Annotated in this window: 32 protein-coding genes (1 of these 32 only partly in view); 15 read left to right on the forward strand and 17 right to left on the reverse strand. The window is 60.4% G+C overall.

Annotated elements, in window-relative coordinates; genetic code table 11:
* On the reverse strand, positions 1-608 hold the 5' portion of the coding sequence (locus tag ACILSI_RS00745) for a DUF2238 domain-containing protein (protein ID WP_395719914.1). The gene continues 79 nt to the left of window position 1, outside the view; 608 of the gene's 687 nt are visible here — the first part of the coding sequence; it begins with the start codon at positions 606-608; its stop codon lies beyond the left edge, outside the window.
* A 91-nt stretch (positions 609-699) separates the two neighbouring features.
* Here ACILSI_RS00745 and hisC point away from each other — a divergent pair, with 91 nt between their 5' ends.
* The 3 genes from hisC to ACILSI_RS00760 all read left to right on the forward strand — a co-directional run bounded on the left by hisC (position 700) and on the right by ACILSI_RS00760 (position 3,872).
* Positions 700-1,794 (forward strand): histidinol-phosphate transaminase, encoded by a 1,095-nt coding sequence (gene hisC, locus ACILSI_RS00750; RefSeq protein WP_395719915.1) that lies wholly within the window; start codon positions 700-702, stop codon positions 1,792-1,794.
* 129 nt (positions 1,795-1,923) lie between these two features.
* Entirely contained in the window at positions 1,924-2,475 is a 552-nt protein-coding gene (locus ACILSI_RS00755) for an RNA polymerase sigma factor (RefSeq protein WP_395719916.1), read from the forward strand.
* Positions 2,472-3,872, forward strand: coding sequence for a YfbK domain-containing protein (locus ACILSI_RS00760; RefSeq protein WP_395719917.1), 1,401 nt, complete (start codon positions 2,472-2,474; stop codon positions 3,870-3,872). The genes ACILSI_RS00755 and ACILSI_RS00760 overlap by 4 nt, the downstream gene beginning before the upstream one ends.
* Before the next feature lie 6 nt (positions 3,873-3,878).
* On the opposite strand, the gene ACILSI_RS00765 is transcribed toward ACILSI_RS00760, so the two are convergent.
* Positions 3,879-4,697 (reverse strand): CHAD domain-containing protein, encoded by an 819-nt coding sequence (locus tag ACILSI_RS00765; RefSeq protein WP_395719918.1) that lies wholly within the window; start codon positions 4,695-4,697, stop codon positions 3,879-3,881.
* Between ACILSI_RS00765 and ACILSI_RS00770 the strand changes: the two genes are divergently transcribed.
* Both ACILSI_RS00770 and trxA read left to right on the forward strand, forming a co-directional pair.
* Positions 4,590-4,934, forward strand: a complete 345-nt coding sequence (locus ACILSI_RS00770) for a hypothetical protein (RefSeq protein ID WP_395719946.1) — start codon at positions 4,590-4,592, stop codon at positions 4,932-4,934. The genes ACILSI_RS00765 and ACILSI_RS00770 overlap by 108 nt on opposite strands.
* Before the next feature lie 28 nt (positions 4,935-4,962).
* Complete coding sequence (trxA, locus tag ACILSI_RS00775; RefSeq protein WP_395719919.1) at positions 4,963-5,292, forward strand: thioredoxin; 330 nt, start codon at positions 4,963-4,965, stop codon at positions 5,290-5,292.
* A 70-nt stretch (positions 5,293-5,362) separates the two neighbouring features.
* Here trxA and ACILSI_RS00780 read toward each other — a convergent pair whose 3' ends face one another.
* The 6 genes from ACILSI_RS00780 to ACILSI_RS00805 all read right to left on the reverse strand — a co-directional run bounded on the left by ACILSI_RS00780 (position 5,363) and on the right by ACILSI_RS00805 (position 14,664).
* Positions 5,363-6,442, reverse strand: coding sequence for a 6-phosphofructokinase (locus tag ACILSI_RS00780; RefSeq protein ID WP_395719920.1), 1,080 nt, complete (start codon positions 6,440-6,442; stop codon positions 5,363-5,365).
* Between the two features lie 51 nt (positions 6,443-6,493).
* Positions 6,494-7,423 (reverse strand): D-alanyl-D-alanine carboxypeptidase family protein, encoded by a 930-nt coding sequence (locus ACILSI_RS00785; protein ID WP_395719921.1) that lies wholly within the window; start codon positions 7,421-7,423, stop codon positions 6,494-6,496.
* A gap of 117 nt (positions 7,424-7,540) precedes the next feature.
* Positions 7,541-8,977 carry a Gfo/Idh/MocA family protein gene (locus ACILSI_RS00790; protein WP_395719922.1) on the reverse strand — a complete coding sequence of 479 codons (1,437 nt, stop codon included), beginning with the start codon at positions 8,975-8,977 and terminating at the stop codon, positions 7,541-7,543.
* Between the two features lie 48 nt (positions 8,978-9,025).
* Positions 9,026-10,462, reverse strand: coding sequence for a sulfatase (locus ACILSI_RS00795; protein WP_395719923.1), 1,437 nt, complete (start codon positions 10,460-10,462; stop codon positions 9,026-9,028).
* 162 nt (positions 10,463-10,624) lie between these two features.
* Positions 10,625-13,108 (reverse strand): glycogen/starch/alpha-glucan phosphorylase, encoded by a 2,484-nt coding sequence (locus tag ACILSI_RS00800; protein ID WP_395719924.1) that lies wholly within the window; start codon positions 13,106-13,108, stop codon positions 10,625-10,627.
* Positions 13,109-13,182: 74 nt separating this feature from the next.
* On the reverse strand, positions 13,183-14,664 hold the full coding sequence (locus ACILSI_RS00805) for a sulfatase (RefSeq protein ID WP_395719925.1): 1,482 nt from the start codon (positions 14,662-14,664) through the stop codon (positions 13,183-13,185).
* 78 nt (positions 14,665-14,742) lie between these two features.
* Here ACILSI_RS00805 and ACILSI_RS00810 point away from each other — a divergent pair, with 78 nt between their 5' ends.
* Together ACILSI_RS00810 and ACILSI_RS00815 are read left to right on the forward strand one after the other, a co-directional pair.
* Positions 14,743-16,248 (forward strand): Gfo/Idh/MocA family protein, encoded by a 1,506-nt coding sequence (locus tag ACILSI_RS00810; protein ID WP_395719926.1) that lies wholly within the window; start codon positions 14,743-14,745, stop codon positions 16,246-16,248.
* Positions 16,249-16,257: 9 nt separating this feature from the next.
* Complete coding sequence (locus tag ACILSI_RS00815) at positions 16,258-17,271, forward strand: SMP-30/gluconolactonase/LRE family protein (protein WP_395719927.1); 1,014 nt, start codon at positions 16,258-16,260, stop codon at positions 17,269-17,271.
* Between the two features lie 68 nt (positions 17,272-17,339).
* Here ACILSI_RS00815 and ACILSI_RS00820 read toward each other — a convergent pair whose 3' ends face one another.
* Together ACILSI_RS00820 and ACILSI_RS00825 are read right to left on the reverse strand one after the other, a co-directional pair.
* A complete protein-coding gene (locus ACILSI_RS00820; RefSeq protein ID WP_395719928.1) occupies positions 17,340-18,785 on the reverse strand; it encodes a DUF1501 domain-containing protein in 1,446 nt (481 codons plus the stop codon).
* A 73-nt stretch (positions 18,786-18,858) separates the two neighbouring features.
* Complete coding sequence (locus tag ACILSI_RS00825) at positions 18,859-19,218, reverse strand: DUF3147 family protein (RefSeq protein ID WP_395719929.1); 360 nt, start codon at positions 19,216-19,218, stop codon at positions 18,859-18,861.
* A 105-nt stretch (positions 19,219-19,323) separates the two neighbouring features.
* Between ACILSI_RS00825 and ACILSI_RS00830 the strand changes: the two genes are divergently transcribed.
* Complete coding sequence (locus tag ACILSI_RS00830; protein ID WP_395719930.1) at positions 19,324-20,613, forward strand: di-heme oxidoredictase family protein; 1,290 nt, start codon at positions 19,324-19,326, stop codon at positions 20,611-20,613.
* A gap of 57 nt (positions 20,614-20,670) precedes the next feature.
* Here the strand turns inward: ACILSI_RS00830 and ACILSI_RS00835 are convergent, their stop codons facing one another.
* From ACILSI_RS00835 to ACILSI_RS00845, 3 genes are all read right to left on the reverse strand, one after another.
* Positions 20,671-21,999 (reverse strand): nitrilase-related carbon-nitrogen hydrolase, encoded by a 1,329-nt coding sequence (locus ACILSI_RS00835; protein WP_395719931.1) that lies wholly within the window; start codon positions 21,997-21,999, stop codon positions 20,671-20,673.
* Positions 22,000-22,086: 87 nt separating this feature from the next.
* On the reverse strand, positions 22,087-24,039 hold the full coding sequence (locus ACILSI_RS00840; protein WP_395719932.1) for a DNA topoisomerase IV subunit B: 1,953 nt from the start codon (positions 24,037-24,039) through the stop codon (positions 22,087-22,089).
* Positions 24,040-24,273: 234 nt separating this feature from the next.
* Positions 24,274-25,047 carry a L,D-transpeptidase gene (locus ACILSI_RS00845; RefSeq protein WP_395719933.1) on the reverse strand — a complete coding sequence of 258 codons (774 nt, stop codon included), beginning with the start codon at positions 25,045-25,047 and terminating at the stop codon, positions 24,274-24,276.
* A 181-nt stretch (positions 25,048-25,228) separates the two neighbouring features.
* Here ACILSI_RS00845 and ACILSI_RS00850 point away from each other — a divergent pair, with 181 nt between their 5' ends.
* The gene (locus ACILSI_RS00850) at positions 25,229-25,849 is read left to right on the forward strand and encodes a hypothetical protein (RefSeq protein WP_395719934.1); all 621 of its coding nucleotides are present in this window, start codon (positions 25,229-25,231) and stop codon (positions 25,847-25,849) included.
* A 15-nt stretch (positions 25,850-25,864) separates the two neighbouring features.
* Here the strand turns inward: ACILSI_RS00850 and ACILSI_RS00855 are convergent, their stop codons facing one another.
* Positions 25,865-27,235 carry an alkaline phosphatase family protein gene (locus ACILSI_RS00855; protein ID WP_395719935.1) on the reverse strand — a complete coding sequence of 457 codons (1,371 nt, stop codon included), beginning with the start codon at positions 27,233-27,235 and terminating at the stop codon, positions 25,865-25,867.
* 81 nt (positions 27,236-27,316) lie between these two features.
* Positions 27,317-28,666: a PQQ-binding-like beta-propeller repeat protein gene (locus ACILSI_RS00860; protein WP_395719936.1), complete on the reverse strand. Its 1,350-nt coding sequence runs from the start codon at positions 28,664-28,666 to the stop codon at positions 27,317-27,319.
* 67 nt (positions 28,667-28,733) lie between these two features.
* Here ACILSI_RS00860 and ACILSI_RS00865 point away from each other — a divergent pair, with 67 nt between their 5' ends.
* The 3 genes from ACILSI_RS00865 (at position 28,734) to ACILSI_RS00875 (ending at position 34,836) form a co-directional block, all read left to right on the forward strand.
* Positions 28,734-29,810 (forward strand): hypothetical protein, encoded by a 1,077-nt coding sequence (locus tag ACILSI_RS00865; protein WP_395719937.1) that lies wholly within the window; start codon positions 28,734-28,736, stop codon positions 29,808-29,810.
* The gene (locus ACILSI_RS00870; protein ID WP_395719938.1) at positions 29,807-30,655 is read left to right on the forward strand and encodes a phytoene/squalene synthase family protein; all 849 of its coding nucleotides are present in this window, start codon (positions 29,807-29,809) and stop codon (positions 30,653-30,655) included. The genes ACILSI_RS00865 and ACILSI_RS00870 overlap by 4 nt, the downstream gene beginning before the upstream one ends.
* Before the next feature lie 65 nt (positions 30,656-30,720).
* Positions 30,721-34,836 (forward strand): ThuA domain-containing protein, encoded by a 4,116-nt coding sequence (locus ACILSI_RS00875; protein ID WP_395719939.1) that lies wholly within the window; start codon positions 30,721-30,723, stop codon positions 34,834-34,836.
* A gap of 104 nt (positions 34,837-34,940) precedes the next feature.
* Here the strand turns inward: ACILSI_RS00875 and ACILSI_RS00880 are convergent, their stop codons facing one another.
* The gene (locus ACILSI_RS00880; RefSeq protein ID WP_395719940.1) at positions 34,941-35,924 is read right to left on the reverse strand and encodes a ThuA domain-containing protein; all 984 of its coding nucleotides are present in this window, start codon (positions 35,922-35,924) and stop codon (positions 34,941-34,943) included.
* A 74-nt stretch (positions 35,925-35,998) separates the two neighbouring features.
* Here ACILSI_RS00880 and ACILSI_RS00885 point away from each other — a divergent pair, with 74 nt between their 5' ends.
* Both ACILSI_RS00885 and ACILSI_RS00890 read left to right on the forward strand, forming a co-directional pair.
* Positions 35,999-37,219 (forward strand): nitrous oxide reductase family maturation protein NosD, encoded by a 1,221-nt coding sequence (locus ACILSI_RS00885; RefSeq protein WP_395719941.1) that lies wholly within the window; start codon positions 35,999-36,001, stop codon positions 37,217-37,219.
* 7 nt (positions 37,220-37,226) lie between these two features.
* Positions 37,227-37,661 carry a hypothetical protein gene (locus tag ACILSI_RS00890; protein ID WP_395719942.1) on the forward strand — a complete coding sequence of 145 codons (435 nt, stop codon included), beginning with the start codon at positions 37,227-37,229 and terminating at the stop codon, positions 37,659-37,661.
* Positions 37,662-37,724: 63 nt separating this feature from the next.
* Here ACILSI_RS00890 and ACILSI_RS00895 read toward each other — a convergent pair whose 3' ends face one another.
* Positions 37,725-38,957 (reverse strand): argininosuccinate synthase, encoded by a 1,233-nt coding sequence (locus ACILSI_RS00895; protein WP_395719943.1) that lies wholly within the window; start codon positions 38,955-38,957, stop codon positions 37,725-37,727.
* Positions 38,958-39,306: 349 nt separating this feature from the next.
* On the opposite strand from ACILSI_RS00895, the gene ACILSI_RS00900 reads away from it, so the two are divergent.
* Positions 39,307-56,582, forward strand: a 17,276-nt coding sequence (locus ACILSI_RS00900; protein ID WP_395719944.1) for a putative Ig domain-containing protein, incomplete at its 3' end; no start/stop codon positions are given.

The following is a 56,582-nucleotide window of genomic DNA, read 5'->3' on the forward strand; positions in this document are numbered from 1 at the left end:
CAGTTTACGAGAGCGGTGATGAGCATGGCCAGGATTGCGCCTGCGGCGGCAAGCGCCATGTCCTTGTGAGCATCCCAGATGTCTCCCTGGGTACCGAGATATGCCTGGCCTGCATTGCCGCCGAGCAATTCTGCGGCGAACCATTCGAGGAGTTCGTAAAGGAGCGAGGAAGACATGGTGATGTCCAGCGGCAGGAAGTAGCCCCAAAAGCCGCGCACAGTGGCGATCCGCAGGAAGATTTCCCGAAAGGGATAGGCCAGCAGCAGGCCATAGAGGAAATGCGCCCCACGGTCGAAGTGATTGCGCTCCCAGCCGAACAGTTCGTTGAACGTGCGCCCGGTCAGAGACCGCCACCACTCGTCGTAAGGCACCTCCGAGTAAGTGTAATGTGCGCCGACCTCGTGCAAACAGGTGAAGAGGAAGATCAGCACCCAGGACAGCCGGGAGAACAGCCGATGTCGGTAGCTCGCGACGTAAATCGGCAGCGCCAGCACGACCAGCACGTTTTCCAGCACCCAGTCCTGAAAATGCCACGGATGCACCGCCAGCACGGCCCAAAGCAGCCCAAACAGGAGCGCCAGCCCTTTCACCAGTTGTTCATACGTCATGCGGGTAAAACGATAGCAGCAATCGCTTTCACGCGCACTTGCCATCCATGGGATCCCAGTCCAAGAAAAGGCCCCCTCCCAAGCACCAACCATGTCCATCTGGAACTACGCCAACGCGCAACTCAAAGACCTCGTCGCCTACGAACCTGGAAAACCCATCGAAGATGTGGCCCGTGAGCGCGGTTTGAACCCAGAGGACATCATCAAGCTGGCCTCGAACGAGAATCCGCTCGGCCCCTCGCCCAAAGCGGTCGAGGCGATGAAAAAGGCCGTTGAAGAGGTCCACATCTACCCGGACGGCGCCTCATGGAAGCTGCGCAACGCGCTGGCGGACAAGTTTGGCCTCGAAATGGGCAACATCATCATGGGCTGCGGCTCGAATGAGGTGATCGAGTTCATCGGCCACGCTTTCCTCAAGCCCGGCGACAACATCATCACCGCCGAGCACGCCTTCCTCGTGTACAAGCTCATGGCGAAGGTTTTCGGCGCGGACACCATCGAAGTTCCCGATCCGGGCTATGTGCATGATCTCGACGCCATGGCCGCCGCCATCACGCCAAACACGAAAGAGGTCTTCATCGCCAATCCGAACAATCCGACCGGGACTTTGGTCACGCAGGAGCAGATCGACCGTTTCATGGCCAAGGTGCCGGACCATGTCGTTGTCGTCTTCGACGAGGCCTACTATGAGTTCCTCGACAATCCGCCGGACACGCTCAAATACGTCCGCGAGGGCCGCAACGTGGTCGTTTTGCGCACTTTCTCGAAGATCCAGGGGCTTGCAGGCACACGCGTTGGCTATGGCATCGCCAACAAGGAACTCATCGATGTGCTCCAGCGCACGCGGCAGCCTTTCAACCTCAACTCCGTCGCCCAGGCCGGTGCGCTCGCCGGACTTCTCGACCAGGAGCATCAGGACAAGACCAAGTGCATCACCGATGAAGGCCGCGCTTATTTGCAGGCCCAGTTTGGTGCCATGGGTCTCGAATACATCCCGAGCTACGCCAATTTTGTCCTCGTCAAAGTCGGTGATGGCAACGCCGTCTTCAAAGCGATGATGGACAAAGGTGTGATCGTTCGCGCCATGGCCGCCTATAAGCTGCCGGAGTGGGTGCGAATCAGCATTGGCACCATGCCGCAGAACGAGCGCTGTATTGAGGTCTTGAAGCAGGTGCTGGGGAAATAGGATGCCCTCGTTTGGGCAGAACCCGCCCAGCACCTCACAAATTGCTGTTTCCAAGGTGGAAATTGGCGGCAAGTTTGGCTTCGGCCTAAGTTTACCTGTGCTTGTCCGTTCCAACCGTTGATTTGAAGCATGTCCGCCTCCCACGTCCAGGATGAAGCCTCCGTGCTGGTGCGACGTGCCCTGGACCAGCATGAAAGCACACTCATCGCCTACACATCCGGCCTTCTCGGTGGAGACACCGAGAAAGCGCGTGACGTCGTGCAGGACGCGCTGCTCAAGCTCTACCTCACCGACCCGGAGCGTGTGCGTGAAAACCTCAAATCCTGGCTGTTCACCGTCTGCCGCAACCGCGCGTTCGATGTCTTGCGCAAGGACCATCGCCTTGATATTGGCAACGAGGAGGTCATCGGCGCGGCGCAGGACCATGAGTTGGACCCTGCCCAAAGCGCCGGCCAGCAGGAGCTCTACGAGAGCATCTGGCGCTGTGTGGACAGGCTGCGCCCCAACCAGCGCGAAGTCGTGCGGCTCAAATTCCTCCACGACTGTTCTTACCAGGAAATCGCCGGCATCACCGGCCTCAGCGTCGGCAATGTCGGCTTCATCATGCACCATGCGATCAAAAAACTACGCGAGCTGCTGAGCCGCGACATGGCTGAAGAAACTTCCCACACCCATTTATGAACCCCCAGGACAATCCCCACTTCACTGCCTACGCGCTTGGCGAACTGAGCGCCGAGGAGGCGCGTGAGTTTCATGACGCCCTGGCCGCCACACCTGCGGCCGCCCATGAGTTGGAGCAGATTGAGGCTGTGACAGACGCCCTGCGGCATGGCGCGCCGATTCCCCAGACACGCCTCACACATGCACAGCGTCACGCAGTTCTTCACCCGGCCAACATGCCGCGCCGAATCCAGCCCATGCTGCCACGGGTGGTACAGCGACCGGCCAAAACCTTCTGGCCGGTGATGGGAGTGATGCTGCGCGCCGCCGCAGTGATCACGCTGACGGGGGCGTCCTTCCTCGCCGGATGGTCTCTGAGGACTGAATCACATGGGCAAGCGAAGGTCTTTTTCCCGAATTCGTCGGAAGAAAAGGAAGCAGCACAGCCTGTGGCCAGACCCGCTCCAGTTGTCATTGTCAAAGCGGAACCCGTCGTCGCATCGGGGCCGGTCAAGGTGGCCGATTTGAAGCCCGTGAAAAAGGAACCTGCCAAAGTGGAGAAGCCGGTTCCGGCCAAGCCAGAGCCTGCGGCTCCGATGGTGTTGGTCAAGGCTCCCGTCCAAAAGCCGGTGGAGCTTCCGCCGTCTCCAAACATGGGTTTCATCACACCGCCAGGACGCGGTGTTTTTGCCAGCACCACGAAGCTGGCGAACGACCAGTTCAAATTGCGCCCTTCCTTGATCAAACCCGCAGCCCCGAAGGTGAAGGGAGAGATGCTTGCCTCGCCACAGACGGCAAAGTCACTGCCCGAGACCAAGCCGACGCGAGATCCTGATTTGTACATTCACTCATGGAAGGCGGAGGTGGCGGACTGCCCGTGGAATCCGGCGCATCGTCTGCTGCGGGTCGTGATTCAGCTTCCGGCGGATCAGGAGGCGGTACTGAGGTCTGACGCGGTGTTTCCGGTACAGATCAGCTTTGATCCGGTGCGCGTGAAGCAGTTTCGAATGCTCTCCGAGCGTCATCTCGCGGCCACGGAGCTGCGCACCGCAGGCACGCATGTGCTTTGGTATGAGTTCCAGCCGAATGGTGGCATCGAGGGTGTTCGTGACCGTCAGATAGCCAACGTGACGCTGCCAAGCGCCCGCTTCACCTCGCAGACCGTCGGCCCGTTCGACAGCAGCAAGCTGCAGGTGATCGACCGCGGTTACTCACTGCAAAACGCCCGCGAGGACTTCGTGTTTGAGGCATCGGTGGTCGGATTCGGACTGCTGATGCGGGGTGCGGACCAGACGGGCGGCCTGAATCATGATCTGGTGCTGAATTTGGCCAAACGGGCCAAGGGCGACGATGCCACGGGTGAACGCGCTCGTTTTGTCCATCTGGTTCAAGAGGCGCAGCGTGTGGCTGGCCTTTGATGGGGGTTACGCTTGGCTGAGTATTCCTTCGCCAAAGCGTGAGCCGTGCGGCGCATAGAGCTTGTGGCCGAGTGCCAGGTAGCGTGAGCGTAGCTCTTCGCGATGCTCGCCAATCACCTGCCGCCAGGGACTGCGGCGCATTGAGAACGCGGGTTCATGCGTCAGATTGGCCAGATCCTGGTCCCGCCCGAGCAGATGGCCGAGACGTTTGGCACGTTTAATTCGCCGTGAGGCTCCGGGCAGTTGCCGCAGGGCCAGTGTTTGGAAATACAGATCTTTCACGCGGTGCCGCCAGCGATGCAAAACTTCGTTGTCCGTGTTTTCAGCGGCCTGTTTCATCAGGCGACGGCCGCGGCGGTAGCAACGGGCATGTTGCTCAAGCACTTGTTCAGCGGTCAGTGCTTCAATGCGGAGGCTGTCGATGAGCAGGCCAAGCGCGTGAAGCTGATGACACAGGTGGGATGACGAGGGCGCGTCATGCGGTTCTCCTGCCATGCGCGGGCGGTGTTTGGGAGAAAGGTGAAAGCGGCGGACGAGCTTGTCGATGAGCCTGGACTGCACAGCGCGGTCACGATTACCGGCGCAGGCACATTTGACGGCACGAATGTGCAACCGAAACGCCTGCATCGTTTGTGGTTCGATGACCGGGTGCGCCAATCTCAGCAAAGATAGAATTTTTTTCATGCGCACACGCAACTGATGCGTGGCCACTTCCTCATGCACCGCAAGCCGTGTGACATCCTCCTGGGCTCGTTCGCAGAGATGATGCAACAAATGCTTCAATCGCCGCCCGGAAAGGCCTGTGAGTTCGCGGCTGCGTTTCATAGCAGTGACATTCAGCATGGAGGCATCCCAAACGGCAAGAAAGAGTTCTTCACATTCGTGCGCGTGGACTGGGGACAAGCCGTCGTGGAATGTGAATTGTCTGAGCCGTTGGAATCAATCGAGAGGCTGTCAAAGCGGGCCTGCAAGCCGGGTGTGGCTGTTTTTTCGTCTCATGGCACGGACTTGGCGAAAACTTTCGTTGATTCGGGTGTCACCGATGCCAGCGTGCGCTCGTAACTTCCTTCAAACCCCTACCTCCAACATCATGGCCAGCGACGCAGTCATCACCCTCACCGAAGCAAATTTTGAATCTGAAATCTCTAGCTCCACCGTGCCTGTGATCGTTGATTTCTGGGCCGAGTGGTGTGGACCGTGCCGTATGCTGGGACCAATCCTAGACGATCTGGCCAAGGATCAGGCCGGGAAGGTCAAAATCGCCAAGGTGAATGTCGATGAGGCTCCAAATCTTGCCGCGCAGTTCAGCGTGCGTTCGATTCCGATGCTGATCTTCTTCAAGGATGGCAAGGCCAAGGAAACGGTGGTCGGTGTGCAATCGAAGGACGCGCTCGCCAAACGTCTTGCGGCTCTGGCTTGATTCCAATCAAACAAAAACGGCGGCTGAAGTAGGCCGCCGTTTTTTTATGCTGATCGTTGATGAAAGCGGGTCACTGATCTCCGAAAGAGATGCCGATGGCACGAGCGGCCTTGACGATCTCACTGTCCTTGTTCACCAGGCGGAGCTGATTGACGGCTTCCTCAATGGAAACATCGCCCACTTGGTAATGCTGATAACTGACCATCCGTCCAAAGCTGCCCTGCTCGATAAGATCCACGGCCTTGGCACCAAAGCGAACGCCCAGAATGCGGTCGAGGGCGGTGGGTGCTCCTCCGCGTTGGAGATGGCCGAGGGTGCATGAGCGTGTCTCCTTGCCGGTGGCTTTCTCGATGTGTTTGGCCACAAACTCACCAATGCCGCCGAGGCGGTCCTCTCCCTTGGCTCCGACGCGCTCCTTGGTCAGCAGTTCGCCAGTTTCCAACCGTGCGCCTTCCGCCACGACGACCAGCGTGCTGTGATGACCGGCGGCGTCGCGTTTGCGGATGGCCTGGGCCACTTGGTCGAGATGGAAGGGGATTTCAGGCAGCAGAATGATGTCGGCACCACCTGCCATGCCGCCGTAGAGGGCGATCCAGCCAGCGTGGCGCCCCATGACCTCCAGAACAATGGCGCGCTTGTGGCTTTCTGCCGTGGTATGCAATCGGTCTAGTGCATCGACGACGGCGGCGACGGCGGAGTCGAAGCCAAAGGACATGGCTGTGGCCTGGATGTCATTGTCGATGGTTTTAGGCACGCCGATGACCGGAATGCCCATCTGATAGAGCTGCAAGCCGGTGGTGAGGCTGCCGTCGCCACCCACGACGATGAGAGCGCCCACCTCAAGGTGGCGCAGGGTGCTTTTGGCCTTCTCGACGATCTCTACCGGCACCTGAGAAACATTGCCCTCGCCGACCTTGGCGACGAAGTGTCCTTTGTTCGTCGTGCCGAGGATGGTGCCGCCGAGTTTCATGATGCCGACGGTCTTTTCGGGGTCGAGCATCATGTAGTCTCCTGGGGGCAGGAGACCTTCAAATCCGTCGCGGAAGCCGACGACTTCCCAGCCATGTGTATGGGCCGCACCGACGACGCCATGAATGACCGCGTTAAGTCCGGGGCAGTCGCCGCCGCTGTTCAGAATTCCGATTCGCATGTGTGTTGATGAATGTGTGAGTGAAAACGCACAAAGGGGGCCAGAGGACGTTTAGAAGTGGTCCAGCATCTGCTTTTTGTCCGTGATGGGACGTCCGGCGGCCAGCCAGCGGTCATACGCGGCCCAGCCTTGGTGCAGGAGTGTCTGCGCTTCGGCGAAGGGGCTGGCGGAGCCGATCACAACGACCACCATGCGGTGGCGGTAGATGACGCTGCTGTTGTCAGCCTGCACCTGCACGCTGGAGGGCTTCTCAGCGGAGATGACCACGCAGCCGCCGGAGCGCTCGGTGTTGCCGGTTTTCACGCCGTCGATGCGGTCCACTCCGAGAAGCTGGTTGGTGTTGCCGATGGCCACGCTGATCGGCTGCCCGCCGCGGTAGATGGTGATGCTGCGGCTGCTTTGATTTGTGTAAAACCGCATGGCCGGGCGTGACACGGCGTAGATCGCAAGCCGGCCGATGTCTGCGGCGGTGGAGTAGGGCATGGGACGCGAGTTTTCGAGGCCGTGCGGATTGGTGAAGTGGGTGCCGCGTGTGCCCTCGCGTTTGGCGAGCTGGTTCATCTGGCGCACAAACTCCTCGATCGGATGCCCGCTGCGTCCAAGACGGGAAAGGTGGTCGCGTCCCACAAAATCTCCCAGTGTGATGGCGGCGATGTTGTCACTCCCCATCATGGTGGCGTAAATGAGGTCACGCACCGTGGCCTGATCACCGGGCTGGAGGCCGATGTTGCCGGGAGAGGACATTTGGAAGGCATAAGAAGGCACCGTGGCCAGCACTCCGACGCCCACCTTGGAGGCCTCGGCCCAGTCGAGTGTGACCATCGCGGTGGCGATCTTCGCCAGACCGCCCACGGGACGTTTGGCATTTGCGTTGCCAGCCACATGGACTTTTTTATTGAATGCATCCACCACAAGCACGGAGGACTGCGCCAGCAGTGCTGGAACCGCGGTGAGGATGGAAAAGACAAGGCCTGGAATCAATGCGCGACAGCCTGACCGCGCCATGCTGGGGGAAAACATAGGGGCCGATGATTAGCCGCGTGTTTCCGCATCGCAACCGTGGATTTTTCCGCGTCTTCCGCGCTTTGGCCGTGCAGGTCAGCCCAGATGCCAGCCATCCCTCGGTGTTCGGCTCAGAAAACGGTTCGCCGCCTCGTTGTTCGTGATGCGCATGGCCTTGGCGTCCCAGACGATCTTGCCGCCGGCGCGATGCGCCACATTGCCGAGGTGATTCGCCTCGGTGAGCGGGCCGGCGTAGCTGAAGGGGCTGCCGGTGGGCGTGCCGTTCTTGATGGCGGCGAGGAATTCGGCGTGATGGCCGGGGGAGTCGGCGATGAAGGGTTTGGGGCGCTGGAAGTCTTTGAAGTCGGCCTCGGGCAGCAGGATGTGCTTGCCGTAGTCGGAGAGCAGCATGCCTTTGTCGCCGATGAAGAGGACGCCGCTGTTCCACTTGCTGATGAAGGGATCGTTCTTCCACGCGTCTGGTTTGCTCGATCCTTGATGCCAGTGAACCTTGCACGCGGGCATGTCGCCACGCGGGCCGTATTCATACACGGCGTGCATGGACGCTGGAGCGATCTCCGGGTGCGGCTCGGGGCCGAAGGCCTCCACACTGAGCGGCGCGTCGAGTTTCAACGCCCAGAAAGGCAGATCGTTCCAGTGGCTGCCGAGGTCGGACATGGTGCCATTGCCGAAATCCCACCAGCGATACCACTTCGGGCCGGGGAAATAGACGCTGTTGTAGGGGCGCATCGGAGCCGGGCCGATCCACAGATCCCAGTCGAGATACGGCGGCGGTGTTTCAGCAACGGTGGGCCGTTCGGTCACAAACACGATGTCGCCGTTCTTCTCTGCCTCCTCCTTGCTCTGCAAGCCCCAGGCGCGTGACACGCACACATGCGCCTCAGTCACCTTGCCAATGGCCCCGCTTTGAATCAGCTCGACGACGCGGCGATAATTAGGCATGCCGTGAATCTGCGTGCCCATCTGCGTCACCACCCCGGCCTTGGCGGCGGCTTCCGTGATCAATCGAGCCTCGGCGACATTGTGAGAGAGCGGCTTTTCGCAGTACACCGGCTTCTTCATCAGCAGCGCAGGCAGCGTGGCATACGCGTGCGTGTGCTCGGTCGTGCTGATGACCACCGCGTCGATCTCGGACGCGCTGAGCTCGTCGTAAAGCTTGCGGAAGTCGCGAAACTTGCGTGCTTTCGGAAATGCGGCGCTTGCACGGTCGAGGTTCTCACCATTCACGTCGCAGAGGGCGATGACGTTTTCACGCGGCTCCAAAGCGGGCGGCGGCTGTTCACCTGCGCCTGACTTTTTGGCGTTGTTGCCGCCCGGCGGCACATAGAGCGGGATTCCTGTCAGATCCTTGATGTTCCCCGCGCCACGACCGCCGACGCCGATGAACACGAGGTTCAGCTTCGCATTCGGTGAACGGGAGCTGACGATGGCGGGAAATCCGAACGCGGCGGCCGCGGTGGTGCTGCGGGTGATGAACTGACGACGTGACGAAACAGGCTGGGTGGCGCTCATGGTTGCCAGCGAATACGAATGCTGGCCGGAGGCTCTAGCTACGAATGTTCACACCGCTTTCTTCTTTCCACCCGCTTTCTTCGGCTCGTTGAGCGGCTTGTCGGGATCGTGTTTCGGATTGCGCTCGGGGATCTGCGCGCCGGTGTTCTTGAGCCAGGCGTTGAGTTTGTCACGCAACTGCAACGCGCGCACGGAGTCATGCTGAGCGCGGTTGTCATTCTCACCGGCGTCGAGTTTGAGATTGTAGAGCTCAATGTGGTTGTCCTCGTAGAACTGGATGAGCTTCCAGTCGCCTTCGCGAATGGCGCTGTAAGGCGTGGCGCTGCCGGGATGGTAATGCGGGTAGTGCCAGTAGATCGCCTCGCGCTTGAGCGTGCCGGTTTCGGTGAGCAAGGGCATCAATGATTCGCCATCGACGATCTGTTTCTCCTTGAGAGGCGTCTGCGTGGCTTCGAGCAGCGTCGGCACATGGTCGTAGGTGATGACCGGCACGTTGCAGGTGCTGCCGGGCTTCACCTTGCCGGGCCAGGAGACGATGAGCGGGATGTGGACGCCACCTTCATAGGCGCTGCCTTTGCCGAGACGTGCGGGGCTGTTGTCCGTGGGGCCGCGTTGCCAGCCATTTGGGCTGACGGTGCCGCTGAGTCCGCCGTTGTCGCTGGTGAATACGAAGATCGTGTTCTCGGCAAGGTTCAGTTCCTTCAACTTCGCCCGCAGTGTGCCTACGCTGTCATCCACGCTTTCGACGAGGGCGGCATACACCGGATTGCTGTGGCCGCGATCCGCACGCTTCGCCTGATACTTCGCAATGACCTCCGGCTTGCCCATGATCGGCGTGTGGACGCCGTAGTGCGGGAGATAGATGTAAAATGGCTTCGTCTTGTGGTTCTCAATGAACTTCACGGCTTCGTTCGTGAGCCGGTCGCTCAGAAACTCATTCTTTGGTCCGTCCGGCAGCGTGGTGATCTTGTAGGGCGAGAAATAGCTCGGTGGAGAGCCGCCGTGCGTGCCGCCGATGTTCACATCGAAACCGTGGTTCGTGGGATAAAACTCCTCGTTGCCCAGATGCCACTTGCCGATGCTTGCGGTGGCGTAACCGCGTGTTTTGAGCCGTTCGGCGAGTGTTTCCTCCTCCAGCGGCAATTGTAGCGTCCAATTCGGAACGACGAGGCGGCCATTGTCCGGCACATGCCCGGCGATCCAGTCGGTGATGTGCAGCCGGGCAGGGGATTTGCCCGTCATCATGGCCGCACGCGTTGGCGAGCAGACGGTGCAGGCTGAATAGGCCTGCGTGAAGCGCATGCCGTCCTTCGCAAGCTGGTCGATGTGCGGCGTCTCGTAGTATTTCGAGCCGTAGCAGCCGAGATCGGTCCAGCCCATGTCGTCGATGAGCATGACGATGATGTTGGGCGGAGAGTCGGCGGCTTGCAAAAGGCCAGCGGAACACACGAAAGATGCGAAGAGAGAAAGAATGAGGCGGCGCATGGGGAAGATGCATGAACGCCATGTGGCACGGGTTCAATCGCGATTTGTTTTGATGTAGGTTGGGTGTGGCGTCAGCCCGCCCTACTTCTGGCGTAACACAGCCGTTGGTGTTTGCGCATGCCCTGGCAGCCGGGCGGGCTAAAGCCACACCCGGCCTACGTTTCATATCGTCACCGGCTGCACTTTCCAAATCTCCTCACAGTATTCGCGGATGGAGCGGTCGGAGGAGAAGTAACCCATGCGGGCGACGTTGAGGATCGACATGCGGGTCCAACTTTTCGTGTCCTGATAAGCGGCGGAAACGCGGTCCTGGCAGGCGACGTAGGCGGCGTAATCGGCGAAGAGCAGGTAGTCATCACGCTGAAGCAGCGAGTTGACGAGAGGATGGAAGCGATCGGGCTGGTCGGGGGAGAAGAAGCCGTCGCGAATCTGCTCGATGACCTCCCGCAGCTCATCGTTGGTCGCGCAATATTCCCATGGGCGGTAACCATGAGCCTTGGTCTGCGCGACCTCGGATTCCGTGAGGCCGAACAGGAAGAAATTCTCCGCGCCGACGTGCTCGCGGATTTCGACGTTGGCGCCGTCGAGCGTGCCAATGGTCAGAGCGCCGTTGAGGGCGAACTTCATGTTCCCGGTGCCGGAGGCTTCCTTGCCTGCGGTGGAGATCTGCTCGGACAAATCGGCCGCCGGGTAGATGTGCTGGGCGTTCTTCACGTTGAAGTTCGGGAAGAAGGCCACCTTGAGCTGGCCCTTCACAGCAGGATCGTGGTTCACCACCTCGGCGATGGAATTGATCAGCTTGATGATGAGCTTGGCCATGTGATAGCCCGGCGCGGCCTTACCGCCGAAGACAAAGGTGCGCGGCGTGATCCTGAGGCCGGGATTGTGACGCAGGCGGTTGTAGAGCGTGATGATGAACAGCGCGTTGAGGTGCTGGCGTTTGTATTCGTGCAAGCGCTTGACCTGGATGTCGAACAGCGTGTCTGGATTGACCGTGATGCCGGAGCGTTCCTTCAGCAACGCGGCGAGGCGGCGCTTGTTCTCCAGCTTCACCTCACGCCACTCACGGCAGAACTGGGCGTCATCGGCGAATTTTTCGAGGTTCTTCAGCTCGTCGAGGTTCTTGACCCAGCCGGGGCCGACGCTGCGGCTGATGAGCGCGGCGAGGCCCGGATTGCTCAGCAGCATGAAGCGGCGCGGCGTGACGCCGTTGGTCTTGTTCTGGAATTTTTCCGGCGAGAAGTCATGAAAGTCACGCAGCACGCCTTCTTTGAGCAGGTCGCTGTGCAGACGGGCCACGCCATTGATGGCGCTGCTGCCGACGCAGGCGAGATTGGCCATGCGCACATAGCGCTCGCCGCCTTCGTCGATCAGCGACATGCGTGAAATGCGGTCATCATCGCCGGGGAAGCGGAGCCTCACTTCATCCAGGAAGCGGCGGTTGATTTCATAGATGATCTCCAGATGTCGTGGCAGCACGCTGGAGAACAGCGGAACACCCCAGTGCTCCAGCGCTTCCGGCAGCAAGGTGTGGTTGGTGTAGCCGAAGGTTTTGCGTGTGATCTCCCACGCGGGTTCCCACGGCATGCAATGCTCGTCCACCAGCAGCCGCATCAGTTCGGCCACGGCGATGGCGGGGTGCGTGTCGTTCAACTGCACGCAGAATTTCTCGTGGAACAAGTCCAGCCTCTTGTTGCGCTGGAAATAGAGCCGCAGCATGTCCTGCAAGGCGCAGGAGACGAAGAAGAACTGCTGCTGCAAGCGCAGGCGCTTGCCTTGGAGAGACTCGTCGTTCGGATAGAGCACCTTGGTGATGTTTTCTGAGGACATCTTCTTCATGACGGCGCGGTAGTAGTCGCCTTGGTTGAACGCGGCGAAGTCAAAGGACTCGGCGGCCTCGGCCTTCCATAGGCGCAGCAGATTCACTGTGTTCACCTGATAACCCGGCACCGGCATGTCGTAGGCCATGCCACAGACCACCTCGTTAGGAATCCAGCGCACTCGATAGGCACCGTTTTCTTCGTAGCTCTCGGTGTGGCCGCCGAATTTCACCTCATGCACGATCTCGGGGCGTGCAATCTCCCACGGATGGCCGAAACGCAGCCACTTATCGGTCATCTCCACCTGCCAGCCGTTGCGGATCTTTTGCTCAAAGATGCCGAACTCATAGCGGATGCCGTAGCCGATGGAGGGCACTTCCAATGTGGCCAGCGAATCGAGGTAGCAGGCCGCCAGCCGTCCAAGACCACCGTTGCCCAGCCCCGGCTCCTCCTCATGCTCGATCAAATCGTCCAGGTTCAAGCCGAGCGACTGCATCGCCTGTCGCACCTGGCTTTCGATGCCGAGATTGATGAGATTATTGCCAAGCTGCGGCCCCATCAGGAACTCCGCCGAGAGATAGCACACCGTACGGCTCTGGCGGTCCATGTAGGTCTGGGCACTCTTGATCCAGCGGTGCAGCAGGCGGTCGCGCACCGTGTAGGCGAGCGCCAGGTAGTTGTCATTGCGGGAGGCGATGGCGGGAAACCGCCCGAGCAGGTAATTCAAATTATCCTGGAACGCGTCAGCGATCTGGGCCGGGTCCAGACTTGTGCGCGTGGCGTCTGACTGACGAGGAAGACCGGCGGGACTGGTTTCCTGTTTCATGGTTGGACCACGATGCTGAGGCTCCGCTCATGGAGTGTCAATCCTCGAATTTTCAGTAACCGCCGGACGAGAGGTTAGCGGATCTTCGCGTCAGGCAGTTCGCTCTTCACCCCCTCATCCATCGGCATCTTGTCAGTTTCGGCGTTCAAACCGGCGGCAAGCATGAGTTTGGCGAGTTCGGCCTTTAATTCGGTGACCTTGCCGGCGAGTTCGGGTTTGCTGATGAGGTTCTTCGTTTCGCCGGGATCGTCCTTGAGATTGTAGAGCTCGGCCATGTGTTTGTCGGGTGATCCATCGCCGTGCGGGTAATGAATGTATTTCCAATCATCGGTGCGCACGGCACGCACGTTGGGTGTGTAGGGAAACTGCTTCTCGTAGTTGTAGTGGTAGAACCAGCTCGTGCGCCAGTCCGCATCGCCGCCTTGCACGAGTTTGACCCACGATTTGCCGTGCGTTTTCGGCAGGGCATCTGCTCCGCAGAGTTCGAGCAGGCTGGAGGCCATATCGACGGTGAGCACCTGCTGCGGGATGACTTTGGCTTCTTTGGCGAGAGCCGGATAACGCACAACGAGCGGAATGCGCAGGCTGGCCTCGTGCGCGGTGCGTTTATCGACCATGCCGTGCTCACCTTCGAGCAGGCCGTTGTCACCCATGAAAATGATGATCGTGTTGTCGAGCTGCTTGGTTTCTTCCAGCCATGCGCGCATGCGGGCGACGCTGTCATCCACGCTCAAGACGGTGCCCCAGTAGCCGTGGACCATGTTTTCAAAATCCTTCACGGATTCGGGCCGGTCATCGGGGAATTTTTTCCGCCACTCAAACAGCGGGCCGTAGATGCCATGCCAGGTGTGGAGGCGCTGCTTCATCCATGCGGGCTTGTCATCGAGCTGGAAGGCGGTGGCGGGGTAGGGGACGCGCACATCGTCAAAGCTGTGCTCATACTTCGGCTCGGGTGTGTAGAAGCTGTGCGGGGCCTTGTGGCCGATGAAGGCGCACCACGGTTTTTCTGTGCTCTGCTGCTTGAGCCAGTCCATCGCCAGATCGGTGACAACGGTGGTGTAGTAGCCTTTGATGACCTTGCGCTCCTTGCCATGGAGGCTCCACTCAGTGTCGAAGTATTTTCCCTGGCCTTTGTGCGTCACGAACCTGTCAAAGCCGGGTCGTGGTTCGTCGTTGTTCTCGCCCATGTGGTATTTGCCGAAGTAGGCCGTGGCGTAGCCGGCATCGTGCAGCAGGCCGGGAAAGCTCGGCATGCTGGCGGGATACTCGGTGAAGTTGTTGGTGACGCCGTGCGTGTGAGCGTAAAGCCCGCTGAGGATCGAGGCGCGGCTCGGTGAGCAGAGCGAGGTGGTGCAGAAGGTGTTGGCAAATCGCACGCCTTCACTGGCGAGACGGTCAATGTGCGGCGTTTTGACATGCTTGGAGCCGTAGCAGCCGAGCGCGTCGGGACGCAGGTCGTCGCAGAGAATGAAAAGTACGTTTGGCTTTGCAGCGGCATGAAGATGGCCCGCGAAACACACGAAAGGCACGAGAAGGATGAGTAGAGGACGAAGCATGATGGTTGTAACAGAGAAGTGTGAGCGGGTTTGTCAAAAAGGAAAGGCTGCGGTGCTTGTTGCGTTTTGTTCAGCACCATGACCAACCGCCGCACCTTCCTCAAACAGTCCGCCGCTTCCACCGGCGTTTTCTACATCGCCAAAACCTCCTGGGCGCAGAAAAGTCCGGGCGACACGATGAATGTGGCCGTGATCGGCTTCGGTGGGCGTGGCAAGTCACACATCAGCGGCTATAAAGGCCTCAAGAATGAAGGCGTGCGCATCGCAGCCTTGTGCGATGTCGATAGCAAGGTGTTGGGCAAAGAAGTGGACGCCTTTGACAAGGACAAGCAGAAGGTTACTGGCTACACCGACCTGAGGAAGTTGCTGGAGAACAAAGACATCGACGCCGTGAGCATCGCCACGCCGAATCACTGGCATGCGCTGGCCTCCATCTGGGCGATTCAGGCGGGCAAGGATGTGTATGTCGAGAAACCGGTGTCCCATTGCGTGTGGGAAGGTCGTCAGATCGTCAACGCGGCGCGCAAGTATTCCAAGATCGTGCAAACCGGCACGCAGTCTCGTTCCAGCCGCAAAGGCATCGCCGAGGCGGTGAAATACGTGCAGGAAGGCAATCTCGGTAAAATCCTCCTCTCACGCGGCCTTTGCTACAAGCGCCGTGCCAGCATCGGTAAAGCTGAGGGGGAGCAGCCGGTGCCTGAATCGGTCGAATACGATCTATGGTGCGGACCGGGCCCGAAGCTGCCGCTCACGCGCAAGAAACTGCACTACGACTGGCACTGGACCTGGGCCTACGGCAACGGCGACCTCGGCAACCAGGGCATTCATCAGATGGACATCGCCCGCTGGTTCCTCGGCGAGATGGAATTGTCACCGAGCGTGTGGAGTGTTGGTGGTCGTCTCGGTTATGAGGACGATGGTGAAACCGCAAACACGCAGATCATTTACCACGGCTATGAGAAGGCTCCGCTGATTTTTGAAGTGCGCGGCCTGGCGGAGTCGAAGGAAGGCAAGAACATGGACAAGCTGATGCAGACGAGCCAAGGCGTGAAGTTCCAGCCGAATCCGGGCAAGGACGGCAAAGAAGGTGTGACGGGCGCGGGCGTCGGTGTGATCGTTGAGTGCGAAGGCGGCACCGTCGTTGTGCCGAACTACTCCGGCGCGGTCGTGTTCGACAAAGACGGCAAGGAGGTGAAGAAGTTCGAGGGCAGCGAGGATCACTTCAAAAACTTCATCAACGCCTGCCGCAGCCGCCGAGTGGAGGACTTGAACGCCGACATTCTCGAAGGCCACCTCTCCAGCGCCCTCTGCCACACTGGCAATATTTCCTATCGCCTCGGTGCGAAGGAAGCGCCTGACGCGATTCTAGAGAAGATCAAAGGGGATAAGCTCGGCGCTGAGTCCTTCGAGCGCATGAAGGAGCATCTGGCGAAGAACGAGGTCGATCTCAGCAAGGACAAGCTCACGATTGGTCCCGTGCTCAAGATGAACGGCAAGACCGAGCGCTTCATCGACCACGAGGCAGCAAACGCGATGCTCAAGGACAAGTATCGCGAGCCGTTTGTGGTGCCGGAGATCGCGTGATGCAGGGTGATGTCCCGATTTTATTTCAACCTCATCTCCATGATCCCACGCTCATTCGGCTTACTTCTCATCACCTCACTCGCGGCCTTGGCCGCTGAACCTGTTCCGTCATTCAACGGCTCCATCGAGCGGCTGGACCCGGCGCTGGACGCGCTGATCGCGCCGGGGGCGAAGATTGAGGTGCTGGCGTCGGGCTTCAACTGGTCGGAAGGGCCGGTGTGGCGTGATGGAGGCATCGTGTTTTCTGATGTGCCGGAGAATACGGTGTTTGGCTGGAAGGAAGGCGACACGGCGGCCAAGGTGGTGCTCAAGCCGAGCGGCAGCGTGATAGACCCCACCGGGCAGGGCTCGAACGGGCTGGCGTTGGACGCGCAGGGAAACCTGATTCTTTGCCAGCACGGCGAGCGCCGCATCGCGCGTCTGGAGAAGGACGGACGCTTCACGCCGCTGGCGGGCAAATACGAGGGCAAGCGCTTCAACAGCCCAAACGATCTCGTGATCGCGAAAAACGGCACGATCTACTTCACCGATCCGCCTTATGGACTGAAGAAAGGTGGCGCGGCGGCTGAACTGGACTTTCATGGCATTTACGCGCTCACACCGGCGGGCAAGCTGTCACTGCTGGTGCAGGATGTGCGTTTCCCGAACGGCATCGCGCTGAGCCCCGACGAAAAGACGCTCTACATCGCCGTGTCTGACCCGCAGAACACGCGGGTGATGGCTTATGACCTGCAAGACGATGGCAGTGCGAAGAACGGTCGTGTTTTCTTTAACGCGCAGCCTCTCAAAAGCGCGGAACGCAAAGGCGGCTGCGATGGTATGAAGGTGGACACGAACGGCAACGTCTGGACCACCGGCCCAGGCGGCGTGTTGATCATCGACAAAAACGGCAAGCACCTCGGCAGCATCCTCACCGGTCAGGCGACGGCGAACTGCGCGTTCGGAGGTGCGAATCGTGACACTCTCTACATCACGGCGGACATGTATCTGCTGCGCGTGAAGACGCTGGCGAAGGGGTTGTAAAAGGAGCGGGGCCATCCTCCCCCCGTTTGATGAAGGGGACATGATGGCGCCCTCTTCTGGTCAAAACCTCACGCACGAATCTTCGAGTACGGATTCCCCTCGTTCATGTCGATGCGCTCGGGGCGGCCTTTGTGAGTGTACACGAGGCGGGTGTGGTCGATGCCCATGAGATGGAGGATCGTGGCGTGCAAGTCGTGAACGTGGAGCTTGTCCTCGACGGCGCGGAGGCCGAGGTCGTCGGTATTGCCGATGGTGGTGCCGGCTTTGACGCCGCCGCCTGCCATCCACATCGTGAAGCCGGTGGGGTTGTGGTCGCGACCGTCGCCTTTTTCGCTCATCGGTGTGCGACCGAACTCGCCGCCCCAGATGACGAGCGTTTCATCGAGCAGGCCGCGGGATTTGAGATCGCGCAGCAGACCGGCAACGGGCTTGTCCTGTTCGCCGCAGTATTTGGTGTGATTGGCCTCGATCTTGTCGTGCGCGTCCCACTTGCTTCCGCTGCCGTGATAAAGCTGCACAAAGCGCACGCCGCGCTCGACGAGGCGACGCGCGAGCAGGCAGTTGCGGCCCATGACCTCGGTCTTCGGATCGTCGATGCCGTAGAGCTTTTTGATCGCCTCGGATTCGCCCTTGAGATCGACGGCTTCGGGTGCCTCCGCTTGCATGCGGAAGGCGAGTTCGTAAGCGCGGATGCGGGCGTCGAGCTCGGTGTTGTCGGTGCGGCCAGCGCCGAAATCGCGATTGAGCTTGTTGAGGAAACCGAGTTTGCCTTTTTGGCGCGCCTCAGAGATGCCTTTGGGCGTGGCGAGATTGGAGATCGGTGTCGTGCCGCCTTCGAATTCGACGCCCTGATAGGTGGCTGGCATAAAGCCGCTGCCCCAGTTGCGCACGCCGTTCACGACCTGCGTTTCGGTGTCCTTGATGACGACAAAGGCGGGCAGGTTGCGGTTTTCGGTGCCGAGTCCGTAGTTCACCCACGAGCCGAGCGAAGGACGACCACCGAAGATGCTGCCGGTGTTCATCTGGCACACGCCACCGGCGTGATTGATGCCATTGGAGACGCAGGAGCGCACCACGCAGAGATCATCGGCCATCTGCGCGGTGTGCGGCAGCCAGTCGGAGATCCACAGGCCGCTTTGACCGTGCTGTTTCCACTCACGCTTGTCGGCGAGCAGTGGCGCGCGGCTTTCGCCCATGGCGGTGATGACGGTGCCGAAACTGTCCGGCAACGACTGCCCGGCGAGTTCGCGCAGCAGAGGTTTCGGATCAAAGAGGTCGATGTGGCTCGGTCCGCCCTCCATGAAGAGGAAGATCACGCTCTTCGCCTTGCCTGATTTGTGAGCGAGCTTGGAAGACTGCGGTGTGCCTGGTTTGCCACCAGTATCACCCAGCGCGGCCATGAGCGGGGATTCGCCCATCAGTGCGGACAAGGCCAGCGCACCAAAACCCGCGCCGCCACGGCGGAGGATGTCGCGGCGGTTGGTGAGGAGTTCGTGATGGGGGATGGGATTCATGGGACGGATATGACTTATAAGGGCAGGAACGGCGTGTTTTGGACAAAAAAAGCGCGCTTTCCTGGTCGCCATCTCACAGCATGAGGCCGAAGCGGGCGCTGAGGGTGCGCAGCAGCGCAAACAGGGCGATAGTAAGAATGGCGCTGCCGCTGAGAGCGCCGTAAAAGCCCCACCAGCGCTGGAAGGCGGGGAAAAGGAGAAACATCGGCAGTGTGGGCAGAACATACCAGAAGATGTACCACATGTGGTCGGCGGTCTTTTGCGCACGCACTTCTGGAGCGCTCTCGTAATGCACCCAGAAGAGCGTGATGATGCTCACAAAGGGCAATGCGGCGAGCAACGCGCCGAGTTTGTCGCTGCGTTTCACGAGTTCGCTGACGAGCGTGATGATGCCGGCGCTGAGGAGGTATTTGAGGAGGATTTTCAAGGTCATGGCAGTGAGTTAAAACTTTTCGGAGTAACGATTTTCAGTGCGGAGGCTTTTCCGGGTCAACGAGATCACGCACTTGCCTGATCGCCATCACAACCCGCCCATGTTATGAACGCGTTCCGCACCTCCATCTTCATCACGCTTGCCGTCGCTTGTCCCTTTGGGGCGCAGGTCTTCGCGCAGGCTCCGAAAAAACAGCCGCCGCCCCGCAATGCGCCAGCCGCCCCGCCGATGCAACGCAAGCAGCCATCACAGCGGCCGCAGCCACCGCAACGTCCGCAAACACCGCCGCCCAATGCGCGCACGCCGCAGTTTGGCGATCCGCTGCCCGGCCTCACGCGGCGGGAACTACAGGAGTTCAACGACGGGAAGGACGATTTCGAAGGGGTGGAGACGGAGGCCAGCGGCCTGGGGCCGATCTTCAACGGCTTCTCATGCGTGATCTGCCATTCCGCGCCCGCCGTGGGCGGTGGCAGTGTCTTCAATGTGACGCGTTTTGGTCGCACGACGAACGGCGTTTTCAATCCGCTCAGCTCGCTTGGTGGATCGCTGTTGCAAGAGCGCGAGATCAACAGCGCGGTGCATGAAGTCGTGCCGCCGGAGGCCAACGTGGTGGCGCAGCGCAACACCACCCCGCTCTTCGGCCTGGGATTGATCGAGGCCATCCCTGACGCGGAAATTCTGCGCCATGTGAAGCCTCGGCCGGTGGATGGAGTGCTGGGCAAAGTCTCGCAGGTGCAGGATGTGGCCACGGGGCGCAAAATGATTGGCCGGTTTGGCTGGAAAGCTCAGATCGCCACGCTGCTGACGTTTTCCGCCGAGGCCTATGTGAACGAGATGGGCATCACCAACCGCCTTTTCCCCGTGGAGAACGCGCCGAACGGCAATGCCCAACTGCTTAGCCAGTATGACACTGTGGCCGATCCCGAGGACACACTCGACGCGCAGGGACGAGGTGATATCGACCGCCTGGCCGAGTTCATGCAATGGCTTGGTGCTCCACCCCGTCTGCCGCTGACGCCGAACGCGATTGCAGGCAGGGGCTTGTTTCAAAGCACCGGCTGCGCGAACTGCCATGTGCCCGTGATGCGTACCGGTCAGCACCGCTCGGCTTCGCTGCGTAACAAGGAGGTCTGGCTCTATTCTGATCTGTTGCTGCACGACATGGGAGCGCTCGGCGACGGCATCGCCCAAGGCACCGCTGATGTGCGTGACATGAAGACCGCGCCGCTCTGGGGCCTCCGTGAAAGCGCCCCCTATCTGCACGATGGTCGTGCCGCGACGGTGGATGAAGCGATCAAGGCGCACGATGGCGAGGCGAAGGTCGCGAAGGATCGCTACCTGAAGCTAAACCAGCGCCAGATGGATCAGCTTCTGGAGTTTTTGGGCACGATTTGAGCGTGTGTTGTGCTGTGCGTTCACTCCGCAAGTCCACTGGGCTTGCGGCGTGTTGATTTACTCCTTCAAACTCGGTGGCCGGTGGCTGGGGATCTGCGCTTTGAAATCGCCGAGGCTGTTCCAGTGCGTTGGCGCATTGAGATCGACCTCGGTGATGGCCAAGGTTCCCCACTCGACGGCCTTGGCGAGCACATCGCCGTAATGGTCGAAGATGCCGGAGATCATCCATTGGTGCTGGCGCTCGTCGGTGTAGGTGCTGCTGATGACATAGACGTGGTTCTCGCAGGCACGGGCCTTCGCCAGCATCGGATTGCAGCCCCACACCGGCCAGGCGATGACTTCGGCCCCTTGGATGCTCAAGGCGCGAGCGACCTCGGGGAAGAAGCCGTCGTAGCAGATCATCATGCCGACCTTGCCAAAGCGCGTTTCAAACACCGGATATTCATGGCCGGGCGTGATGCCGGCCTCGATCTCACCGCGTGGCAGCGTCACCTTGCGATACTTGCCAATCATCCGGCCATCCGGGCCGATCAGAGCGGCGGTGTTGTAAAGCGTCTTGCCCTCGCGCTCGATGAGTCCGGCGACGATGTGCAGGTCGTGTTTCTTGGCGAGCTGCCCGAAATACTCGGTGCTGGGGCCGGGCACCGGCTCGGCGCACTCATCCATCCGTTTGCCGGTGCCGTAGTAAGTGAGTGTTTCCGGCAGCACGATGAGATCTGCCTTCTGTTTGGCCGCCTCGGCAATGAGCGCGGCGAACTGCGGCGGCTTGTCGGCGGGATTTTTGCCTTCACGTGGCTGGAGATGCGCCGTGGCGAGGCGAACCTTGCGCGGTGCGGGCGCAGGAACGGCGGTGAGGCTCACGTCGCTCCAAGCCACGCGTGCGTTTGCCGCCCATTGGAGATAAAGCTCGATCTTCGCCTGCTTCGCACTTGCTGGAGCACGCAGGATGCTCTCGCAACGTGCCCACTGCCCGGCTTCGCCCGCTGGATCGTGCGGATACTCGGGTTCCGCGCGTGGGATGGTGCCCTTGGCATAACCTTGCTTCGCCGGTTCTTCCCAGGTGACCGGTTTGCCCGCCGCATCCTCCCAAATCACTCGAGCATACACGCTGCGGCGCGGCAGCGGCACGTTGGTGAATTTCCGCCACGCGCTGAACTGGTAATGCTGCCCGCCTTCCACCGGCAGTGTGCGCGTCCAGCAGCCGATCCAATGCTCACCAGTATCCGTTTCGAGAATGAACGCTTCTTTGCCTTCGTGGCCGTCCTTCTGGCTGATGCTTGATTTTGGGGCCGCCTCGTCACGCGGTGCCCAGAGCGACCACTCAGACTTGGGGTCGGCCCAAAGTGATAAAGTGAGCAGGCAGGAGAGAAGGAGGCAGCGTTTCATGCGAAGACGTACGCTGGATGTCAGCGTGGTCTTGTCGCCGCATGACTGCCCATGCGCCTTTGATCCGTCGAGGGGACTTGAGACCGCTTACGCCGCCAGTTTCAAATCTTCCTTCACCTCGCCCTTGTCGTTGAATTCCAGTTCCTTCTCGATGCGGAGGTTGTCCACGATGTAGGTCTGGCGCTCGGGGGTGTTTTTGCCCATGTAGAAGGTGAGCATCTCCTTCACGCTCTTGTGCTCGGAGGGGATGGCGTTGCCTTCGGCGTCCAGCTCGTGGTCGCGGATTTTGACGGGCTCCAGGCGGATGTTGGGTCCGATGAAGTGCTTGAACTCATCCGGGCTGATCTCGCCAAGGCCTTTGAAGCGGGTAATCTCGGCGTTCTTGCCACAGAGGTGGATGGCGCGCTGGCGCTCGTCGTCGCTGTAGCAGTAGAAGGTGTCCTTCTTGTTTCGCACGCGGAAAAGCGGTGTTTGCAGGATGTAGAGGTGGCCTTTGCGCACGAGTTCGGGGAAGAACTGCAAAAAGAACGTGATCATCAACAGGCGGATGTGCATGCCGTCCACGTCGGCATCAGTGGCAAGCACGACGCGGTTGAAACGCAGGTCTTCGAGGTCTTCCTCGATCTGGAGGGCGTTGGCGAGGAGGTAAAACTCCTCGTTCTCATAGACGATCTTGCGGGTGAGGCCGTAGCAGTTGAGCGGCTTCCCACGCAGGCTGAACACAGCCTGCGTGTTCACATCGCGGCTCTTGGTGATGCTGCCGGAGGCGCTGTCGCCCTCGGTGATGAAGAGCGTGCTGTCCTCGCGCTGCTTGTCCTTGGTGTCGAAGTGGATGCGGCAGTCGCGCAGCTTCTTGTTGTGGACCTTGGCCTTGCGGGCGTTCTCACGGGCGGCCTTCTGGATGCCGCTGATCTCTTTGCGCTCCTTTTCGTTGGCATTGATCTTTTCCTGGAGCGCCTTGGCGATGTCGGTGTGCTTGTGGAGGAAATTGTCGAGCTGAGAGACGACGGTGTTGAGGATGTGCGTGCGCAGGTTGCGACCGTTCGGCTCCATGTGGGTGGAGCCGAGCTTGGTCTTCGTCTGTGACTCGAAAATGGGCTCCTGCACCTTCACGCTGACGGCGGCGATGAGGCTGCCGCGCACGTCGGCGGGCTCGAACTGTTTTTTGAAGAACTCACGGCATTCCTGCACGATGGCTTCGCGGAAGGATGCGATGTGCGTGCCGCCCTGGGTGGTGTGCTGGCCGTTGACGAAGCTGTAATATTCCTCGCCGTAGCCGGTGCCGTGCGTGAAGGCGATCTCGACGTCTTTCCCCTCGATGTGGATGATCGGATACTGCGGATCTTCGGTGAGCTTGGCGCGCACGAGATCCATCAGGCCGTCCTTGGACTTGAACTTCTCCTCGCCCGCCGGTGTGCGCAGAAGCAGCGTGAGGCCGGGATTGAGCCAGGAGTAGAAGCGCAGCATCTCGCGGACGAAATCCACACGGTAGTGCGTGTCATCGGCGAAGGACTCCGCGTCGGCCCGGAAGACGATGCGTGTGCCATTGGGCTCGGTGCTGGGCTTGGGCTTGCCCATGTCATACACCACGAGTCCCTGGCTGAACTCGATGCTGCGTGTCTGGTTCTCACGGAAGGCCTGGATCTCGAAGAACTCGGACAGGGCGTTCACCGCCTTGATGCCGACGCCGTTGAGGCCGACGGAGCGCTTGAAGGCCTCGCTGTCATACTTCGCACCCGTGTTGATCTGCGCGGAGCACTCCAGCAACTTGCCCAGCGGCACGCCGCGACCGTAGTCACGCACGGTGACGGTTTGGTCCTCGGCGATGTTGATCTCGACCGTGTTGCCGAAGCCCATGACGTGCTCGTCGATGCAGTTGTCGATGACTTCCTTGAGCAGCACATAAATCCCGTCCTCCGGCAGCGATCCGTCGCCGAGCTTGCCGATGTACATCCCTGGGCGGAGGCGGATGTGCTCGCGCCAGTCGAGAGATTTGATGCTGTCTTCAGTGTAATTGTGCGCAGGGGCGGGAGTGGCCATGGAAGGTGGAAATGACGAATGCAGAATGACGAATGGGAGATGGCAGGGGAGGGCGGGGGAGTCAAGGGATGGTCAAGAGGTCAAGAGGTCAAGAGGTCAAGAGGTCAAGAGGTCAAGAGGTCAAGAGGTCAAGAGGTCAAGAGGTCAAGAGGTCAAGAGGTCAAGCTGGGGCGAGTCCGGGAATCTTGACCCTCTTGACGGCGCAGCCGCTTGATGCCTTGCCCCACGCTTCGCTCATGGCAGCCCCCAGGCTCCGCGCAACGCTGCGTAATCCGCCTTTGGCAGCAGCACATAGTGCGGCGCGGCGGCGGGATCGACCCAGCGAATGAGGCGGGTCAGATCAGCCTCGGCCATGGTGGTGCAGCCAGCGCTGGGTTTGTCGGGGCCGCGCCGTACATGGAAGAAGATGGCGCTTCCGTAGCCTGGAGCCGCAGGCTGCTGATTATGGCGGATTTCGAGCATCCACTTGTAAGCCGAGTCGCCGAGGCGCATTTTTTGCTTCTCAAACCATGGAGGAACGCCCTGGCGCGGGTCAATGCGGACGTGGCGGTTGTAATAGGGCGAGTTCGAGTCATCCACATAGGCATCCCAAGGCCCGACCTGAATGTAGGGCCAGCGGGCACCTCCAGGAGGCGTGGTGGCGTAGCCAAACAGGCTGCCGAGCTGGAAAACACCTGCGGGCGCCTTCCAGTCCTTCTCAATCTTGGCCGGGATTCCGTTTTGCGGTGGATTGAAGACCCCACGCCCCCAGGCGAGGCCCTTTTTGCCCAGGAGAACAGGCACCGCTTTTTCAAATACCGGCTGCCAAGGCTGCCCGGCTCCGCCTCGCTGCCAGCACTGTAGGCTGGCCGTGTTAGAGTTCCAGGTGGCGGCCTGCGTGACAATGACCTGCCGTACCGCACGACCGAGCTGCGCGTGACTTTCCGAGAGCAGGATGAAGGAAAGCAGGCCGGTCAGCAGGAAGGCGGCGCGGCATTTTTTTTGACGGCAAATTTTTTGGTATTGCATGGCCCCCCACTTTCCGAATATAAATTTAATTAATCAACCCTGCCGGGTTAATTGGATTCAGGTTTTGGGGGTTTTTTTCCTGAGTTCCGAGTTCCGGCAGGGTTGTTTTTTTGTCTGCGACCGGGCCGAAGCCCATCTCGCGCATTGATTCGTCTGTGGGGCGCTCTAAGGATGCATCACCATGAACTATCGGTGCCTGTTTGCCCTTTCCGCCGCCGTGATCAGCCTGTCGGCCTGCTCCAACTCCTCCGTCATCAGCCTCGACTACGTCCCGCAGCCCGGTCAAATGGTGCGCGGCACGCCGGATTTCTCCGTCGGCCAGTTTAAAGACAAACGCGGCGTGCAGGCCCAGACGCTCGGCCATGTGCGCATGCCCATCGGCCCGGCGGTGGACACACTTCAGACGCGGTTGCCCGTCAGCGAGATCGTGAGCAACGCCTTTGCCTACGGTCTGGAGGCGCGGGGCATGCTGGCATCCTCATCCAAGGGGCGGTATGTGCTCAAAGGTGACATCCAGGATCTGCGCTCCCAGCTTTTGGTGCATCCCTACGGATATGCTCGCATTCGTGTGAACGTGGTCGAGGCGGCCACCGGCAGCGTGGTTTACTCGAAAGTCTATGAGGGCGAGCGCCAGAGCAACGCCTACCGCCCCGGCAGCGGTTCCCCGGTGCCCATCCTGCGCGAGCTGACCTCCCGTGCCCTCCAGGAAGCCGTGGACCGCGCCCTGGACGATCCCATCATGCGCCAGCGCCTGAACACCGGTTCCGATTCCCGCCCGCGTTACGCGCCGGGAATGCTGTAAAAGCTGTCAGCAGGACTATTTGAGCGCCTCTTCCAGCACGCGGCCATCCGCGCCAGGGAATGGGACGCCGAGCAGTTTGGCCATCGTCGGTGTCACGTCGATGTTCTTCATTTCGCCGAGCACGACGTTTTTCTTCACGCCAGCGCCGCTGATGACGCAGCAGCCGTAGAGATTGGCATCGAGCTGGAAATGGCCATGTGCGCCCTTCGGCGGATCGTTGGGGATGATTTCGGCGGAGTCGGCGAGGGAATCGGTGAAGGTGTAGCCATCGCCTGCGAGCAGGACGAGATCGGGCTCACGGCCATCTTTGTCGGCGGTGATGTGGTGGAGTTTACTATCGAAGTCCTTGGCTTCCACGACGCCGCTGACGCCTTCCATCTTTGCGAGCTTGGGCGTGATCTGCTTGAGAATGCTGTCGCGATTGGCTTCATCGAGCACATACACGAAGGACGCGCCGCCCTCGGCCATGGCGAAGACCTGGGAGTCGGGCGCGAGGCTCTTGCCGAGCACGGATTTCACGAAACCATCCTTCCGCAGCAGAGCGTTGGGGTTGATGGACTTCGTGTAGGTGACAAAACCGTGGTCGGTGGTGATCACGAAGGCCGTTTTGTCGCGGATTCCAGCCTCTTCGGTGGCACGGATGAGGTCAGCGACGCGGTTGTCGGAATCATTGGCTGCCCAGTAGGCTTCCGGCACTTGGCGACCATGGGCGTGCTCAAAGGAATCCAGACTGACGAGGTGGATGGCCAGGAAGTTCGGCTTGTGCTTCTTGATGATGTGCGTGGCGAGTTGCGCATACATGTAATCACGCTGCGCTTTGCCGGCGTTGCCCAGTTTGCACCATTCCATCTGCTTTTCGATGGGGATGCCGGCTGCACGCGCTTCTTCGAGCAGTGAAGGCGTGCCGTATTTCTCGAACAATTCCTGCTCAAACACATCGGGCACCGTCCAATCGAGCGTCTTGGCTCCGCGTGAGGCGGGCCAGATGACGCCAGCGGTGGTCAAACCGGCGGCTTTGGCCGCGTCGTAAATCGTGGGTGTTTTGACGATCTCGTCTTTGTTGAAAAGCGGGTCGGGGATGAGGGGCACTTTTTTTCGCGTCGCACGGTCGAAGTACTCGTTCGCCAGCACGCCATGCTTGCCGGGATGCACGCCGGTCACAAGCGTGGTGTGATTCGTCCACGTCACAGTCGGGAACGAGCATTCCATGCGCTTTGCCCTCACGCCATTCGCTGCGAGCGACTTCACCGCCGGCATGTGGCACTTGGGATCATCGAAATAGTGATGCGCCCAGCCGTCGATGCTGACGAGGATGACGTGTTCCGCAGGCGCGGCGAAAGCAACTGTCGTGGCGGTTGCGAGGAGTGTGAGGGTGCGAGCGAGCATGGTAGGTCAGTTGGTCAGTGGATCAGAGAGCAGGCAAATACGTCGAAGGACACCGACCAACTGTCCCACCGACGCACCGGCTTACTTCCCGACGCGATACAGCTTGTCCTGCGTGCGGATGAAGAGGCTGCTGTCGCTGACGGAGATGCTGGCGCGGACGCTGGCAGCGTTGCCGTTCGGCTTGGAACCGTCGCCCATCTCGTTCATGCCGAGAAGCTCAAATTTGTCGGTGTTTGCTTTGGCGACATAGACTTCGCCCCAGAAATTGATGCAATACACTTTGTCGTCGGCCACGGTGGGGCTGCTTTCAAACTTGGTCTTGCCGCCGAGTTCGCCGGTCCACACGACCTTGCCGGTTTTCGGTTCCACGCAGCTCAGGATCTTCTTGCCGCCATCGAGGACGTAAAATTTGCCTTTGTAGAAGGCGGGGGTGGGCACGTCGCTCGTCACGCCTTTGGGTTCTGTCTGCCAGACAGGCTGCGTTTCGCCTTTGGCATCGAGGGGAATGGCAAAAATGGGCGAATTCTTCGGCGCGCACACAATCGCCATGCCATCGCCGACGACGGGGGAAGGGACGAGGCGGAAGAAGCTGTTGTAGCCTTCGCCCGGCGGGTTCCAGGTGGCGACGCGGGAGAATTCCTTGCCCGTAGCGGCATCGTGGATGGTGAGCGTGTCACCGCCGGAGATGAGCATGAGGCGCTGATCCTTATAAGTGGTGAACACCGGGCTGCTAAAAGCCTCCAAGGATTCGATCTTCGCGGTGCTGGGACGGATTTGCTTCCACAGGTCCTTTCCGTTCGCCGGATCAATGGCGAGGATGTAGCTGCTCAAGTCCTTGCCGGGCGTGCCTTTCTCGAACTTGTCCTGGAACTTAAAAGTCTCGTTACGCTGAAGCACCTGGATGTAGAGCTTGCCGCTGTCGATGGTGGGGCTGCTGCCATAGGTCCACTGCGTGGCGAAGGCACCGTGCGTCTCTTTGAAATCGCGCTTCCAGACGATCTTGCCGCTGAAATCGCACGCGGCGGCGATGGCGTTGGCAAAGAGGAAATAAACGCGGTCGCCATCGGTGGCAGCCGAAGGGCTGGCAAGGTTGCTCTTGTCGTCCCACTGCACCTCGTCGCCCTCGGAGATGGTGACGCGCCATTTTTCCTTCCCCGTTTGTTTGTCGTAGCAAAGGGCCACGAGCTTTTTCTCGGCGGCGATGGGAGCAGTGATGAAGACGTTGTCTCCCCAGATGACAGGAACCGACGCGGCGATGCCTGGAACGTCTGCCGCCCACTTCACACCCTCGGTGGGGCTGAATTTCACCGGCAGTCCGGTCTCGCTGCTGGAGCCATCTTGATTGGGGCCGCGCCAGTTCGGCCAGTTTTCGGCGAGAGCAGCGGTTTGGATCGAAAGTGAGGTGAGAAGGAGGGCGGCGGTGAGTTTCATGACGGAAAATGAGAGAAGCGAATACGGGCTGGCATGTCGAGATGTTTTCGCGAATTGATCGACTCCTTTGAATCTCCCGCATTGGCAATCCACCGCGCTCGCGCTTCTCGGCTTCATCGCCGGGCTGGCGCTGCATCTGCGTTGGCATCCGCTGCGGCGGCATTTGTCGGACGCGTGGGATTTCGTCCGCCTGCGGCCTGCTTTGATCGTGTGGGTGGCGGGAGCCGCGCTGTTGGCCGCCATTTTTGGCGACGCAAAGCCTGCCGCCTATTCGCCGGTGCAGCTAGGAGACTGGCGTGAGCTGATCCTGCCGCTCACCCGCGATGCGGCGGCGCATCTGGCGCAATTGCCGCATGTGCTGATCCAACCCTGGCCGCTCGCGTGCCTGATGCCTGTCGTGCTTGCCATTTTGACCATTCGCATCTGGCGCTGGCCCTATCGTTATGGCGAGCGGCGGCCTGTGCCGGAGCAAAAGATCGCGCTGCTGGTCATCACGATCATTGGTTTTGGCTGGCTGGCGCTCGAAGGCGTGACCTTGAGGCGCATGCTGTCCGAGGGAGCGGAATCGGTGAAGCTCGGCCTGCGCTATGTTTTCACCGCATTGGCTGCGGCAGGCATGCAGGTGTGGCTGGTGCGTTTCGTCATGGCCTGGGAGAAACCGCAGGACACCGAGGCTGATAACGATGCCACCGCCGCGTTGGAGCACACCTTCGCACGCTGGCAGAGTGTGGCGGCGCTCGCAGGATTCAATCTGCTGTGGGTGAGCTGGCGTCAGTGGCAGATGAGCACGCCGCAAAGCGTCGGCGGTTGGCTGTGGATCGAGCTGTTGCTGCTGTTTGCGGCGCTGCCGCTCGCCGTGTCGGCGGTGCCGGGGCATTTTTTGCATCAAGGGGCCGCCGCGCTCCGCATCTTGACGCGTTCGGGCGTTTCGCTGCTGTTGCTCGGCATCACCGCGCTGGCGATTTTCATCCTCGCTCACTACGCCGCCGCGATGGGACAAGCCTTGAGCGTTGATTCCCCGTTCTGGCGCATCCTGGTGCTGCCGCTAAGCGCTTTGGTGCTTGCCATGCTCGATTGCTGGCTATTGCTGACCGCTCTCCTCATCATGTTGCGCCACGGCTTCCCACGTTCTCCCTCCGCATGACCAGCGGCACGCTTTCTCCTGAACAGATCACGCGGCGGGCGAAGTCGAACCTCGCTTTTGCGCTCGCCTGCCTGCCGAAGGAACGCCGCCGCGATATGATCTCCTTCTACGCCTTCTGCCGCGTCGTCGATGACATCGCCGATGCGACGGATGTCGGTGAGGATGAAAAAGAGAAGGAACTCACTCGCTGGAAGCAGTGCGTGGAGGAAGGCAAGCCGCCGGGGCATCCAGTCCTCGATGAAGTGGTGCTGCTGCCCGCCAAATACGGCTTCCCGCGTGCCTGGCTTGGCGAGATCATCGACGGCGTGGCCAGTGACATCACGAAGACACGCTACGAGACCTTCGAGGAATTGCTCGGCTACTGCTACAAGGTCGCCAGCGTCGTCGGCCTCGTTAGCATCGAGATTTTCGGCCACACGAACCCCGCCACGCGTGATTACGCCATCAACCTCGGCTACGCTCTGCAATTCACCAACATCATCCGCGATGTCGGCCAGGACGCCCGCGACACAGGCCGCATCTACCTGCCACAGAGCGAGTTGCGCCAGTTCGGCGTGCTGGAGAGCGAAATCCTCGACGCGAGGCCCAGTCCGCGCTTCACCAAGATGATGGAGTTTCAGTATCGCCGTGCGCGTGACTACTACCAGGCCGCGCAGAAGGCGCTGCCGCCCGAAGATCGCAAAAACATGGTCGCCTCTGAGATCATGGCCGCGATCTACTCGCGCATCCTCGAAAAGCTCAAACGCGAGCAGTTCCCCGTGTTCACCAAGCGCTGCCGCCTGAACAACATCCACAAGGTGTGGATTCTCGGCAGCCACCTGATCAAGGCGCGGTTTGGGCGCTGATGCGTCGATACTTTTCTGATAGAAACCCCGCTTTTTGTGCGGCTTCTGCGTCCCCATTTTCTCCCATGCTGCGCACATTCCTAGTTCTCTCCGCCCTCGGCTCTTCGCTCTTCGCCGCCGAGCCCCTCAAAGCCCTCCTCATCACCGGTGGCTGCTGCCATGACTATGCGAAGCAGCACGAGGTCATCGCGAAAGGCATCCAAAGCCGCGCGAATGTGCAGGTGGATGTCATTTGGACCGACGACAAGTCCACCAACCCGCCGCTGCCGGTCTATGACAAGGCGGATTGGGCCAAGGGCTACGACGTCATCATCCACGACGAGTGCGCGGCGAGCATGAACAACAAGGAGACGCTCACGCGCATCCTCGACGCTCACAAAACCATCCCGAGCATCCAGCTTCACTGCGCCATGCACAGCTTCCGCACGGGGGAGGACCGCTGGTTCAAGCGTCTCGGCCTGCAATCGAACTCCCACGGCCCGCAGGAGCCCATCGCGATCACGTTTGTCGATAAGGAGCACCCGATCACGAAGACGCTCGCGGATTGGACCACGATCAAAGAGGAGCTCTATAACAACGTGAACCTCTTCGACGCCCATCCGCTCGCGATGGGCAAGCAGACCGTCAAAAACAAGGATGGCAGCACGAAGGACGTCGAATACATCGTCGCGTGGACGAATGAAAAAGCTGGTGCACGCAGCTTTAGCACGACCATCGGGCACAACACGGAAACCGTCGCCGATGCGCGTTACCTCGATCTCATTACGCGCGGTCTGCTCTGGGCCTGTGACAAGCTCACGCCGGACTACCTGACGCCGTTCAAAGGGCAGAATAAAGTGACCTTTGTGCCCGCAAAGCCTGTCGAGGCCCCGAAGCCGCCGCCGACGCCTAAAGATGCCACGGGCATCAAGACGACCGCGAGCAGCACTCAGCCGGGCAATGATACCTGGAAAGCCGTCGATGGCGATGAAGGCACACGCTGGTGCGCCGCGGATGCGTCAAAGCCGCAATCGCTCACGCTGGAGTTGGAAAAACCGCAGGACCTCACGGGTCTCGAAATCGTGTGGGAGAGAAAAGACAAGTCCTACCAGCACAAGATCGAGATCGACGGCAAAATGGTGGCAGACATTTCCATCTCCCAAAGCCATGCTTTGGAAGCCAAGCAGGCCAAAAAAATCGTCATCACCTGCACAGGGAACGACCACGGCGGCTGGGCCAGCATTCGCGAGGTGAGGCTCAAAGGCCCAGGCATCAAAGCCATCGCGCCAAAGCTCAGCGCCGAGCAAAAGAAGGAGTATGACAAGGCGAATGATCCCCGCGCCAAGGAAGGCAACATCGCGCCGAAGATCGTGAAACTCACGCCGGAGGAGGAAGCGGCCATTTTGAAGGATGTGAAGGTCGCTGAGGGCTTTGAGGTCACGCTGTTCGCGAATAGCGCTGCGGCGAACTACCCGGTCTTCGTCGCCGCGGAGCCGGATGGCACGCTTTACGTTTCCTCGGATGGAAACGGCTCCGTGGAGCGCAAACCCAACCGTGGACGCATCATCCGCCTGCGCGATCTCGATGGCGATGGCCGTGCCGATGAAACGAAGGTCTTTTGCGAGGTGGACAGCCCGCGCGGCCTCGTGTGGGACCACGACCGCCTCTACCTCGTGCATCCGCCGCACCTCAGCGAGTTCATCGATGCCGATCACGACGGCGTCGCCGAAAAACAAAACATCCTCGTCAATGGCATCGCCTACGGCTTCAAAGATCGCCCGGCGGATCACACCACAAACGGCCTCAGCCTCGGCATTGACGGCTGGCTTTACATCGCGGGTGGCGACTTCGGCTTCCTGAAGGCCACGGGCACCGATGGCAAAACGCTCCAACATCGCGGCGGCGGCGTCATCCGCGTGCGTCCCGACGGCACAGGCCTCGAAATTTATTCCACCGGCACGCGCAACATCCTTGAGGTCGCCATCAGCCCGCTGATGGACATGTTCGCCCGCGACAACACGAACGACGGCGGCGGCTGGAACGTGCGCTTCCACCACTTCACCGGTCTCGACGACCACGGCTACCCGCGCCTCTACAAAAACTTCAATGACGAGGCCATCCAACCCCTCGCCGACTACGGCGGCGGCAGCGGCACCGGCGCGGTTTACATCGACGAACCCGGCTTCGGCGCTTGGAACAACGCACCCTTCACCTGCGATTGGGGCAGCGGCGCTCTCTGGCATCATCAGGTGAAGCCTAAAGGAGCCACCTTCGAAGAAACCCGCAAGCCCGAGCCCTTCATCAAAATGACCCGCCCCACCGACGCCGATGTCGATGGCCTGAGTCGCGTCTATTGCGCCAGTTGGAAAGGTGCCACCTTCGGCTGGGCCGGGCCGGACGTCGGTTACATCGTGCAAGTGAAGCCCAAGGGCTTCAAAGCGGAGCCGCTGCAGGATTTCGCGAAGGCGACGGATGAGGAACTCGTGAAGGTGCTCGACCTCGGCCAGCCGCAGAGCTATCGCCGCCGCATTGAGGCTCAGCGTGAGTTGCTGCGTCGCCACAACAAGCAGGCGGACAGCTATCAGGCTCAGTATGCCTCACTGCGCACCGCGGAGCGCAATCAGGTGGCTTCGCTCAAAGAGAAAGCCTCGGACGATGAAGTTATCGCGGCCTTTGCTCATGCCGATCCGGTGATCTCGCACACAGCGATTCGCGCCGCCGCTTTTCGTCGGCTCTTCAAGCAAGCCTTTGCTGCTCTCGATGGCTCCGGCAGCGATCGCGCAGGTATTTTGCGCTCACTCGCCATGATGCACGAGGCTGACGTCGTCGCTGGTCTGATTGAGCGTTTCAACAAGGCCAACGATCCTGCGTTGCGCCAGGGTATCCTCGGAGCGCTCAGCCGTCTCCATTTCAAAGAAGGCGAGTGGAAGGGCGATTCGTGGGGCACGCGGCCGGACACACGTGGGCCGTATTACCAGCCGGAGGCCTGGAGCGAGACGCCGAAGATCGCCGTGGCGCTGAAGGACGCACTAGCGAAAGCCTCGCCGGAGGAAGCCGCTTTCTTGGTGAAGGAACTGAACCGCAACCGCATCCAGTTCAACGAGGCGCAGCAGCGCATCCTCGAACTCGCGAAGAAGGATCCGAAGGTGTTGCCGGAGCTGGCCGCGCAGCTTGCTGGTGCGGAGGAGATTCCGGCGGAGGCGGTGCCTCTGCTCGTCGGACTCGTCCGACAGGTCGGATCCGTCGGACCGGTGGCGCTTTCTCAAGCGATCATCGCCCTCTCGAAAACCGACAGCGCCGAAGGCGTCTCCGCCACCTTGGCCGCCCTGGAGCCTCTCAAAAAGCTCCCCGACTCCGGCAAAGACTACGATGCCGCTTTGGCCGCCTTTTTGAACGCACCGAAGCTCGAAAACCACCACCAGCTCATTGAGCAGATCGCCGAGAAGGCCGAGTGGCCGGTGTCGATGTATGCCAATGCCGCCTTGTTGAACCTCGCGAATCGCAAGACGGGCAGCCCCGAGTCCATCCAGCTCACGCAGAAGGCGCTCGACAAGGGCTGGGCCGATCCGAAGCACCGCAAGCTCATCATCGACGCCATCAGTGCCTCCAAGCACATGCCCAGCGCCGCCAAAGTCCTCGCCGCGCTCGACGATCCCGATGCCGAGGTCAAAGGCGTCGCCGAACGCGCCGCGAAGTCCATGCGCATCACCAAGATCGAAGACAAAACACCCAAGCTCATGACCTTGAAACCCGAGGACGCCCTCGCGGCAGTTTTGAAGGTGAAAGGCGACATCTCCCTCGGCGAGCAAATCTTCACCAAAGCCACCTGCGTGGCCTGTCACACCGTGAAGGAGACCGAAGCACAAAAAGGCCCCTACCTCGGCAACATCGCCCAAACCTACAAGCGCCCCGATCTGGCCCAAAACATCCTCGATCCGAACAAAACCATCGCCCAAGGCTTCGCCAGCGAGATGATCACCCTGAAGGACGGCACGCAGCAAATGGGCTTCATCACCCTCAAAGGCGCGAACGAGGTCAAACTCCGCAACATCGCCTCCCAGGAGTTCACCTTCAAAACCGCTGACATCAAAGAGCGCCAAAAGCTCCCCATGAGCATGATGCCTCCGGGCCTGATGATGAACTTCACCGTGAAGGAGTTCGCCAGCCTGCTCGATTACCTCGAATCGCTGGTGAAGAAGTAACGGAGCGCTGACCGGGTAAAAAAACGCCAGCACTGTCAAGTGCTGGCGTAGAAGGGCGGCTGAAGCCGGGACTACAGTGCCATGAATGCCATGAATGCCATGAATCAGGGGATGTTTCCTGGAGTGGCGGGGCCTTCGGTGAGCTTCAAGGCCCACTGGATGCCGGCGAGGATCATTTCCTGGTAAGTGTGGGCGATCTCGGGGCTGTTTTTGCGGTCCGGGGTGCCTTCTTTCCAAGTGGGATCCCACACGTCCTCACGATGGCCGAGGGAGGTGTAAAAGACACGGCCTGCTCCGTACTCCTTGCACCAGGAGACGGGGAAGTAGCGCTTCAGCTCATCTTCTTTCTTTTTCTCCTCGTCGGTCAGTTGCGCGAGGTTGGGATGCGAGTTGAGGCCGAGAAGGCCGTGAACCTTGGCCTTGTCGAAGGTTTTGATGATGTAGATCTCATCGAAGACCTTCCAGCCCACTGGAACGGACTTGGTGATGGGATGAGCGGGGGAGTGCAGGGTGGGCTGGATCTCAACCTGCGATTTGTGCGTTTCAAACTCGCCGCCGAGCATCTCGATGTAGCCACGGAAGGGATGATAAGTGTCGGATCCGGAGTGCATGGCGATGAAGGCCTTGCCGTTTTCGATGAGCTTGATGAAGCCGTCGCGGTCGGGGAAGAGGAGATCGCCGGTGGTGTTGGCGAAGACGAAGCCGTCGTAGTCTTTGATTTTATCGAGGGCCATTTTCTCGGCCATGTAGGCTTTGATCTTGTCTCCCCAGACTTGGTTGTCCTCGTTGAACTTGGCGCTCGCGATACTGAAGGCTTCCGCCTTGGCCTTGAAGGATTCGTCGGTGTCTTTGTCACCACGCACGGGCGGCTTGCCGGGGTTTTTCGGCTGGCCTTCGGGCTGGTGGACGAAATCGACGGTGAAGGCACCGGACTTGGTGCCGAGCTCGGCGAGGACTTTCTCGGCGGTCTCGATGGAGGAATGACGGAAACCGGTGGTGACGGTGACGACGAGGAGCTTCTTTGGTTCCGCGTGAGCGGAGGAGCACGAGAGGGCTGCGGCAAGCAGCAGGGTGAGGCGTTTGATCATGGTGGAAAGTGAACGTGGCTCGTTTGAATGCTTTTGCAGGCGGAAAAAGCGATCCAGTGAGCGTTTGTTGCGGGATGAAAATTCTGCTCGCCTTGTTGTTGTCTGCCGTGGTCGTCCTGAACGCCCAAACGTCCGCCCCTGTGGCAGTCGATGCTGCTAAGTATCCGAACTTGCAGGCGGCGCTGGACGCGGTGCCGGAAAGCGGCGGGCTGGTGACGATCCCGCCGGGGAATTACGAGATCACGGAGCCGTTGCGGGTGAAAACGGCGGAGACGCGCATCGTGGGCGGCGGTGCGGCGACGCACATCATCAACAAGAGTGACAATGGCAGCCCCGCGATCATCCTGCGTCCGACGAATCTCGACTCGGATAAGAAAGCAAGGTTATGGCGGGTGCAGATGGCGGACCTGCGTATCAGCGGCAGTGAAAAGAGCGGCGATGGCATCTTCGCGGAGGGCATTCAGGAGATTTACCTCGAAGGCGTGTCCGTGGACCATCACGGCGGGCACGGGATCGTGCTGAAGGACTGTTTTGAAGATCCACGCGTGGCGGACTGCATCATCACCTACAACAAGAAAAGCGGGATCGAGATCCTTGGCTGTCACGACATCGTGGTGAACGCGAACCACTTTGAGGAGAACCAGGACGCGCTGCGCTGTGTGGATGCCTTCAACTTGTGCATGAACGGCAACAACATCGACGACCATCTGGGCAACGGGGTGATCATCGAGAACACCTACGGTTCGGTGGTGAGCGGCAACATGATCGAGGAGTGCAACGGCACGGCGATCATTCTGGATCGCGACTGCTACGGCATCACGCTGAGCGCGAACGTGATCGCGCATCATCTGGAGGGCGGCATCGACCTGCGCGATGCCTGCGGCTGCACGATCAGCGCGAACACCTTCACCATCGCGCACAAGTTTTCGGTTCGGGTGGGCAAGGACGCGGAGCGCAACACGATCAGCGGGAACACCTTCTGCAACACCTACATCGGGGCAGGGAAGGACAAACGGCCGGCCGAGGAGAAAACACCGATGGGGATTGATGAAGGAACGGGTGTTTTGATCGAGGGCGGAGCCAATGGGTTGATCCTCAATGGCAACACGTTCTCAGGGCTCTCGACTGCGGCGGTTTGGAGCACGGGCGAGGTGAAAAATGTGCTCGTGACAAGCAACCTGTGCATGGACTGTGGCCGTAAACTTGCTAAGAACAGTGCGTGGTTGTACTTTGAGCAAAAGACCGGTGTCATGATCAAAGACAACCTGATCGAATCACCTCCATCCTCCCCCTGATTAGAAAATGCTCGACGTGCAGCGCTATCGTGGTGCCATCCACCTGGAAGAAATCCAGTTCACTCGCAAGTGGATGTGGCTGCACATGATCCTGGGCGCGGTGATGATCGCCATGTTCTTGTTTCATGAGATTTTTCGCTGGTTTGCGGGGGCGGTTGTCTGGTATGCCATCAGCCTGATGGTCATGTATGGTTTCATGAATGGAAAGAGTCTGTTCAAGTGGCTGCTGGCGCTGGTTTATCTGGGGGGTGCGGGGGCCGGGGTGTTTTTCATCAACCGCGTGTTTCCTGCCATCGAAGCGCCACGAGGGGCGCTGATCCCGCACGCGGTGATCCCAATCTGGGTGGGCGTCGGTAGTCTGACTTATGTGGTGAGCGCATTGTTTTTGCTGTGCAGCAGCCGTGTTGGCAAGGCGGCGAAGACGGGCTTCACATTATGGTGAAACAACAACGCCGACAGCGGTGGCTGCCGGCGTTGCCGAAATGAGAGGATGAAAAAGCGGTGATTACTTCTTCTTGTCACGGATTGCTCCGGTTTTGAGGCGCAGGGCGTTGAGGCGGATGAAGCCGGTGGCGTCGTCCTGGTTGTAGGCCTTCGTCGGGTCTGCTTCCATGGTGGCAACCTGCGGGTCGTAGAGGCTGTAAAGGCTTTTGCGGCCGGCGGCGATGATGTTGCCCTTGTAGAGCTTGAGGCGCACGGTGCCGCAGACTTTCTGCTGCGTTTCGGTGACGAGCGCTTGCAGGGCGTGACGCTCCGGCGCGTACCAGAAGCCGTTGTACACGAGCTGGGCGTATTTCGGGATGAGGCTGTCACGCAGATGCATGACCTCGCGGTCCATGGTGAGGCTTTCGATCTGGCGATGGGCGAAATGCAGGATGCTGCCGCCGGGGGTTTCATAAACGCCGCGGCTTTTCATGCCGACGAAGCGGTTTTCCACCATGTCCACACGGCCGACGCCGTGCTTACCGCCGAGCTTGTTGAGCAGTTTCATCACGCCGAGCGGGGAGAGCACCTTGCCATTCACGGCGATGCAGTTGCCCTTTTCAAATTCGAGGATGACGGTCTCGCCTTTGTCTGGCGCGTCCTCGGGGAAGACGGAGAGGGTGTTAAAGTAGCCCTTGTACTTGGGATCGCTGGCGTCGAACCAGGGGTCTTCGAGAATGCCGGCCTCGTAGCTGATGTGCAGGAGGTTGCGGTCCATCGAAAAAGGCTTCTTGGCGCTGGCCTGGACGGGGATTTTCTTCTTCTCGCAGTAGTCGATCATCTCGGCGCGACCGGGGAACTCGTTGCGGAAGCGCTCGTCACGCCAGGGGGCGATGATTTCGATTTCGGGGGCCAGGGCGGCGGCAGTGAGCTCGAAGCGGACCTGGTCGTTGCCCTTGCCAGTGGCACCGTGGGCGATGGCGGTGGCGCCTTCGGCCTTGGCGATCTCCACCATGCGTTTCGCGATGAGCGGTCGGGCAATGGAAGTGCCGAGGAAGTACTGGCCCTCGTAAATGGCTCCGGCCTGGATCATCGGGTAGATGAAATCCGTGGCGAATTCTTCCTGGAGGTCGTCGATGTAGATTTTGGACGCGCCGGTTTTCTTGGCCTTGGCATTGAGCCCCTTGAGTTCGTCGTCCTGGCCGACGTTGGCGCAGAAGGCGATGACTTCGGCCTGATAGGTGTCTTTGATCCAGGAAAGGAGGACGGAGGTGTCGAGACCACCGGAATAGGCGAGGACGATTTTCTTGCTCATGGGCGTTTGGAATGAAGGGCGGCGAGAATAGGGGCCGAAAGGCCGGGTGTCGAGGGCCGGTGAGGGGTTTTTGAGGCAAATTGGGCGCTGAACAGCCACATGCAGGCGAGCCTATGAATGCTTGGTTAAGGAAAGTTAATTATCCATCTTCTTTTTATTGAAATTATAATGGGTTTGGTTAGAATGGAAAATTCACCCAAAATACATGGAATTATCCACGGGAAACAGCGGCCGATGCCCAGCGCCTAAAGCACGCGAGGGACGGGTTGCCACACTTCTCTGCGCTTCAGCGTGGGGCGTGGGATATCATGCCTCCACAGAACGGATCCGTCCTGGCTACTGCTTATTGTTGAGAGCGCTGCTGTTTCTGTTTTCGGCCAGTGGCACGGTGATGGCGCAGACTTCCGACTTTGGCGACTTTACTTCATTTTCGAGCGCGAGCAGCACCGTGGTCACCACCTTGAAGATCGGTGCAACCACAGACAAGGAGTCTGCTGCCACCACCAACGCCACGGCCACGGGCGATGACATCACCGGTAGCGATGATGAGGATGGCGTCACAGTGCCAGCCTATCTTAGCCAGGGAGCGTCAAGCTCATTGACCGTCAACGTCACCAACACCAGCGGCAGCACTGCCTACCTCAATGTCTGGATTGATTTCAATGGCAATGGCGTGCTTACCGACGCCGGGGAGCAGATCGCCACCAACACCACGATTGCGACAGGCACATCGAATTCCAACAGGACGGTCAGTTTCACCGTGCCCGCCGCCGCCACTCTGGGCACGGCCGGCGTGCGCGTGCGACTGACCACCACCAACAGTCCTGGACCAGCGAGTGTCAGCGGCAATGGGGAAGTGGAGGACAGCATCACCAACATTGTCCTGCCTTCGGACTTTGGTGATTTTTCTTCGTTTGCTCCTGCCTTCAGCACGCTTTCAAACGCGGTCAGAATGGGAGCTTTGGTGGACGCCGAATCTGTGGTGACGAATGCGACGGCCGTGGGCGATGACACCACGGGTTCGGATGACGAGGACGGGGTGACGCTGCCAGTGGGGCTCATTCAAGGCCAAACTGGGCAGACCGTCACGCTCAATGTCACCAACACGAGTGGGGCTGAGGTTTATCTGAACGGATGGATCGATTTCAACAACAACGGCGTGCTCACTGATGCCGGCGAGCAGATTATCATCAACGATCCAATGACGACTGGCACCAACGGTGTCAACAAGGCCTACACCTTCACCGTGCCGACGGCTGCGGCCTTAGGCTCGGTGGGCGCTCGCTTCCGCTTAACTTCAATCCCCAATCCTGGCAGCACGAGTTCATCTGGCACTGGGGAAGTCGAAGATTACACGATCACCATCGTGGCCCCATCTGACCACGGTGACTTTTCTCTCTTTCAGGATGCCAGCAGCAAACTGTCCGACACCCTCAAGTTGGGCGATTTCACAGATGCTGAATTCACGGCGTTCACGAATTTGGCGGCGACCGGGGACGACATCAACAACGTCAACGATGAGGATGGCACCACAGTCCAGGCTATTCTGGTTCGCGGCCAGGCGGGTGTCGCGGTGACTGTGAATGTGACGAATCTCAGTAGTTCGCCGGCTTATCTGAATGGCTGGGCTGATTTTAATAACAATGGGTCTGTGACGGACACAGATGAACAGATCGTCACTGATGTGGTGGTGCCCGCCGGCACCACCAGTGACTACCAGACCTTTTTCTTTGACGTGCCGAGCACTGCTAGCCTCGGCACCATTGGCACACGCTTCCGACTGACCTCCGTGTCAACTCCGGGGCCGGTCGGAGCGAGCGGTGATGGAGAAGTGGAGGACTACACCACCACGATCGTGGCCCCATCATCGAATTTCAGGGACTATTTTTATGCGATCCGCAGCAACAACGGAAACTTCTATCTGGACGAAGTTTCTGTTTACAATCCCAACTCCGCCACGCCGACCGTCTCGGTCACTCCTGGCATCCTGAATCTGAACACAGCCACTTCGGGATATAACGCCAGCGCCAGCAATGCGTATATGAACGGCCTGGCACTGGATTGGCTGAACCGGCGTTTCTACTGGAACTCCAGCTCCGCAGGCTCAAGCGGCTATAATTATCAGCTCAATACCGCCTATTATGACAATGTCACCAAGACATGGAGTTATCAGACGGTCACAGGATCCAACCTCTCCAACATCCCGTACAACACAGGCTCACCTAATTCATCATCGGCGGGTTCAGGCGCGTTTCCGCGCGCCGCATACTACGCCGGGGATTATTACGGAGGCGGTCAAAACAACGACAACGTGGTCGCCTGGCGACTGGATGCGACAGGCAAGGCGCTCAAAAGCCCCGCCTTCAACGATTACCCCAACTTCTTCCACCGGACTCAGAAATTTGGCGGAGGTGACTTTGTGATCCGTCCTCAGGACGGCCTGTTGGTCACTTCCACGGCGGTGAACAACACGACGAACACGCTCTTCAACCAGTTCATGACCGATGGTTTCGATCCCGGCGGCCCTGCGGCCACGAGCATCAATATCAACACACAGATCCCGGTGTCATCTAACAGCGCTGTACAAATCGCAGGCGTCGGCGGGGTGACGCGGCTTTATGGCGTGGCATCCACCAGTGCGACGTTGTATCGTTTGGACAATTATGACACTGCCAACCCCGTTGCCGTCAGGGTCGGCACCCTGCCCACGGGCTCGTCGCTTAAATATGATGACTTGTCGGAAGGCATCTCCTCCTCAGTCACATCACTGGGCGTCAAAGGGATTGTTTATGAGGATACGAATGGGCTGGCGGACAACACTGTGGGAGGAACCGGCTCCAATGCGGGAGGCACCTTGTTTGCCCTGCTGGTGGATGGTGCCGGCAATCTGGTGGACTCCTTCCCCGTCAAGGATGACGGCACCTTTATTCTGGGCGGCGCGAGCGCCAACACGAGCTACACCGTCGTTCTGAGCACTTCCTTCGGCAGCCTGGGGGGGGCTGCGCCTGTGGCAGATTTGCCCCAGGGCTGGTTCAACACCGGTGAATTCCTCGGCTCAGGTGCTGGCAGTGATGGAACGGTGAATGGAAGGCTCTCGGTCTCGATTGGAACCAATGGTCTCGTAAATGCCAAGTTGGGAATTTCTCAAGCTACAAGCGTTGGCAATTTGGTGTGGAATGATGCCAACAACAACGGACTCAAAGAGGCGGGTGAAAGCGGCATCAGCGGTGTCACGGTCCAACTCTGGACTCCCGGCACAGACAATGCCATTGGCGGCTCTGGCACGGCAGCGGACACCTTGGTTGCATCGACTACGACCGATGGCTCTGGCGCTTATGGCTTTACCAACCGGCCGCCAGGAAAGTATTTCCTCTGCCTCACCCCGCCGGTTCTCTTCAGCCTGGCAAGCATCACCGCTGGTGCGGACAACGGTGTCGATAACGACAACAATGGCTCGCAGCCAGCCGGCGCGGGCACCGCAGTTTACAGCCCGGTGGTGGATCTGGCCGTGGGCAAGGAACCTGGCAATCTGGCCAGCGGAGGCATCGACATCGACAACACCATCGACTTTGGCCTGCTGAAGGCGATGGATTATGGTGACCATTCGTTGTTTGGCAGCGCGAGCAGCGCGGTGGTGCCGAGTTTGTACCTGGGGACTCTGATCGATTCAGAATCAGCCGCCGCCACCAATTCGAATGCCACGGGAGACGATCTCAATGGCGCGGACGATGAAGACGGCGTTGCCGTGCCCGCAAGCATCGCTCCCGGAGCATCTGGCACGCTGACGGCCACGGTGACCAACACCAGCGGCTCCACCGCGTTTCTCCATGCCTGGATTGACTTCAACCGCAATGGTGTTCTAACCGACGCCGGCGAGCAGGTGGCCAGCAACGTTCTCGTCGCCAACGGCGCTTCCAATTCGAATCGGACCATTAACTTCACGGTGCCGGCCTCCGCCACATTCGGTGTCGCCGGGGTCCGTGTGCGTCTGACATCGGTGAGCACACCTGGTGCCACTGGAACTCTGGGAAATGGCGAAGTCGAAGATTATGTCATGACCATTGGTTGTCCCACGGTGACTGTCACCACGGCGAGCTTGCCTGCAGGAACTGTTTCCAGCGCCTACTCGCAGACGCTCACTGCCAGTGGAGGAAGCCCGCCTTACACATGGTCTCTCGCCACGGGCACATTGCCCGCAGGGCTCGCACTCAACACGAGCACCGGTGTGATCTCCGGATCCCCAACGACTGGAAATGGTGCCAGTACGAGCCTTGGTTTCCGTGCGACGGATGCGAACGGGTGTCAGGCCAATGCGACACTCTCATTGCAAGTCTGCCCGCTTATAACTCTGTCTCCCTCGACGCTTGCCACACCGACAGTGGGTGTCTCCTATTCCCAGACGATCGGCGCCACAGGCGGTGCCGCTCCCTATGCCTTCTCCATTGCGAGCGGTTCGCTGCCAGCGTGGGCCTCGCTGAGCGCCGCAGGCGTTTTGAGTGGAACACCGGCGAGCTCCACCTCGGCCAGCTTCACGGTACGCGTCACGGATGCCAATGGCTGCGTGAAAACACTCGCTTTCACGCTGGCGGCCTCCTGTCCGGCCATCAGCATCACGCCTGCCACGCTCTCACAGGCATTCATCGGCACAGCCTATTCCCAAACACTCGCCCCCAGCAACGGCGTCGCTCCCTATGCATGGGTGCAGACTTCAGGCACGTTGCCGGCAGGTCTTTCGTTTAACGCCACCACCGGTGTCATTTCCGGCACGCCGACCGTCACAGTCAACAGCGCAAGCCTTGGCTTCCGTGTCACGGACGCGAACGGCTGCCAAGGTATTGCGACTCTCAATCTTCAAGTTTGCCCGGTCATCACGATGACTCCGGGCACATTGCCGGCTGGTGTGGTCGGAACAGCCTACTCACAGACGATTTCATCCAGCGGGGGCGTCGCTCCATACACTTACATGCTCGCCAGCGGCACGCTGCCGGCCGGGCTTTCTCTTAGCAATGCGGGTGTCATTAGCGGCACGCCGACAACTTCCAACGGAACGGGGGTCAACATCACCGTGAGGGCCACGGATACCAATGGTTGTACGAAGAATCAAATCTTCAGCCTCAAAGTGTGCCCGGTCATCAGCCTGGGGGCCATCTCCACAACCACTTCCGTCGGCACGAGCTATTCGCAGACGATTGGTGTCACTGGTGGTGCCACACCTCATGCGTTTGCGGTCGCCATCGGCACTTTACCCGCCGGATTGAGTCTTAATACGAGCACTGGCGTGCTCAGTGGCACACCCACCAGCCCAGTTCCGCAGACGTTCACCATCCGTGCGACGGACGCGAACGGTTGTGTTGGTTCACGTGTTTATACCCTTGAGCCGCAGTGCTCGGTTCTGAGTGTGAGTCCGGGGACGATTGCCATTGGCATCGTCGGCACCGCTTATTCGCAGACATTGATCTCAGCCGGGGGCACGTCTCCCTATTCTTATGCTGTATCGAGCGGCACGTTGCCAGCCGGCTTGAGCCTGAGCAACGGCGGTGTGCTCAGTGGAACTCCCACGGCAGCAGGTAGCTCGACCGTTACACTGACGGTGACAGACGCTAATTCCTGCCAGGCATCTTTCACACGCGTCATCATCATCTCCAACGCTCCCGCGGATTGTCCCACACCATCCGGTGAAACCAACGGAGGCCGCTATTTGGCGACACGGGTCGGACGCGACGTCTTCGGTGGTGAAACGCAAAGCCAGGGCAATTGCATCTTCAACATGTCGCCAGACGGTCGCTGGATCACCGGCATTCGATTCGGCCTCAAGACGCGTGGTTTTGTGATGAACACGCTCTCGCTTACCAACGTGGACATTCCGTTGGTGGATGCCGCGCATCCGTATGCGATGGGCGGTGACGTAAACGACGGCGGGAACGTTGTGGGCCATGAAAAGTGGACGACTGGATCCAAGTTCAACGTGATTCCCTGGTTCTACAACCGTGCCTCCGGCACAGTCACTCGCCTGCTGACTCCATACGATGGCAATGCCAGCGTTTACGCCTTGCCGACTGCTTTGACGGCCGACAGCACTTACGCTTTTGGCACCACTGATCCTGATGGCCCCTCAGGCCCACTGATGTCGCAGGGCGGTTGGTGGAATCTCGGCACGCGTGCATGGACGGCGATCTCCGGTGTGCGTGAGGTGCTTGATGCCTCCGCTGACGGCACCAAGCTGCTAGTCATCGACAGCAGTGGCGTGGGCAAGGTGATCAGCGGCAGTCCTGCCGGCGGCTGGGGTGCCACGGTGGTCACTTTTACCGGCGGCTCACTGCGCGGAGGACGCATCAGCCCGAATGGACGTTATGTGGGCTCCAGCCAGCGCATCTCCGGCGTGCCGGTGCCGTTTGTGTACGACACCCAGACCAGCACGCGCACAAATCTGGCCCGCATCTTGCCACAGGACAAACTAGGCGGCATCGTGGGAGCGATCAGCGACACTGGACGTGCCCTGGGCTCGATCTACAGCAGCGGTTCCTCCGGCAGCTTTGCCGTAATGTGGGACACGCCTGTTGATTTGTACACGCGCATCTCCGACCTGCTCATTGATGATGGTCACGTAGCCCAGGATGCGTCTTACGCTTTCTGGAACATTTACAATGGAGGAGACGGAATCTCCGCCGATGGAACCATGATGGGTGTGTACGGCAACAATCCTTCCGCCATCGAAGACTCCATTCTTTTCACCCGCATCCCTCAGCCTGATGCTCGGCTTTGCCTCGGCAACGCCGTTTGGCTGGACACGGACCGTGATGGCATCAAGGACGTGGGTGAGCCTGGTGTGGCTGGCGCGGTGGTGCGTTTATTCCATCCAGGGGCCGATGGCGTGCGTGGAGGCACGGGGGTGAATGCGGATTATGAAGTGGCTCCGTCAATCACCACGACGAGCAGCGGTGCTTATGTCTTTAGCGCGGTTCCTGCCGGCGTTTATTATGTGCAGGTCACGCCGACGGCGTCTCTGCCCGCCACTTCTGGCGCGGTGACACCCCTCGACAACGGCGTTAACAACGACAACAACGGTCTTCAGCCTGGCGGACCAGGCAATCCGATCTTTAGCCCACTGATCACGCTTGCTCCAGGCACTGAACCGATCAACGACGGTGACACCAATCCCAACACCGAGCTTTCCATCGACTTCGGTCTCAATGACGGCGTAAATCTCGGGGATCTCGTGTTTTATGATGCGGATGGCGACGGCTTGTTTGGCAGCGGTGATACGGGCATTCCCGGCGTCAGTGTGCAGTTGGTGAACAGCGGTGGCACCGTGCTGGCCACCACCGTCACCGGCGCTGATGGTCGCTATCTTTTTGGTGGCTGTGCTCCGGGAACCTATCGCGTGCGTGTGCCGGTGCCCGCCACCGCATATTCGTTTGCCACGATCTCGGATGCACAGGACAACGGCGAAGATAATGATAGCAACGGCATTCAGCCGGGCGGAGCTGGCACGGAGACCAACAGTCCGCTTATCACGCTTGCCACAGGCACCGAGCCTGGGTCCAGCGGTAGCACCAGCTTTGAGAGCACCATCGACTTCGGCTTCCGTTCTTGTCCGGTCATCGCCATCGCGCCAGCCACGGTGGCACAGGGGGTGGTGGGCACGGCATACACACAGGCCATGAGCGCCACGGGAAGCAGCGCCACGCCTTACGCCTGGAGCGTTGTTACTGGCACGCTGCCTCCAGGTTTGAGCATCAGTGGCGGTGGTTCGATCACCGGCACTCCGACTGCGGCCACGAGCGGGGTGAATGGAGAAAGCATCACCCTCCGTGCCTCAGACGCGAACACTTGCTACAAGGATCAGTCCATGCGGATCAAGGTCTGCCCAGTCATCACGGTCAATCCTGCCACATTGCCAGCGCCCTTGATCGGTGCGCCTTACTCACAGACCATCACCGCCACTGGTAGCTCCGCCGCGCCGTTGGTTTTCAGTGCTTCCGGGCTGCCTGCATGGCTTTATCTGGATCCAAACACGGGCGTGCTGTCTGGCACGCCGACCAACTCGGTGTCCGTCACTTTCACCATTACCGCCACCGACGCGAACCTTTGCACAGGCTCACGCACTTACACGCTGCCACCGGTCTGTCCCACGATCACGATTGATCCTGCCGTGCCAGCCACGGCCAGAGTTGGCCAGGCTTACACCCAGGCACTGACGGCCTTGCCAGCGTCTGGTCTGACCGGCCAGTATTTCTCTGGCAAAAGCTTTAACACGCTGCTGCTGACACGTCAGGATGCCTCGATTGATTTCGATTGGGCTGGCGGCTCACCGCATGCCTCGGTGCCGGCTGATGTCTTTTCGGTACGCTGGAGCGGGTTCATTCGTCCAAGCGCCAGTGGCACGCACACTTTTCAATCCACCTCTGACGACGGCGTGCGTGTGTGGGTGAACAACACGCTCATCATCGACCACTGGGTGGATCAGTCCGCGACCTCCCACAGCGCCACGATCACACTGACCGCTGGCACCGTGGTGCCGATTCGAGTGGAGTATTATGAAAACGCAGGTTCTGCAGTCGCCCGTCTGCAATGGTCCGGGCCTTCGCACACGCTGCAGACGGTGACGGGCTGGCTAGGCTACCAGTGGAGTGTTTCCAGCGGCACGCTGCCTGCGGGGCTCACACTTGATGCTGCCACGGGTGTCATCAGTGGTACTCCCACCACTTCGAACGGTTTGGGTGTCAATGTTACTGTGCGCGCCACCGATCCGAATGGTTGCAGCGGCACGCGAGTGCTGCCCATGCAGGTCTGCCCGATCATCAGCCTCACACCATCTGCGCTGCCGCCCGCCACGGTCGGTTTGGAATATGAACAGACGATTGGCGCTACTGGCGGCGCGGCTCCTTACCAGTTCACCATCGCCAGCGGCACATTGCCAGCTTGGTGCACGCTGAATGCCTCGACAGGTGTCGTCAGAGGCACGCCCACCAGCACCACTCCTGCCACGTTCACTGTGCGTGCCACGGATGCCAATGGCTGTGTTGCAACACAGGTTTACACCTTGGACCCTCGCTGCCCGGCCTTTACCCTGACCCCCTCCACGCTGCCTTTGGCCACCGTCGGCTCGGCATATTCACAAACACTCACCACCACTGGCGGTACGGGCACTTACAGCTATGCCCTCAAGAGCGGCACCTTGCCAGATGGACTCACGCTCTCTGGCGCGGGTGTCATCGCAGGCACTCCGACGACGGTGAACGGGGCAGGGGCCAGCGTCACTGTGCGTGTCACGGACTCTGAGGGCTGCCAAGGCGTCGCCACCTATCAGATCAAGGTCTGCCCTGTCATCACCGTGAATCCTGCGACGCTCTCGGCTCCGGTGATTGGCTTTGCCTATTCAGAAGTGGCTACCGCCAGCGGCAGCAGCGCCACACCGCTGACCTGGAGTGCGACGAATCTGCCCGCTTGGCTCAGCCTCAACACAGCCACGGGAGCACTCACCGGCACCGCTACCAGCACCACGCCTGCGACCTTCACGCTCACTGCGACGGATGCCAACGGCTGCTCAGGTTCCCGTGTCCACACGGTGACTCCGGCCTGCCCGGTGATCACGCTGGGCGGTGTGTCACCTCCGAATAGCTATCTCACCACCAGCTACTCGCACACCCTCACCGCCAGTGGAGGCACGGCCCCGTATTCCTTCGCGCTGATCAGCGGCACGCTGCCTCCAGGCCTGACGATGGCCTCCAATGGCACGGTCAGCGGCACGCCCACGACGCTGGGCAGCTATGCGGTCACGGTGCGTGCCACGGATGCCTACAACTGCCAGAGCGCGACGACTTCCGTCACCTTTGTCGTCAAGAGAATGGCCATCGGCAATCAGGTGTGGATCGACATGAATGACGACGGCCTGCGCAACTCCACTGAAAGTGGTGTGCCGAACCTGCCGCTGCAATTGTGGTCTCCCGGCATCAACGGCAACGCCGAGAACGGCAGCGGTGATGATGTGATGCTCGGCACGACTGTCACCGACACAAACGGTCTTTATCTCTTCACCAACCTCGCCCCTGGCGTCTATTACGTTCGCATTCCCACGCCGCCGACCTACTACCCACGCGTCAGCACCAGCCAGGTCGCGCTCGACAATCGCGTCAACAATGACAACAACGGCCTCCAGACTGTCTCGGGCGATCCAGTCGTCTCGCCGCTCATCACGCTTTCCCCTGGCACCGAGCCCAGCAGTGGCGCGGATGGTGATGACAATGATGCGGACAGTACCATCGACATTGGTTTCGCCAATCCCAGCCCCTGCTTGGTCACCAACCTCATCGACAACCCGAGCTTTGAGTTCCAGGGACTGCCCAACACGACCGGAACGCCGGTCAGCGTGCTCGGTTATGACGGCGCTGGCACCGCGCTCGGCACCAACATCAACGCCTACCAGTGGCTGGGCGGCACCAATGGCACCAGCGGAGTCGGTGAGCCGCTTCAGCGTGTGCAGGTGCTCGCGGGCAATAATGGATCGCGTGTTTCATGGACGGAGAGCGTCAAGAGCCGTCACGGCAAGCGCATGCTGCTCATGCAAGGTACCAACTCCTGCGTCAGCCTGCGCCCGGCGGGCGGCGGTGCCTGGAGCACGGCATTGCAAGCCGGCAAGGAATATGAGCTGAGCGTGTGGGCCGCGAACGCCTCCTCTGGCGCTGCTTCCATCCTATGGGATCTCGGCGCGAACGCGCATGTGTTCCAGATCATCACCGGTTCCACTCCGGGCATTTATCAATACTACACCGTCCCTCAGGGTGAGCTGAGCGCCACGGCCCCAGGCGTGGACCAGTGCTGCGGTTACAGCGGCGGCACGATTTCTTATCCCGCTCTTGGCGCGGCGGATTACAACGGCTGGACCGAGGCCTCGGCGAGCAACGCGCAGCCGGTGTGGCGTCAGTTCACCTACCGCTTCCGCATCGCAAATGCCGCCACGCAGGCGCAGATCGACAGCGCCAGCATTGTTCTCTCCGGCGGCAGCAGCAGCAATCCGGTGGTCACTGATCTTGTGTATCTCTGCCAGGTCGGCACCTCGGCCACGCTCACCATCGGCAACCAGGTTTGGAACGATGCCAACAAGAACGGCGTGCGCGACACCGGCGCGTTCAGTGAGCTGGGCATCGGCGGTGTCGCCGTGAATCTCTACCGCACGACCAACGACACCGCCGGTGACGCGGATGACCTGCTCGTCGGCAGCACCACCACGAGCCCAGTTGGCTCCTACAACTTCACTGGCCTTGCCGATGGCAAATACGTCGTGCGCGTCACTCCACCCTCAGGCATCCCTGCCGCTGGTGGCAACGTCGTCACCGCTGATAACAGCATCAACAACGACAACAATGGCTCGCAGCCAGGCGGGCCAGGAACTTATCTCTACAGCCCGGTGATCACGCTGGCCGTCGGCACGGAACCAGTCAATGACGGTGACACAAACCCCGATACGGAACTCAGCGTCGATTTCGGCTTGTTCACCGGCATACAACTCGGCAACCAACTGTTCATCGACGCCAACAACGACGGTGTGTTCACCAGCGGCTCTGAAAGCGGTGTTGGCTCAGGTGTTGCGGTCGAATTGCTCGACGGTTCGGTGAACACCGTCATCGCCAGCACGACGACGAACAGCTCCGGTGTTTACGGTTTCACGGTTTATCAGCCCGGCGCTTACCGCGTCCGCATTCCCACGCCGCCAGTCACGTATCCGCTTGCTTCTGGCGTGGCGGACTTGTCTGACAATGGGGAGGACAACGACAGCAACGGCAGCCAGACCGGCGGCATCGGCACGGCGGTCATCAGCCCCACAATCATGCTCACCGCCGCTGGCGAGGCCGGGAGCAGCGGCACCACCAACACGGAGAACACCATCGACTTCGGTTTCCGTGGCTGCCCCACCATCACGATCAGCCCAGGCACTGTGGCCATGGCGACTCAATATGTGGCCTACAATCCGTTGTCACTCAGCTCTAGCGGCGGTTCGGGCGGTTACAGCTATCAGATCAGCAGCGGCAGCCTGCCCAACGGCATGAGCATGAGCAGCGCGGGTGTCATCAGCGGCACTCCGGGAGCGGCGGCTGCCCCAGGCTCCTATAATTTCACGGTGCGCAGCACAGACAGCCAGGGCTGCACCGGCACCCAAAGCTACACGCTCACGCTCATGAACGCTCTCGTGACGGTCAATCCCGCCACGCTGCCCTCCGCCACGCAATATGCGGCTTACAGCCAGGGTTTGGCCGCCTCCGGTGGCACCGCTCCTTACACCTGGAGCTTCGGTCCTTCGGCTTTGAGCGGTTCAGTCGTGTGGTGGCCGGGTGAAAACAGCGCCGCAGAGCTGTTGAGCGCGAACCATGGTGCGTTGCTCAATGGTGTTGGCTTCACCGCCGGTGTCGTGGGTCGCGCGTTCAGCCTGGATGGAACGAACGACTACATGCAGGTGGCGGATCAGTCGGCCATGCGCCCGGCGCAGATCAGCCTTGAGGCCTGGGTTCGGCCGACCGCGGCAACACCTGCTGGCAATCGCGTGATCGCTGCCAAGACCAGTGATGTGGCTGCTCCTGCCAATGGTTACGGCCTTATGCAGCTTGGTGGCACCAACACGCTGCGTTTCTGGATCAATGGCGCTGATTTCGTCGATGCGCCGGTGGTTGTGAATGCTTGGAGCCATGTAGTGGCCACTTACGACCTCAACACTCTGCGCCTTTACGTCAACGGCGCCCAGATCGCTTCGAAGGCGCTCACCACCGCCATCAATCACTCCACCCAGCCGTTGGTTGTCGGTGGCAGCAGCACCGCTGGCACCCACTGGGGCGGCGCTCTTGATGAACTGGTGATTTACAACCGCGCGATCAGCACTGTCGAAGTCGCCGCGCGTCACAGCGTCACCACCAGCGGGAACAACGGACTGCCTGCCGGTCTGACGATCGACAGCATCAGCGGACTGCTCAGCGGCACGCCGACTTCCGTTCCAACCAGCTATCCGTTTACCGCGCGTGCCAGCGACACTTACGGTGGCGTCGGTCTGCGGGCCTACACGCTCGCCGTGGCCTGCCCGGTGCTGAACATCACGCCCAAAACACTCTCGGATGCCACGCAATACGCCGCTTACACCGCCGTCACACTCAACGCTGCTGGCGGCACGGCTCCGTATCTCTGGGACATCACCAGTGGCACACTGCCCACCGGCATGAGCCTCAGCAGCGCGGGTGTTTTGAGCGGCACACCGGGCTCCGCGCCGGGAACCTATTCCATCACCGTTCGTGCGCGTGATGCGAACAATTGCGTGAGCACGCAGGCTCTCAGCGTGCGCGTCGTCTGCCCGCCGATCACGCTTTCTCCCGCTACTTTGGGCGACGCGCAGCAGTTCGTGGCTTACAGCGCCGTGCTGATGGATGGCATGGGCGGCAGCGCGCCTTACACCTTCAGCATCGACAGTGGAGCGCTTCCTTCGGGCATGAGCCTCAGCACCTCGGGCCTTCTGAGCGGCACACCGACGGCGCTTCCGGGGGATTACACCTTTACAGTTCGCGGCACGGACAGCGTCGGCTGCTCCGGCACTCGCAGCCACACCTTGCGTGTGACCTGCCCGGTCATCACCGTCACACCGGCCACGCTGCCCAATGCGCGTCAATACCAGGCCTACAGCCAGACCATGAGCGCCAGCGGTGGCAATCCGGCCTACACTTGGTCCCTCGACAGCGGTGCTTTGCCGGACGGACTCGCCCTCAGCGCCACCGGTGTCATCAGCGGCACACCGACGGCGGCTCCTGGCTCTTACAACTTCCGCATCAAAGCAACTGACAGCACGGGGTGCTCCGGCACGCGTGACTGCACCCTCACGTTTGACTGCCCAATCATCGCTATCACGCCTGCGACGCTGCCGCAGGCCACTACGACCGAGCTTTACTCCCAGCAGCTTACCGCCAGCGGCGGTACCATGCCTTACACTTGGTCGATGGTCAGCGGTGCGCTCCCCTCGGGGGTCACGCTCTCCTCCGCCGGTTTGATCAGCGGCACCACCACGGCGGTCGGCTCGTTCAACTTCACCGTGCAGGCCAGCGATCTGAACGGCTGCGTCAAGCAACAGGCGCTTTCGCTTGGCGTGAACTGCGCCGCGATCACCATCACGCCTGCCTCGCTGCCAGCAGCCACGGTGGGGAATGCCTACTCGCAGCAGCTCAGCGCCAGCGGCGGTGTGGGCACGAAGACCTGGTCCCGCACCGTCGGCACCTTCCCCACCGGCATGAGCATCTCGCCCACCGGCCTGATCAGCGGCACGCCCACCAGCGCTCCTGGCAACTACAGCGTGACGATCCAGGCCATGGATCAAAACAACTGCCCTGGGACGATCAATTACATCATCACGCTGCAATGCCCCACGATCACGATTTCTCCCGCGACCGTGACGAATGCGGCGGTGGGCGTCAGCTACACGACCACTTTGACCGCCAGCGGCGGCACGGGGCCCTACACCTGGAGTATTCCCACGGGTTCCGCGCCCACCGGTCTGGCGCTCAGCCCCTCCGGCATGCTCAGCGGCACACCGACGGTGGCCGGCAGTTTCACCTTCACCGCCGAGGCGCGTGATGTGTATGGCTGCGTGGGCAGCGCCACGGTCGGCATCACGATTGACTGCCCCACGCTCGCGCTGACACCTGCCAGCCTGGCCTCTGGCTATCGCGGCGTGGCATACAGCCAGACGGTCACCAGCAGCGGCGGCGTCGGGCCTTACACCTATTCACTCATCGCCGGCAGCCTACCTCCAGGTGTCACTTTGAGCAACGCGGGCGTCATCAGCGGCACGCCGACGGCGGTGGGCAGCTACAGCTTCACCGTCCGCAGCGTGGACACCGCCACCTGCTCCGGCACGCGTGATTATGTCGTCACCATCAATGGTCTGGCACTGGGAAATCTCGTCTGGGACGATCTGAATCAAAGCGGCACGCGTGACGTGGGTGAACCGGGCCTGGCAGGTGTCTCGCTGCAACTTTTCGCCACCACCGACACGGTGATCGGCAATGGCGATGATGTTTCCCAAGGCACCACGACCAGCGATGGCTCCGGTGGCTACGCCTTCATCGGTCTGGCCCCAGGACGCTACTTTGTGCGCATCACCACACCTCCGACCTCTCATCCGATGTCCTCGGGGGCGCAGGTGAGCGCGGACAACGGCATCGACAATGACAACAACGGCGTCCAGGCAGGAGGGAAGGGGACGGCGATCACGAGTCCGGTCATGACGTTGGCCATCGGACGTGAGCCAGGTGATGTCGTGGGCGGTGCGGATGCCGACAACAGCCTCGACTTCGCTCTGCGTGCCGTGCCAGCCTCGCTGACGAACCTGCTGGAGTACGATTTGAACGTCGCCAGCGGCGGTCTGCCCGCGCCGCCGAGCTACAAGCATGGCTGTGTGGTCAACGCGGCCAAGATTCAGATCGAGGACGACATGAACGGACTCACCGACATCAGCGAGCCGACCAGCAACGGTCCGATTCGCGGTGGCGCGCTCTCCCGCCGCATGCGTGACTGGGACGCGGCCTACGACACGACTTACGACAGCGCGCGCACCAGCATGACGCAGAACCGCGACAGTCTGTGGGTCCGCTTCGACATGGACCCGACCGCAACCGGCAACATCGGCAACATCCTCTTCGATGTGTTCCGCGTCGGTTCCACCGCGCCGGTGCAGGGGAAAGTCTTCCTCACCTGGAAAGACGGCGCCAGCCACCGCACGGCGGTGACGAACAGCTTCACACTGCCTTCGACCGGTTCGTGGTACTCGATGAACCTGGCCTGGAGCAGCTTCATCGGCGGTGCGACGGCCCTTCCCACCGCAGCAGAGCTCGCCGGCAAGCCCTTCTTGCTCGAAATCTATCTCTGGGGCGGTGATGGCTCCGGCTACATCGACATCGACAACATTTTGCTGCAAGGCAGCGCCACCTGCGATCCGCCGACACTCTCCATCGGCGACTTCGTCTGGGCTGACACGAACGCCAACGGCCTCAAGAACCCGCGTGAGCCGGGTCTGGCCAATCTCACTGTCGAACTCCTCCGCGCCGGTGCTGACAACTTCGCCAACACGGCCGACGACCAGCCCGTCACCACGACCACGACAGATGCGAACGGCTATTACCTCTTCACAGGCCTCACGGCTGGCAAATACTTCGTGCGCATCCCGACTCCAGACTCGCTCTGGCCCCTGGTATCGCCTGGGGATGCGAATGACAACGGCGAGGACAACGACAGCAACGGCTTGCAGCCCGGCGGCAGCGGCACCGCCGTCAGCAGCCCGGTCATTGACCTCGCCCTGAACAAGGAGCCGGGCAATCTCGCCAGCGGCGGTGGCAACCAGGAGATGACCATCGACTTCGGCTTCAGCGCCTCGCTTTCCATCGGCAACTTGGTGTGGTCGGACAATGACAACGACGGCTTAGTCGATGTCGGTGAGTTGGGTGTCGAAGGCGCGCAGGTGGAATTGTACCGCTCCACGGACAGCACGGTGAACAATGGCGATGATGTGAAGGTGGGCTCGACGTTCATAACAGCCGCCGACGGCTTGTACAACTTCACCGGCTTGAGCGCCGGCCGCTACTATGTGCGCGTGCTGCCTCCGGTCACGCATCCGCGTCGCAGCACGACCAGCAGCAGCTCGGACAACGGCATCGACAATGACAACAACGGCATCACGCAGGCATCTTCCGGCGCGCGTGTTTTTTCGCCGATGATCACGCTCTCCGCGCTCACCGAGCCGGGCAACCTCCTCGCCCCCTTCGGAGGCAACACTGACAGCACCATTGACTTCGGCCTGCGCCCGACCTTCTGCAGCATCGGCAACCTGGTTTACAAAGATGGCAACAACAACAGCGTCTATGACTCGGGTGAAGGCGTCGGGGGAGTGCGTGTCGAACTGCTGAACAGCTCCGGTGTTTTTGTCGCCAGCACGACGACGAGCTCCACCAGCAGCACCCGCGGGCGCTACATCTTCAGCAATGTCGTTCCCGGTTCCTATTATGTGCGCATTCCTGCCTCCGAGTTTGGCGTCGGCAAGCCGCTGGTGAATTCGATCTCCATCTCGCCGGCCTCTCCTACCGACGTCAACCTGGATGATAACATCGTCGGCAATGATGACGGCGCCGACAACGCCCAGCCGGCCACCAACGGCATCAGCAGCGCTCTGATCCTGCTGCAAGATGACAACGAGCCAACCAACGCCGCCGGTGAAAGCGGTGTGTTCAACACCCTGGATGATTCCGACGACAACAATGGCGACATGACCGTCGATCTGGGCTTCAAGTCCTCCGGTCCGGCCGCCACCGGCTGCTACCACTTCCTTCTGACGGATAGCAATCGTGACGGCGTGCTGCTCCAGACTGGAGAAATCACTCCAGGCCAGGCTTATGACTTCAACTACACGCCCACCATCGCGCATCTCGACAATGCGGATGTGATCTATGACGCCTCGCTCAGCCGCCTGGTGGTGGATATTACGGTGAATCAGATCGGCAGCAGCAAGGTGGACGCGCTGTGGTTCCTGGTCAGCACCGGCTCCGATCCGGCCACGGCGAACCATGCGGTGATCTACTTTGACGGCCAGAATCGTGCGAACCCGAA

It is taken from the genome of Prosthecobacter sp. (assembly GCF_044232965.1).
Lineage (GTDB): Bacteria > Verrucomicrobiota > Verrucomicrobiia > Verrucomicrobiales > Verrucomicrobiaceae > Prosthecobacter.

Coding starts and splice junctions, on each gene's coding strand:
- hisC (WP_395719915.1), top strand. CDS start 700: ATGTCCATCTGGAACTACGCCAACGCGCAACTCAAAGACCTCGTCGCC.
- ACILSI_RS00755 (WP_395719916.1), top strand. CDS start 1,924: ATGTCCGCCTCCCACGTCCAGGATGAAGCCTCCGTGCTGGTGCGACGT.
- ACILSI_RS00760 (WP_395719917.1), top strand. CDS start 2,472: ATGAACCCCCAGGACAATCCCCACTTCACTGCCTACGCGCTTGGCGAA.
- ACILSI_RS00770 (WP_395719946.1), top strand. CDS start 4,590: ATGCACCGCAAGCCGTGTGACATCCTCCTGGGCTCGTTCGCAGAGATG.
- ACILSI_RS00765 (WP_395719918.1), bottom strand. CDS start 4,697: ATGAAACGCAGCCGCGAACTCACAGGCCTTTCCGGGCGGCGATTGAAG.
- trxA (WP_395719919.1), top strand. CDS start 4,963: ATGGCCAGCGACGCAGTCATCACCCTCACCGAAGCAAATTTTGAATCT.
- ACILSI_RS00780 (WP_395719920.1), bottom strand. CDS start 6,442: ATGCGAATCGGAATTCTGAACAGCGGCGGCGACTGCCCCGGACTTAAC.
- ACILSI_RS00790 (WP_395719922.1), bottom strand. CDS start 8,977: ATGAGCGCCACCCAGCCTGTTTCGTCACGTCGTCAGTTCATCACCCGC.
- ACILSI_RS00795 (WP_395719923.1), bottom strand. CDS start 10,462: ATGCGCCGCCTCATTCTTTCTCTCTTCGCATCTTTCGTGTGTTCCGCT.
- ACILSI_RS00800 (WP_395719924.1), bottom strand. CDS start 13,108: ATGAAACAGGAAACCAGTCCCGCCGGTCTTCCTCGTCAGTCAGACGCC.
- ACILSI_RS00805 (WP_395719925.1), bottom strand. CDS start 14,664: ATGCTTCGTCCTCTACTCATCCTTCTCGTGCCTTTCGTGTGTTTCGCG.
- ACILSI_RS00810 (WP_395719926.1), top strand. CDS start 14,743: ATGACCAACCGCCGCACCTTCCTCAAACAGTCCGCCGCTTCCACCGGC.
- ACILSI_RS00815 (WP_395719927.1), top strand. CDS start 16,258: ATGTCCCGATTTTATTTCAACCTCATCTCCATGATCCCACGCTCATTC.
- ACILSI_RS00820 (WP_395719928.1), bottom strand. CDS start 18,785: ATGAATCCCATCCCCCATCACGAACTCCTCACCAACCGCCGCGACATC.
- ACILSI_RS00825 (WP_395719929.1), bottom strand. CDS start 19,218: ATGACCTTGAAAATCCTCCTCAAATACCTCCTCAGCGCCGGCATCATC.
- ACILSI_RS00830 (WP_395719930.1), top strand. CDS start 19,324: ATGAACGCGTTCCGCACCTCCATCTTCATCACGCTTGCCGTCGCTTGT.
- ACILSI_RS00835 (WP_395719931.1), bottom strand. CDS start 21,999: ATGAAACGCTGCCTCCTTCTCTCCTGCCTGCTCACTTTATCACTTTGG.
- ACILSI_RS00840 (WP_395719932.1), bottom strand. CDS start 24,039: ATGGCCACTCCCGCCCCTGCGCACAATTACACTGAAGACAGCATCAAA.
- ACILSI_RS00845 (WP_395719933.1), bottom strand. CDS start 25,047: ATGCAATACCAAAAAATTTGCCGTCAAAAAAAATGCCGCGCCGCCTTC.
- ACILSI_RS00850 (WP_395719934.1), top strand. CDS start 25,229: ATGAACTATCGGTGCCTGTTTGCCCTTTCCGCCGCCGTGATCAGCCTG.
- ACILSI_RS00855 (WP_395719935.1), bottom strand. CDS start 27,235: ATGCTCGCTCGCACCCTCACACTCCTCGCAACCGCCACGACAGTTGCT.
- ACILSI_RS00860 (WP_395719936.1), bottom strand. CDS start 28,666: ATGAAACTCACCGCCGCCCTCCTTCTCACCTCACTTTCGATCCAAACC.
- ACILSI_RS00870 (WP_395719938.1), top strand. CDS start 29,807: ATGACCAGCGGCACGCTTTCTCCTGAACAGATCACGCGGCGGGCGAAG.
- ACILSI_RS00875 (WP_395719939.1), top strand. CDS start 30,721: ATGCTGCGCACATTCCTAGTTCTCTCCGCCCTCGGCTCTTCGCTCTTC.
- ACILSI_RS00880 (WP_395719940.1), bottom strand. CDS start 35,924: ATGATCAAACGCCTCACCCTGCTGCTTGCCGCAGCCCTCTCGTGCTCC.
- ACILSI_RS00885 (WP_395719941.1), top strand. CDS start 35,999: ATGAAAATTCTGCTCGCCTTGTTGTTGTCTGCCGTGGTCGTCCTGAAC.
- ACILSI_RS00890 (WP_395719942.1), top strand. CDS start 37,227: ATGCTCGACGTGCAGCGCTATCGTGGTGCCATCCACCTGGAAGAAATC.
- ACILSI_RS00895 (WP_395719943.1), bottom strand. CDS start 38,957: ATGAGCAAGAAAATCGTCCTCGCCTATTCCGGTGGTCTCGACACCTCC.